Raw genomic sequence first — 56,541 nt, 5'->3', positions numbered from 1 at the left:
CGGACGAGGAACAGGGGCTGGCCACCGGCGTGGCGACCATGACCCAGCAGGTCGGCATCACCCTGGGCACCCCGGTGATGAGCGCGGTCGCCACCGCGGCCGCGGCGGGCGGCACCGTACTCGCCGGGGTGGGCTGGGCGATCGCCGTCAACACCGCCCTGGTGCTGCTCGCCGCCCTGACCTCGGCACTCTTCCTGCGGCGCCGGTGAGACCGGCACGCGGATGATCCCCGCCGGACGGCAGCGGAGTGGGAAGTCGGCCGGGCCGACTTCCCACTCCGTCCTACCGGCACCGCCGGACAGCCCTACCGCGCCCCGCCCCGCCGCCGCACCCGCAGGCCGCGCACGCCGGGCCCGCCTCGGCCCAGCAGCACCGCCGCCGCCAGGCCCAGCACCAGCAGTACCGCCCAGGCCTGATGGGCCGCCTGCCAGTGCGGATGCCCGGGGGAGACGAACAGCGCGGCCGCGTCGGGCAGCAGGATCGCGGTGATCACCAGCAGCAGCAGGCCCGGCGCCGCCGTCATCGCGCCGTGCTCGCCCTCGGTGAAGCGCAGGCCCAGTGCGGACAGGGCCAGCGCCACCGCCGCCAGCCCCGCCGCCTCCAGGGCCAGACCGCCCCACGGGTAGAGCGCCCGTGCCTCGGCGGCGACCGCCAGTCGGGCGAGCGCCGCGACACCCGTCCAGGTCAGCGCCGCCACCACCAGCACGGGCAGCAGCCGGACGGTCCGCTGAAGCAGCCTCGGCACCGGGACGACCACCGTCGTCCGGGCCGCGGCGTCGTCCAGGGCGAAGCCGACGGCGAGCGCGGTGGTGACCGCGCCGAGCCTGGTCAGCAGGGCCGCGTCCGACAGCCCCAGGTCACTGTGGAGCAGGGCCGGCACACCGGCGACCGTCAGGGCGACGAGCGCGCCCGCCAGCAGCGGAAGCCGCGGCGCCAGCCGGACCGCGGGGCCCAGCAGGGCGACCGCCAGCCGGGCCGCACCCGCACCACGCCCCGGACCGGTCAGCATCCCGCCACCGCGGCGGAGTCGCCGTCCTCCGCCGGGGCCGGGATGCCGAGCAGCTCGGCGGCGCGGGCCACCGAGGTGCCCGGGGCGGTGAGCTCGGCCCAGTGCTCCGCCACCTTCGCCGCGGTCTGCTCCGCCGGCCGGCCGATCAGCTCGTACGCGGCCGTGGCACCCCGCGGTTCGAAGGAGAGCCCGGTGGCCGAACCGAGCAGCGGCAGGCTGATCCCGCCCCAGCTCCGCGCTCGCAGCGAGCGCATCGCGTCCCCGGTGCCGTCGGTGGCCTCGGCGGCCAGCCAGAGCACCAGGACCGAACGGGCCCCGCAGACCATCTCCAGCCGGGGCTGGTCCGGCACCCGGCCGGCGACCACCCGGTGGGCGAACTGCACGGCGAACCCGGCCACCGCGTCGCTGCGCCGGTCCCCGCCGGCCGCACCGTCGCTCCAGTCCGTACCGACCGTCACCGCCCCGGGCGTGCCCGCGGCGGCGTCGTCCGCGGCCCACGCCTTCAGCGGCGGTGCCACCCCGCTGCTGCTGGAGCCGCCCGCCGGGAAGATCCGCTGCCGGACGGCGAACGGGCCGTGGGCCGCGTCCTGCGGCACGTGGCGCAGCACCCCCTCGGCCACGTCCGCCCATTCCCCGGTCCACACCTCGAAACCGGGGAAGGCGCAGTAGCTGATCCCGCTCCGGGTCGTGCAGCTCTGCTGCGCGGCCGGCCGCTCGGTGAACGCCGTGCGCCGCTCGGCGACGTCCGGCGCCACCCCGCTCAGCTGGAGGAAGCCGGCCACCAGTGCGACGACCAGGGCCAGCGCCCCCGCCACCTTCCACCCGGTGCCGCGAGCCCCCGCCCGCACCACGGCCGCCACCGCGCACACCGCCGTCAGCGCGGCCAGCCAGAGCAGATGGGCACCCGCCGGGCGGTCGACCAGACTCGCCGGCAGCGGCGCCGCGTTCTCGTTCTCCACCGCGACCAGGCCGAACCAGCGCCAGTCGGCACTGCTGTTCACGGCTCCGGCGAAGGTCAGCATGCCGAGCCCGACCAGGGCCAGCGGCGCGATCGCCGGCGCGGTGGCGAGGACGGCCAGCAGCACGCCGACCGCCCCGGCCAGCAGGACGCAGCCCGGCCCCGCCAGCACGTCCAGGACCCGCACCTCCCCCGCCGCGCCCGGCCGGGCCGCCAGGTAACCGACCCGGGCCGCGGTGAGCAGGGCGGCGAGCAGGACCACCGGCACCGTCGCGAGCAGGTGCGCGCCGACCCGCCGGGCCCGGTCCACCACCAACACCTCGTAGACCGGCTCGGTGCCGTTGCGGTGCGCGCGCAGCGCTCCCTGGTTCGCGGCCAGCAGGACACCGGCGGCCAGCAGCAGCAACGGCAGGTGGACCGACCAGGAAGCGTCCTGCAGCACCGGAAAGCGGTTGCCGGCGTCCCCGGTGGCCAGGTCGTAGCCCCAGAACCCGGCATAGAGGGCGAGCGCGGCCAGCACCGCCGGATGCCGCAGCAGCCGAACCGCCTCGACCCGGGCCAGCGCCACCACGGTCGCCCGGCCGCGAGGGCCGGGGGCGTCCGGGACCCGGCTGCCGCTTCCGCTGCTCGGCCGGGGCACCGTCCCCGTTCCGGCCGTCATCGCAGCACCCCCTGGTCGGCGGTGAGCAGGCCGTCGAGCAGCAGCAGGTACCCGTCCTCCAGGGTCGGCGCCACCAGGGCGGCGCCGCCGGGCGGGTTGCCGATGTTGCGGAACGTGCCCTCCCCGGTACGCCAGCCGGCCAGCGCGGTGGCGTCCCGTTCGGTGCTGGACCAGACCCGGCCGGCGGCCACGGCCACCAGCTCGGACGGCAGCCCCTGGAACTTCACCACGCCCCGGTCGAGCACGATCACCCGCTGGCAGAGCGCGGACACGTCCTCCGTCTGATGGGTCGACAGCAGGACGGTGCGGCCCTCGCCCAGGCCGGCGATCAGCTCGCGGAACCGCAGTCGCTGCTCCGGGTCCAGGCCCACGGTCGGCTCGTCGAGGATCAGCAGGTCGGGGTCGCCGATGATGGCCGCCGCCAGCGCCACCCGCTGGCGCATCCCGCCGGAGAGCGCCTTGATCCGCTTGCCCCGGTGGTCGGCCAGCCCGACCGCCTCCAGGACGCGCAGCGCCTCGGCGCGCCGGGCCTTGCGGTCGGTCAGCTCCTTGAGGATCGCGACGTAGTCGATGAAGTCGAGCGCCGTGAAGTGCGGGTGGAAGCCCGGGTCCTGGGGGAGGTAGCCGAGCCGCCGCCGGATCGCGAGCTTCCCCTGAGGGCTGCGGGGGTCGTGCCCGAGGACGGTGAGTTCGCCGTGGTCCGGACTGGTGGCCGTGGCGAGTACCCGGAGCAGGGTGGTCTTGCCGGCTCCGTTCGGGCCCAGCAGCCCGGTGACACCGGTCTGGAGCCGGAACGCGGCCCGGTCGAGCGCCGGGCGCCCCCGGTAGCTCACGGAGACGTCGCGGACGTCCACCGGACTGTGGTGCTCGGACATGGGCTTCCCTTCGGATCGCGACCGCGGGCGCCGTGGCGGCGTTGCGGTGATGGCCTTGCGTGGTCGGGCCGGGCCGGGCCGGCGGGGTGGGAGCGGGCAGGGCGGGGGCGGGGCGGGCAGGTCAGGTGGTGAGGCGCCGGGTGTGCCACCGCGACGCCTGTTCGAAGCGGTGTCGCTGGACGGCGATGTACGCCGCGGCGGCCACCGCCAGCACCAACAGCGCCAGCTGCCCCGGAGAGGTCAGCAACAACGACCGGCCGCCGCCGTGCCGACCGGTGAACAGGGCCACCGCCAGCCAGCAGACGCCGGTCGCCCGGGCCGCCGTGGCGGCGTCGAGATGGGCGGACAGGGCGAGGGCCAGCAACGTGACCGCCAGGGCGGGCGCGAGCCAGCCGAACATCGCGAGCCCCTGCCGGGGCAGCGCCAGGATCACCAGACTGCTGAGCGTGCTGCTCGCGACCAGCACGGTCGCGCTGCGGTAGAGGATCAGGCGCAGGCTCTGCATCGGCATGACCAGCCCGAGCTCGTACATCGGGTCGAAGACCGGGCCGTACGAGAGCGCCACCCCCGCCAGCGGGATCAGCGGCGCCGCGGTGAGCAGGATCGGGCCCGAGGCGTCCGGTGCCAGCCGCGCCGCGACGACCGTGAAGAACAGGGTCACCACCGAGGCGATCAGCCACGAACGCCGCAGCGGCGGGGTCGCCATCGCCAGCCGCGCCATGTGCTCCGGCACCCCGAGGCGCAGCAGCGCGCGCTCGGCCGGACTGCGCCGGGGCGCGTCGATGATCTCGGCCAGCCGGGTCCAGGCCCGCTCGGTCCGGCCGTCCGCCGGGCGGCCGGCGAGCACGGCCCGGCAGCCGGCGCAGCGGTCGAGATGCCGCTCGACCCCCGCGACCTGCGGCACCGGCAGGGCGCCCCGGGCGTAGGCCTCGACCAGGGCACCCGCCGGATGCGCCTCCTCGTTCCCGATCACGGCCGGACTCATCTCCGCTCCCTCCGCTCCTCTTGCCGTCCCGTCCTCCGGCTCGGTCCCGTTCTCCGGTCCGGTCCCGTTCTCCGGTCCGGTTCCGATCGCCGGCTCGGTTCCGTTCTCCGGCGCCCTGTCCTCCGGTGCCCCGTCCTCACGCCAGTTCCTCCAGCAGTCGCCGCCGTGCCCGGCGGGCCCGGGTTTTGACCGTCCCTTCGGGGATGCGCAGCAGAGCCGACGCCTCCCTGGTCGTCAGGCCGTCCAGGACCGTCACCGCGAGCACCTCGCGGAGTTCGGCCGGCAGGCGGCCCAGGGCGTCGCCGACGTCGCCGTGGGCGAGGTCGGCCAGCACCAGTTCCTCGGCCGACGCCCAACGCTCGTCCCGGCCCCGGAAGCGTTCGAGCAGCGCATGGAGCCGCTGTCGCGACCCGTGGCTGCGCGCCGCGTCCACCAGCCGGCGGGCGCAGATGCGCCAGAGCCAGCCGGCCACGTCGGCGTCCTCCTGCGGCTGGTACCGGGCGGCGCCGCGCCAGACGCTGATGAACGCCTCCTGGACGATGTCGTCCACCTGTGCCGGGTCGGCGCAGCGGTAGCGCAGCCGGGCGGTCAGCCAGGGGGCGTAGTGGCGGTAGAGCAGCTCGAACGCCCCCCGGTCGCCCTCCGCCACCGCGCACAGCAGCGCCGCGTGCCCGCGGTCCGCCTGCTCCCTCTCGATCGCCACGCCTCCTGATCGCTGCGCCCCGCCCCCGCGGTTCACGTTCGGCCGGACTTTTTTCTGCCCCGGCCGCCGACCCGCCGAACCCGGCCCCGTCCGACCCCCTGAACGCGCCGATTGCGCCGGCTGCGCCGACAGACCGATTGCGCCGATCAGACCGATTGAACGGAAGCGGAACCGAACCCGCCAGTTCCGTTCAGCCTTGCGAAATCAGCCAGGCGAACCGAATTTGGCCAATCGAACCCGAAAGAAAAGATCCTCTCGGTTCTTTATCTGTCCATGCCCGCGAGTCAGAAGTAACGTCCCGACCATCGGACCACACGAGTTCGATTCCACCCAACGAGAGGTACGCCGAATGTTGATTTCGGGCAAGTCCCTCAAGCGCCCGGCCGCCGTGCTCGCGGCGGCCGCCGCGATCAGCGGCGGACTGGCCGTGGCCCCGGCCTCGGCCGCCCCCGCGACGGCGGGGACGTCCATAAGCTCGGTCCCGTCCTGTGTGAGCTACTCGACGAGCAGTAGCTGGGTCACCAACACCGCCCGGGCGACCAACAACTGCAGCTACAGCGTCCGGCTGCGGTTCAACTGGTCGAACCACACCGACGGCCCCTGCACCACGATCAGCGGCTACGGCGGCTGGCACTCGGAGACCGTCGCCATCACGGCGTCGTTCCAGGGCGCCTACTCCTGCTGACCCGCAGGACCGCACCGACGCGGCAGCCGTAGCCGCTGTCCCCGGCCGGCCCGCGGATAACACATGAGACCGGCCCCCGGGGGAATTCCCCCGGGGGCCGGTCGTGGTCGTGCCCGAACACGGTCGCGTTCGACATTCGGCCGCCATTCGGAATTCGATCGTCCGGAATTCGGCCACCCGGAATTCGATCATCCGGAAAGTGCGGCCGGAATTCCGCCGCCCACAGCTCCGTGCGGAAGGCCTCGGCCGCCGCGAGGAAGATCGAATTTCCCTCGACCTCGCCGATCGCTCTTCCTGCGGCGCCGGTGAGGCCTGCACATGGATGATCCCCGCCGCACAGCAGAGGAGTGGGAAGTCGGACCGGCCGACTTCCCACTCCGTCCGCCGTTGCCCGGCCGCACCGGGCCGGAACACCTACGGCGTCACGACCTGCTTCACGCGCCCCACCTCGACGATCTTGGTGATCTTGCCGGACGGGTCCAGCACGATCTCGACGGTGTGCCGGTCGTAGCAGGGGTCGGTGTCGGCGGCCGACGTGTGATTGATGCAGAAGTCGCTGTGCGCCGCGAACCGGGCGAGCGGCACGGCGTGCAGCATGTTGTTCAGGTCGCTCAGCTCCGCGGTGGCCCCGGCCGCGAAGGCGTAGGTCTTCTCCTCGCCCGCGTCGATCCACTGGCTCGTGGGGGTGCCGCAGGGGTAACTGGTGTCCTTGGCGTAGACGGTCGTCGCGGTGGCCGCCTTGGACAGGTTCACCATCCGGTGGTTGGACGGGATGCCGGGCGGGAGGCAGCCGCCGGTGGGCGCGGCGCTCGGGGACGCCGTACCGGTGGGCGCGGGCGCGGCGGTGTTGCCCGAGGTGGGCGCGGCGCCGGTCGCGACCGGCTCAGGGTCGCCCGGGCCGCAGGCGGTCAGGGTGACGGCGGCCGCAGCGGCCGCCACGGCCAGCAGGATGTGGCGAGAAGACAAGGTGGTTCCCCCGATGTGCAGGGCGGTCGGACGACCGCCCGGGACTGACGCTCGCACACATTAGCGACTCGGCAGCCCCCACCGCCTCTGGAGCATCACCTGCAACCTGATCATGGCGGCATCCGGACCTGACGACACAACCTGACGACACAGGGGCGCACCGCTCAGCGGTGCGCCCCTGTGGAAGCCGTCCGGGCGAGGTGCCGCCGGTCGAGCCTCCGGGGCGGTCAGCCCCTGACGGGCCCCGGCGGGCCCCCGGTGGGTCCCCGGTCAGCCGTCGGTCAGCCGTCGATCGTCTTGCGGAAGGCCTCGGCCACCGTGAGGAAGATCGAGTTGCCCTCGACCTCGCCGATCGAGATCCGGACGCCCTCCGGGAACGGGCGGACCACCACGCCGGCCGCGGCACAGGCCGCCGCGAACTCCTGGGAACGCTCGCCGAGCGCCAGCCAGACGAAGTTGGCCTGCGAGTCCGGGATCTCCCAGCCCTGGGCGCGCAGCCCGGCGACCACCCGGGTGCGCTCCTCGACCAGCGCGTCGACCCGGACCATCAGGGCCTCCTCGGCCCGCAGCGAGGCGACGGCCGCGTTCTGGGCGATCTGGGTGACGCCGAACGGCACCGCCGTCTTGCGCAGCGCGTTCGCCACCGGCTCGTGCGCGATCGCGAAGCCGACCCGCAGGCCCGCCAGGCCGTACGCCTTGGAGAAGGTCCGCAGCACGCAGACGTTCGGGCGGTCGCGGTAGAGGTCGATGCCGTTGGGGACCTCGGCGTCGCGGATGAACTCGATGTACGCCTCGTCGACGACCACCAGGATGTCGGCCGGCACCGCGTCGAGGAAGCGCTCCAGCTCGGCGCGGTGGATCACGTTGCCGGTCGGGTTGTTCGGGTTGCAGACGAAGATCAGCCGGGTCTGCCCGGTGATCGCGGCCAGCATCGCGTCCAGGTCGTGGTCCCCGCCCGCGGTCAGCGGCACCGGGACCGGCGTCGCGCCGGCGACCTGCGTGATGATCGGGTAGGCCTCGAAGGAGCGCCAGGCGAAGATCACCTCGTCGCCCGGGCCGGCGGTGGCGAGGATCAGCGACTGGGCGACGCCGACCGAGCCGGTGCCGGTGGCGATGTGCTCGGCCGGGACGTCGAAGCGCCGGGCCAGCTCGGCGGTCAGCTCGGTGACCGCCATGTCCGGGTACCGGTTGAGCGAGCCGGCCGCCGTGACCGCCGCTTCGAGCACGCCGGGCAGCGGCTCGTACGGGTTCTCGTTGGAGGACAGCTTGTAGGCGTCGGCGCCGGCCGGCTTGCCGGGCTTGTAGGTGGGGATGCCGTCCAGGCTCGACCTCAGCCGAGGCCCCTGCGCTGCCGTTCCGCTCACGGTCCTTCTCCTTCTCTCTCCGTCGGGCCCACTGCGTCGGGCCCGCTGGCGCGTCCGCTCCCGCGTCGAACGGGATCACCGCCGACCCCGGGACCTCGCGACGCACCGGACCACCCCGGTCGGGTGCCCTGAACGATACCGACCGGGACTCACCCGTAGGAGTGAGATGCCCGGTCGGGTTAATGGTGCAGATCAGCCATTCTGCAGGGTTCCTATGGCACATGTCAGAGGTAAGACGGCTGGTTTCGTGCGGGTATCGAAGGGGCGCACACAGGCTCACTCTTGGAGAAACGTATCTCCAAGGGCCCCCGATGCGCCGGTCACAGACCCTTGTCAGGAGCCATACGATCGGTCCGCCATGACAGCAGCAGCCAACCAGAGCGGTCGGCGACCCACCACCTCGCGGCGTCTGGAGCGGGCCGGCATCCGGGATGTGGCAGCAGCCGCAGGAGTGTCGATCACCACCGTCTCCGACGCGCTCAACGGTAAGGGCCGCCTGCCCGACGAGACCAGAAGCCGGGTGCGCGAGGTCGCCGAGCGCCTCGGCTACCGCCCCTCGGCCGCCGCCCGAACCCTGCGCACCGGACGCTCCGGCCTGATCGGACTGACCGTCACCACCTACGGCGAAGAACCGTTCACCTTCACCGAGTTCGCCTACTTCGCGGAGATGGCCCGCGCCGCCACCAGCGCCGCCCTCGGCCGCGGCTACGCCCTGGTGGTGCTGCCCGCCTCCTCCCGGCACGACGTCTGGGGCAACATCGCCCTCGACGGCACCGTGGTGATCGACCCGCCCGACCAGGACCCCCTGGTCAGCGAGCTGTACCGGTCCGGCGTCCCGGTGGTCAGCGACGGCAAGCCGGGCAACTGCCCGGTCACCGCCTGGGTCGACAACGACCACGAGGCCGCCGTGCTCGGCATCCTCGACCACCTCTCCGAGGCCGGCGCCCGCCGGATCGGCCTGCTCACCGGGACCAGCACCGACACCTACACCCGGCTCTCGACCGAGGCCTACCTCGGCTGGTGCGCCAAGGTCGGCCAGGAGCCGGTCTACGAGACCTACCCGGCGCACGACCCGGCCGCCGGGGCCGTCGCCGCCGACCGGCTGCTGGCCCGCCCGGACCGGCCCGACGCCGTCTACGGCCTCTTCGACCCCAACGGCACCGACCTGCTCGCCGCCGCCCGCCGGTACGGCCTGCGGGTACCGGACGACCTGCTGCTGGTCTGCTGCAGCGAGAGCGACGTGTACGCGACCACCGAGCCGCCGATCACCACGCTCTCGCTCAAGCCCCGGCGGATCGGGACGACGGTGGTCAACCTGCTCATCGACGCCATCGAGGGGGTGGACTCCGGGACGGGCGTCGACATCGCCCGGCTCTTCCCGCCCCGCTTCCGCACCGCCGGGACGGGGCCGCCGCCCGGCACCCTGATGCCCACCGAGCTGATCGTCCGCGCGTCCTCCCAACGGCGGAGCCCGCGCACCACCGTCAGCCCGCCGCGCCCGCCGGGCGAGGTGTAGGGGCCCACCGGGCCGGCGTGTCCGGCGCGTCCGGCGTGTCCGGCGTGTCCGGCGACCGGCACGTCCGGCGCGTCGTACCGGTACGAAGGCTCGGTGGCCCCGGGGACGGCCCGGAGCCGGCCCGGTCCACGGGCGGCCCCCGGCGGTCCGGCGGCGGGCCCGACGCGGGCTCTCCTTGCGGTCTAGACCATACCTAGCTGGGACAAAACGGACCTGACGGGCCGCCCGGCTGACGCTCCGGAGGATTGGATACCCACCAGGTGACGACGCCGGGAGAGTGGTCTTCCTATGATGGGCGAATGACACCCGAGGACCGCTTCCCCGGGCCTGAACACCCCGACTCAGGCCCCCGCCACCAGCCGGACCTCGACGTGCTGCCCTTCGGCACCTACTACGAACCGGAGCCCGCCGGCTACACCGAGGCGGCGTACGAGTCGGAGACGTACAGCGGCTACGGCGGCGCCCGGTACCTCGAACAGCACTGGCCGGCCGCCGGTCACCCGCAGGTCGCCGGACACCCCCAGGTCGCCGGACACCCCCAGGCCGCGCAGCCCGAGCACGGCGGCGGGTACGAGCCCACCCTGCCCGACCGGCCCTCGCCCGTGCACCAGAGCGACGACCCGCCGACCATCGAGCTCGGCCCCCCGCTCCCCGAGCCCGGCGTGCCCTACCACCCGTACCCGGCGCCCGGCCCGGGCGAGCCGCCCGGCCCGCTCTACGTGGTCGGCGACGTGCACGGCTACCTCGACGAACTGCTCGCCGAGCTCCGCCACCAGGGCCTGATCGACGCCGACGGCCACTGGGCCGCCGGCCGCTCCCGGATCTGGTTCCTCGGCGACTTCACCGACCGCGGCCCCGACGGCATCGGCGTCATCGACCTGGTCATGCAGCTCGCCGCCGAGGCCGCCGCCGCCGGCGGGTACTGCCGGGCCCTGATGGGCAATCACGAACTGCTCTTCCTCGGCGCCGCCCGCTACGGCGACGAGCCCGTCCAGTCCACCGCCGGGACCGCCTCCTTCCTGGCCGCCTGGCGGCTCAACGGCGGCCAGCAGCACGACCTGGACCGCCTGGAGGCCCACCACATCAGCTGGCTCTCGCGGCTGCCCGCGATCGCGCTGGAGGAGGGCCACCTGCTGCTGCACTCCGACACCACCGCGTACCTGGAGTACGGCGACTCCATCGCCGCGGTCAACGACGCCGTCCACGACCTGCTCGCCGACGAGGGCGTGGACGAGTGGTGGGACTGCTTCCGCCGGTTCACCAAGCGCTTCGCCTTCCGCGGCGACGCCGGCCCGACGGCCGCCCACGAGCTGCTCGACACCTACGGCGGCATGCGGATCGTGCACGGCCACAGCCCCATCCCGTACCTCACCGGTGCCGTCCACGCCGACGACGGCGCCCCGCCGCACATCCCCGGCCCGTACGTCTACGCCGACGAGCTCGCCGTCGCCATGGACGGCGGCGTCACGATGGAGGGGCGTCTGCTCGTCGCGCGGCTGCCGATCTGAGCGTCCGCCCGCACCACCGACCCCAGGGCGAACACCCGTTCCCGGCGCCCGGGCCGTAGCGCACGCGCGGCCCGGGGCGCGAAATTCCGGAAACCTACTGTCTGCGCGACCGCGACCACCCCTACCATCGAGGGCACACCACACCCGGTCGCCTGTGTGGCGGCCCGTCTCCGTACCCGTCTCCGTGCACCGCGGCGGAGCGAACGGGGTTGGCATGAACGGGGTCCCCATGAACAACGCCCCGCACCTGCTCGCCGAGGACCGCCCGGACTACGAGCGCCTCCTCGACGAAGCACTGCGTGACGGCACCGTCCTCACCGCCCTGCGCACGCCCGGCGCCCTCACCGCCGACCAGCTGCGCATCAAGGCCCTGCGCGCCGCCGACGGTGTCGCGGCCGCGGCGGCCACCGAGTACGCGCACTACGTCCGGCTCCGCGAGAGCCTGCGCGACACGCCACCGCCCACCCGCGACGGCGAACCCACCGCACCCGGCCTGCTCACCCAGCTGCGCTCCGCCAACGGCGGCGCCGGTCTGTTCCCGGTGCTCACCGTGCTCACCCCGATCCTGGCCTGGGCCGCCGCACTGGTCCTGCTGCTGATCGGCTACACCCTGCGGGCCGCCGACCCCGAGCTGGGGCTGGCCCGTTCGCTGCTGACAGCCGGCTGGCTGGCGCTGGCGGCCGGCGCGGTCGCGATGGTCGTGGGCATCGTCGGACTGATCCTCACCGCCCTGCGGGACGGCTCCAGCACGCCGACGCCGCCCGGCACCGACCCGGACCTCGCGGCCGGGATCGCCGACGCCCGGCGCGAATGGCAGCGCGCGTTGCGCGAGCGGGCGCTACTGCCCTACCTGCACACCACCCTGCGCGCCGATCCCACGACGGCGCCCCCGGGCGTACCGGAGCCGGCCGGCGAGCCCGCCCGCCCGGACGCCGCCCACCCCGACTTCAGCGGCCCGGACTTCAGCAGCCCCGGCTACAGCGGGCCCGGCTACAGCGGCCCGGGTTTCACCAGCCCCGGCGCCGAGGGGCTCACCGACCCGCAGGGGCGGGAGCCGCGCACCGCCTCCTTCAGCACCCCGGACTTCACCGGTCCCGGCTACACCGGTCCGGGCTTCACCAGCCCCGACGACGTCTGACCCGGCGTCGGCCGATCCCCGAGGCACGGCTCCGGGGACGGTCGGGCGCGGCCGGGCTCACCCGGCGCCGGTCAGCACCCGCAGCTCCGGCGGCCCGTCCAGCAGTTCCGCCGTGCGCTCCAGCGACCGGGCCAGGTGCGGACTGGCCAGGTGCGCCTCGAACGCCTCCCGGGACTCCCACTCCTCCAACACCACCCAGGCCCGCGGGTCGTCCGGGTCCACGTAGTTCCGGTACGAGAGGCAGCCCGGCTCGGCCAGGCTCGGCGCGATCATCGACCGGGCCTGCGCCCGCATCTCCTCCTCGCGCCCCGCCTTCGCCCGCAGCACCGCAATCGCCGTGATCCGTTCGGACATCACCACGCCCTTTCGTCCCCGCCGGGAACACCACCGCCCCCCGAAGATCTTCCCCCGACCGGCTCCGTGAGCGCCCGTCAGCCAGCCGTTCCCGTGCCGGCCGCGGCCTCCGTCGCGGCCTCCCTCGCAGCCTCCGTCGCGGCGCGGACGAACTCCCGGACCCGCTCGGTGGTGTTGCTCTCCGACCAGACCAGCCCGCGTTCGATCGGCGGCGCGTCGTGGATCGGCACGTAGGCGACGTCCGGACGGGGGTAGTACTGCCGGGAGTGCTCCCCCACCGGAAGGACGCCCCGGCCCATCGCGACCAGCGAGAGCATCTCGGAGAAGGTGTTGCCGACCGGCCCCTTGGGCACCGGCCGACCGGCCGGGGTGCGCTCCGGGGTCCGGTCGCGCTTGAACTCCACCGAGGTGACCGCCGGGTACTGCACCACCGGGTGATCGGCGAGGACTTCGAGCGAGACCGACCCGGCCCCGGCCAGCGGGTGCCCGGCGGCCACCGCCAGAACCCGCCGCTCCGAGATCAGGGCCGGCCCGCGGGCCATCCCGTCGAACGGGAAGGCGGCGATGAGGAGGTCGACGGACCCGTCCAGCAGGCTCGCCCGCGAGTTGAACAGCTGCACCTCACGGACGTCGACCCGGCAGCCGGGGTGGCGCCCGGTGAACACCTTCACGGCCTTGAGCAGCACCGTCGCCGTCCACTCGCCGAGGAAGGCGACCCGGAGTTCCCCGGTCACGCCGCGCCCGGCGTCGACGGCCCGGCGCACGGACTCCTCGATCCCGGCGACCAGTGGCGTCAGGTCCTCGACCAGCCGCTGCCCGATCGCGGTGAGCCGGACGGTCCGGCTGGTGCGTTCGAACAGCCGGGCGCCGATGCGGCGTTCCAGCTTCCCGATCACCTGGCTGATCCGGCCGGTGGTGACGCCCAGGCGCTCGGCGGTGCGGCCGAAGTGGAGCTCCTGCGCGAGCGCCAGAAAGGCCTCGATCTCGTGGCGTTCCCACATCACCGACCCCGTCGTTGAGATTGACTAAACGATCCTGGATCAAACATACGTTGATACCCCCGCCCGGACCGCCGGATCATGGAACACGTCACCCCGACCACCGCCCACCTCCGGGAGTCCCCATGAGCGCCGTCCGCGTCAAGGCCTTCGACCACCTCGTCCTCAACGTCCGGGACGTCGAGCGCTCGCTGGACTTCTACGTCGGCCTGCTCGGCCTGGCCCCCGTCCGGGTCGACGAATGGCGCGCCGGGAAGGTCTCCTTCCCCTCGGTCCGGGTCACCGCGGAGACCATCATCGACCTGACCCGCCGCGACCGCGCCGAGTCCAACGTCGACCACATCTGCCTGACCGTCGACCCGCTGGACTGGCAGGAGGTCATCGACTCCGGCGTGTTCACCGTCCTCGAAGGCCCGGTGCCCCGCTACGGCGCGCGCGGCAACGCGACCTCCGTCTACGTCCAGGACCCGGACGGCAACACCGTCGAGCTGCGCTGGTACCCCGAGGACGCCGAGGCGCAGCGCGCCGGGTGACGCCCACGGGCGCGATCCCGCGCCTCAACCGCGCGCCACCGCGCCGGGCCCGGCCGCCGCCGTGAGCAGTTCGCCCGCCGGCGTGTGGTTCCCCACCGCAGCCGCGCCGCGCATCGCGGCGGCCGCCGTGCGCGGGTCCGTGCCGGGCGGCACCACGAGCAGGAGGAAGTGGTCCTGGAAGCCCCGGGTGAGGCTGATCGTCTCGCCGCTGGCGGTGAACCAGCCGATCCGCACCACCAGGCCGTCCGCGGTGACCGAGTCGGGGATGTCGCCCCAGCCACCTCGGTCGAGGCCCACCCGGACGATCCGGCCCAGGTGGGCGCCGAGCGCGGTGAGCAGGTCCGGCAGCTCGGCCCGGATGTCATTGGTCCGCGGCCACCACGCGCCGTCGAACACGCCGTTGCGGGCCAACGTCGGCTCCAGCACCAGGCGGGGGAGCAGGGGCACGCCCGGAACCGACCACGGCCCGGGGGAGGAGGAGATGGGAATGGGGATCGGCATCATCGGAGCCGCCCGTCCGGCCCTCGGGGAGGACCGCTCATGACCTCGGGCGACACCGGTGCCACTACCGGTGTACGACGTGTCCTCGGCTGTCTCCCAGGCTACTCGCGGCCGCGCCGGTCCGGGGCCGACCGGAGTAGCCTGGCCACATCCAGGGCATTCCGCATCCCGGTCACCGTTCCGGCTTCGTTCTGGGTGCAGCACAGCACCGGACGGCCGCCGGCCGGCCCGGAGGCGGGTCGGGTCGACGTCATGACCACCCACTACACACAGCCGGCGAGCCACGGCCTCACGGTGGCGGACGCGATGGAGCCCTACGAGTGCCAGATCGCCGACGACATCACCGTGGACCGGGCCAACGAGATCTTCCGCGGCTCCCCCTCGGCGCGGCGCCGATCCCGTTTCGCCGCCATCCCGGATGACGCGCACCACTACCGCGTGCGAGTCATCGCGGCACGGGGCGGACCCGCGGCTCCCCCCACAGGTCGCGGGGCCGCCCCGTGGATCTGGAGCCGACCTACTCGGCGAGCGGGAGGTACACCCGGTTGCCCTGCTCCGCGAACTCCTCGGACTTGGCCTTCATGCCCTCCAGGGCCTCGGCGTCGTACTCGGGCTCGGCCGCGCCGTTGCCGTACTTCTCCGTGATGGATCGACTGATCTTCATCGAGCAGAACTTCGGGCCGCACATCGAGCAGAAGTGGGCCGTCTTGGCGGGCTCGGCGGGGAGCGTCTCGTCGTGGAACGCGCGGGCCGTCTCCGGGTCGAGGGCCAGGTTGAACTGGTCCTCCCAGCGGAACTCGAAGCGGGCGTCGGAGAGCGCGTCGTCCCAGGCCTGGGCACCGGGGTGGCCCTTGGCGAGGTCGGCGGCATGGGCGGCGATCTTGTAGGTGATGACGCCGGTCTTCACGTCGTCCCGGTTCGGCAGGCCCAGGTGCTCCTTGGGGGTGACGTAGCAGAGCATCGCCGTCCCCCACCAGGCGATCATCGCGGCGCCGATGCCCGAGGTGATGTGGTCGTACCCGGGGGCGACGTCCGTGGTGAGCGGGCCGAGGGTGTAGAACGGCGCCTCGTCGCAGATCTCCTTCTGGAGATCCATGTTCTCCCGGATCTTGTTCATCGGGACGTGGCCCGGGCCCTCGATCATCACCTGGACGTCACGCTCGCGCGCGGTCCGGCCGAGCTCGCCCAGCGTCTGCAGCTCGGCGAACTGCGCCTCGTCGTTGGCGTCGGCGATCGAGCCGGGGCGCAGGCCGTCGCCGAGCGAGAAGGTGACGTCGTAGCTCGCGAGGATCTCGCAGAGCTCCTCGAAGTTGGTGTAGAGGAAGTTCTCCTGGTGGTGCGCCAGGCACCAGGCGGCCATGATCGAGCCGCCGCGCGAGACGATGCCGGTCTTGCGGCGGGCCGTCAGCGGCACGTACCGCAGCAGCACGCCGGCGTGCACTGTCATGTAGTCGACGCCCTGCTCGCACTGCTCGATGATGGTGTCGCGGTAGACGTCCCAGCTGAGTTCCTCGGCCCGGCCGTCGACCTTCTCAAGTGCCTGGTAGAGCGGCACCGTCCCGATCGGCACCGGGGAGTTGCGCAGGATCCACTCACGGGTGGTGTGGATGTTGCGGCCGGTGGAGAGGTCCATGACGGTGTCGGCGCCCCAGCGGGTGGCCCAGGTCATCTTCTCCACCTCCTCCTCGATCGAGGAGGTGACGGCGGAGTTGCCGATGTTGGCGTTGATCTTCACCAGGAAGTTGGTGCCGATGATCGACGGCTCCACCTCGGGGTGGTTCACGTTGACCGGGATGACGGCGCGGCCGCGCGCCACCTCGGCCCGCACGTACTCCGGGTCCAGGCCCTCGCGCAGGGCCACGAACTCCATCTCCGGAGTCACCACGCCGCGCCTGGCGTAGGCGAGTTGGGTGACGGAGGCGCCGGACCGGCCCCGCAGCGGGCGGCGCGGGCGGCCGGGGAAGACGGCGTCGAGGTTGCGCAGGTTCCCGCCGCGCGGCGAGGTGTGCTTGATCCCGTCGTCCTCCGGGCGGGCCTCGCGGCCGTCGTACTCCTCGACGTCGCCGCGCTGGCGGATCCACGCGTCGCGCAGCGGCGGCAGGCCGCGCCGCACGTCGGCCTCGTACGCGGGGTCGGTGTACGGGCCGGAGGTGTCGTAGAGCGGGACGGTCCGGCCGTTGGTGAGGACGACCTCTCGGTACGGGACCAGCAGGTCGGGGCGGGATCCCTCGTGGTAGGCCTTGCGCCAGGCCGGGGTCGGGTAGCCGGTGCCCGTGCTTCCGGTGTCATGGTTCCGGGCAGACTGCGGCTGTGCGTCGAACGTGGTCATCAGACCTTCTACTCCCTACGCCGGCATTACCCGGTCAGGTTCCTGCGGTCGACGCAGCGGTCGGCACGTCCTGCGACGTTCCGGTCAGCGCCCTCTCAGCCCGGTGCTCCGAGCTCCCGTGTCCGCAGGCGGTATTGCCTGCGCATGACGTCCAACACCGTAGCGAGCGGATCGCCGCTGGTCCAGAGGGGGTCCATGCGGAGACGACGGTGGCAGACTGGGCCGATGGTCGGAAGCACAGGGCGCGTCACCGGCAGGATCGGCACCGGACTGGTCGGCGAGGTGCTCGTGCACGTCCGCGAACGCCACACCACCGAGGCCTTCCTGGCCCACCCGGCCGTGCCGGGCGAGAGCATGGCGGTCGGCACCCAGGTGGTCGTGGTCGAGTACCAGCCGCCGCGCACCGTCTACGTGGCCCTCCTTTGACGGAATCCTGACGCGGCCGAGACGGAACCAGGACGCATCCCCCTTTCCAAAGGATCACGGTGAGCGGAGAATCCTGCTGCCACCGCGTTCCGCGCCTTCCTGCCCACCAGAGCGCAGCCACGGAACGCCGGTGTGCGCTGAAGGGGGAATCAGCCGATGCTGATCGGCGTAGCGGGGGCCGCAGTGGCTTCCATCATCATTCTGATCGTGCTCTTCAAGCTCATGTGGCGGGTCGCCGAGCCGAACGAGGCACTGATCATCTCGGGTTCCAAGCACCGCTCCGAAGGCGTGGGCGAGAGCATGGGATTCCGCATCGTCACCGGACGGGGCACGCTGGTGACCCCCGGCGTCCAGGTGGTGCGCAAGCTCTCCCTCGACCTCAACGAGGCCGACCTGGACGTGGACTGTGTGACGTCGCAGGGGATTCCGGTGCACGTCAAGGGCGTTGTGATCTTCAAGGTGGGCGACGACACGGTGTCGATCGCCAACGCCGCGCGCCGCTTCCTCGACCAGCAGCAGATGATGGGCCACCGGGTCCACAACGTCTTCGCCGGTCATCTGCGCTCCATCGTCGGCAGCCTGACGGTCGAGGACATGATCCGCGACCGCGAGCGGCTGACCGGGGAGACCCGCGCCGCCTCGGGCTCCGAGATGGAGAAGCTGGGTCTGATCATCGACTCGCTGCAGATCCAGGAGATCCTCGACCCGACCGGCTACATCCAGAACCTCGCCGCTCCGCACGCGGCCGCCGTCATGCGCGACGCCCGCATCGCCCAGGCCGAGGCCGACCGCCAGGCCACCGAGGCCGAGCAGGAGGCCTTCGCGCGCAAGGCCGAGGCGACCCGCAACTCCGGTATCCAGCAGGCCGGTTACCAGGCCGAGCTGGAGACGGCGACCGCCCGGGCGATGCAGGCCGGACCGCTCGCCCAGGCCGCCTCCCGGCAGGAGGTCGTGGTCCAGGAGACCAAGGTCGCCGAGCTGGAGGCGCACCGCAAGGAGCAGCAGCTGCAGGCCGACGTCCGCAAGCCCGCCGACGCCCGGGCGTACGAGACCCGGACCAAGGCGGAGGCCGACCGCGACGCCCGCATCTCGGCCGCCCAGGCGCAGGCCCAGGAGACCGAGCTCAAGGCGGCCGCCGAGGCCAACCGGGTCAAGATCGCCGCGGTCGCCGAGGCCGAGGCCACCCGTGCGCGCGGTCTGGCCGCCGCCGAGGCGACCAAGGCGACCGGCCAGGCCGAGGCCGCGGCCGCCGAGGCCAAGGGTCTGGCGACCGCCGAGGCGGCCCGGGCGCTCGGTCTGGCCGAGGCGGAGGCGATCAAGGCCCGCGCCGCCGCCCTGGCCGAGAACCAGGAGGCCGTGGTCGCGCAGCAACTCGCCGAGAACTGGCCCGAGATCGTCCGGGCCGGCGCGGAGGCCTTCGGCAACGTCGAGCACATGGTGCTGCTGAACGGCGCCGAAGGCATGGGCGAGGTGTTCGCCAAGGCGCTCGCCATGGGCGGCACCGGCCTCGGCCTGGCCCGCCAGCTGCTCAGCACCATGAACACCCCGGAGCCGTCCGCGGCCCCGGGCGGCCCCGGCGCTCCCGGCGCCGCCGTCCCCGTCCAGTCGATCCCGATCCAGGACTGACCACACGTTGGGTACCGTGCCGCGCCCACCTGAGTACCCGTACTCAGGTGGGCGCGGACCCGGGCGCCGGAGCATGGGGGCATGCACCCTGCAGCCACCGCGCGGATCGGCATCACCGCCGTCGGAGCCCACCTCCCCGCCCGCCGACTGACCTCCAGCCAGCTCCAGGACGAGGTGACCGCCGGCGGTCGGCTGCGGCTTCCGGACCGGATGTTCGAGAAGGCGACCGGCATCGTCACCCGGCACTTCGCCGCCGAGGGCGAGTACGCCTCCACCCTGGCCGTCGCCGCCGCCCGGCGCGCCCTGGCGGCCCGCGGCCTGGACCCGCTCGACGTCGACCTGCTGCTGTACGCCTCCGCCACCCGGGACGTCTGCGAACCCGCCACCGCCCACCTCGTCCAGGCCGAACTCGGTTCCAGGGCCCATGCCCTGGACGTCAGCAACGCCTGCAACAGCTTCCTCAACGGGATCGACCTGGCCCGCGCGATGATCCTGGCCGGCCGTGCCCGGCGCGCCCTGGTGGTCACCGGCGAGACGCCCAGCCGGGCGATGCGCCGCGACCCGGCCGGCCCGGCCGACTTCCGGGACGGCTTCGCCGGGTACACCTTCGGCGACGCCGGCGCGGCCGTGGTCGTCGAGCCGGTCGAGCGCGGCGGCATCCTCGACATCGAGACCGAGACCGCCTCCGAGCACTGGGCGGCCGGCGGCATTCCCGGCGGCGGCTCGCGCCACCCGCGCGGCGACGAGTACAGCTACTTCCGGGGCGGCGGCAAGGAGTTGCGCGGCGTCTTCGAGAAGATCGGCGGCTCCATCCTGACCAGGGTCGCGGCCCGCACCGGCCTCGGCTGGGACGACTACGCCCGGGTGCTGGTGCACCAGGTGACCGTCCCCTATCTGGAGCGCTTCGTCGAGCTCACCGGTGTCCCCGCGGACCGGCTGGTCCTCACCGTGCCGGAGCTCGGCAATATCGCCAGTGCCACACTCGGCATCCAACTGGAGCGAATAACACCCGAGTTGAATCCGGGCGACAAGGTGCTGCTGATCGGCCTCGGCGGCGGCGTGAGCCTGATGACCATGGTGTGGGAGGCGTCGTGAACCCCGGTACGGACCTGTGGGTGGTCGTCCCGGCCTACCAGGAGGAGGCCCGGATCGAGGACACCCTGACCGCCCTGGCCGCCCAGCGGGACCGCGCGTTCACCCTGCTGGTCGCCGACAACGGCTCCACCGACGCCACCGTGGCGAAGGTCCGGGCCTTCGCCACCCGGGCGCCGTTCCCGGTCGAGGTGCTGGTCGAGCCGGAGAAAGGCGTCGGCTCGGCGATCGACACCGGCTTCCGGTACGCCATCGCCCGGGGCGCCACCCTGCTCGCCCGCACCGACGCCGACTGCCTGCCCGAACCCGGCTGGACGGCGGCCGCCCGGGCCGGGATGCTCGCCTCCGGCGGGCTGGTCTGCGGCCGGGTCACCGCCCGCCGCGACGAACACGGGCCGGCCGGGCGCGCGGTGTTCCTGGTGCTGGTCGCGCTCGGCGCGTTCTTCGGCCGGATCCGGCCCGCGCACCGCCGCCGGCACGGCTACCGCACGCCCTACCGGATGCACGCCGGGAACAACATGGCGATCACCGCCGAGCTCTACCGGGCCGTCGGCGGCATGCCGCGCAGGCCGTCGCCCACCGACCGGACGTTCATCAACCGGGTGCGCCGCCACACCACCGCGATCGTCCACCGCCGCGACATGGTGGTCCAGAACTCCACCCGGCGGATCCGCGCCTACGGCGTGGTCGGCACCGCCCGCTGGTACCTGGAGCGCGGCGCCGGCCGGCGCTCGGTCGACGTCCGCTGAGCCGGCCCCGCCACCGCCGGGCCACCCCGGCCAGGACCCCACCGACCGACTCCCCGCTGAGGAGGGCCCCCGTGCTCGACCGGCTCGCCCACGCCCTGCGCACCGTCCACCCCGACCGGCCCGCCGTCCTCGACCGGGGCCGCACCGGCGCCACCCGGGTCCGGATCCGCCGCGGCGAACTCGCCGACCTCGCCGACCGCTACGCCGCCGCCCTGCACGCCCGCGGTCTCGGCGCCGGCGCCACCCTCGGCGTCGCCGTCCGCCCCGGACCCCGGGCGCTCGCCGTGATGCTCGCCGCCCACCGGCTCGGCCTGCGGGCGGCCGTCCTCGACCCGACCGCCGGACCGGACGTCCTGTCCGCCCGCCTCGCACTGGCCCGGCCGGACCTCGTACTCGCCGACGCCGCCGCCCAGGCGGTAGCCGGCTGGGCCGGGCCGCTGGCCCGCCGCGCCCACCTCGCCCTGCCCCCGCTGGCCGCGCTCGGCCCGGTCGCCACCCTCGGCCGCCGGCTGCCCGGCTGCGCCCCCCGGCTCACGACGGCGGGCGGCACCGGGCCCGTGCCCCGCCGGGGCGACCCCGGCACCGATGCCGTGATCGTCTTCACCTCCGGCACCACCGCCCGCCCGCGCGCCGTCGTGCACACCCGCGAGGGCCTGGCGGCCGGCCTGCGCACCGTCACCGAACTGGTCGACCTCCGCCCCGGCGGCGTCGTGCTCGGCGGCACCTTCTTCGTCCTGGTGCCGGCCCTCGCCGCCGGTGCCACCGTCGCCCTCCCGGCCCGCGGCCCGCGCGCGCTGGCCGGCCAACTCGCCCGGCTGGCACCGGCCCAGAGCTACCTCACCCCGCCGGCGCTGCGCGCCGCCCTCGGCGCCGGAGCCCGCTTCCACGGCCGGGTCTGGACCGGCTCCGCACCCGCCGACGCCGGCCTGCTGCGGCGGGTCAAGCAGGCCGGCGCCGACCAGGCCTGGGGCGTGTACGCGCTCACCGAGCTGTTCCCGGCCGCCGCCGTCGAGGAGGCCGAGAAGAGCGCCCACAGCGGCCCCGGCGACCTGGTCGGCGCACCGCTGCCCGGGGTGCGCACCGACCTCACCCCGGAGGGCGAACTCCTGCTCGCCGGCCCGGGCGCCCGGCACCGCTACCTCGGCGAGGAGCCCGACCCCTGGGTCCGCACCGGTGACCGGGCCGCCCTCGCGCCGGACGGCCGGATCGTGCTCGCCGGGCGGCTCAAGGACATGGTGCTGCGCCGCGCCGAGAACATCTACCCCGGCCTCTACGAGCCCGCCCTGCACCTGCCGGACGTCGAACTCGCCGTCCTGGTCGGTGTTGCGGCCCCCGACGCGCCGGGCGACGAACGGCTGGTCGCGCTCGTCCAGCCGCGTCCCGGCGCCGATCCGCAGCGGCTGCGCGCCGCCCTGCGGGCCCCGCTCGACCGGATGGGCGGGGCGCGGCCGGACGCCGTGCTGTTCGGTGAGGTCCCGCTGGCCGGGCGCTCCCGCAAACCCGACCGGGCGGCGGCCGCCGCCCACTGCGCCCGGGAGCTGTCCGCATGACCGGTGAGCCCACCCGCCCGGCAGCCGCCGCCCACGCCGCGGCCTGGAGCGACCCGGGAGCCTTCACCGCCCCGGGCCCGTTCACCGCCCCGGGCTCCTTCACCGCCCCGCCGCCCGCCGCCGCCAGGGCCGCGCGCCGCCGCGACCGCCGGGTCTACCTGCGCAGCCACCCCGTGCTGTTCGCGCTGCTCTGCGCCACCCGCCGCCGCCCCGTCGTCCGGCTCGGCCGCACCGTCCTGGTCCACGGCACCGAGGCCTACCGCGAGGCGCTCACCCGGGTCCCGCTCGACCGCACCGCGCCGGGCACCACCGGCGGCGCCGCCGCCCGACTCACCGGCGGGGGACTGCTGTTCGACCAGGAGGGTGCCGAACACCGGGCGGCACGCCGGGCGTTGGCGGCCGAGCTGAGCAGCGGTGCGCTCGACCGGATCCGCCCGCTCTGGCAGGCCGTGCTCGCCGAACGCGTCCCGGAGCTGGCCGTCGGATCGCTCGAACTCGTCACCCTGGCCCAGGAGTTGGCCGGGGTGACGGCCGCCGCGCTGACCGGTTCCCCCGCCTGCCCGCACACCCTCGCCCGAGCCTGCGCCGACGCCGCCGCGGCCGCCGCCCGGGACCACCTGCCCGGCCCGCGCCCGCCCGGACGCCGGCGGGCCGCCGCCACGGCTGCCACCACCGCCACCACGGCTGCCGACCTCGCCGCGCTGCTGCCCAACCCGCTCGACGCCATGCTCACCGTCGCGGCCGTCACCACCACCGTCGCCGCCCTGCCCCGGGCCGCCGCCTGGTGCGCCGACGCCGGACTCTGGCCCGGTGTCGACCCCGCCACCGCGCCCGGGCTCGCCGCCGAACTCCTCCGGCTGACCGCCCCCTCCCCGCTGCTCCCCCGGGTCGCCGCCGCCGACGCCACCCTGGCCGGCCGGCCGGTCCGGGCCGGCGACCGCCTGGTCCTGGTCGCCCGGCACGCCGCCCGGGCCCACCGGCGCAGCCCCGCCCCCGGCCCGGCCGCCACCCAGGCCGTCTTCGGCGCCGGCCCGCACGCCTGCCCGGGCGCCGGCCTCGCCCGGGCACTGCTCACGGACGTGCTGCTCGCGCTGGCCCCGTACCGCCCGGTGGTCGCCCGGGCCCGGGTCGACCGCCGCTCCGCCCTCCCCGGCTACGCGGAACTCACCCTGCGGCGCGGCGCGCCCGCGGCCCGCCCGTCCCGGCCGCACTCGTCCGGACCGCTCTCGTCCCGACCGCACTTGTCCCGGCCGCCGTCGTCCCGACCCGAGGAGTCCCGGTGCGGATAGCCGTCACCGGCGCCGGCGGCTTCTGCGGCTCGCACGTCGCCCGCGCGGCCGCCGCGCTCGGCCTCGACGTGCTCTGCTACGGCCGCTCCCCGGGCCCGGTCGGCCGCCACGTCCCCTGGGACGCCACCACCGGCGACCCCGACCTGACCGGCGTCGACCTGGTGGTGCACTGCGCCGCCGCCGTCGCCGACCTCCCCCGGGGCTCCGCCGGCGAGGCCCAGCAGTACGCCGTCAACGTCACCGGCACCGCACGGCTGCTGCGCGCCGCCGGCGGCCGCCCGGTGGTCTGGGTGAGCAGCGCCAGCGTCTACGACCCCCGGTTCGGCCGCTCCGGCGTCCTGGAACACCACCCCACCGGGGGTGGCCACCTCAACGCCTACGGGCGCACCAAGGCGGCCGGCGAACGGCTCGCGCTGGAGGCGGGCGCCGTGGTGCTGCGCCCGCGCGCCGTCTACGGGCCGGGCGACCCGCACCTCGCCCCGCAGCTGCTGGCGCGGGTGCGTCACGGCCTGCTGCTGCTCCCCGGCGGCGACGTCCGGATCAGCCTGACCGCCGTGCAGAACCTCGCCGACGCCTGTCTGGCCGCACTGGGCCTGACCGGCCACGCCTGGACGCCCGGCGCGTACAACATCGCCGACGACCGGCACTACCGGCGCGACGACGCCGTCCGCCGGGTGCTCGCCGCGCACGGGGTGCGGGCCCGGATCCGCCACGTGCCCGTTCCGCTCGCCCGGCTGGCCGCCCGCACCGGCCGCATCCCCGGTCTGACCCCGTACGCGGTCGACCAGCTCGCCACCGGCATCACCCTCGACCTCGCCCGCTCCCGTGCCCAGCGATGGCGACCGGCCTGGGATCTCGACAGCGTCCTGCCGCTCTGCCGGGCCGCCGCCGCGTCCGCGAACGACTGACGCCCGCACCCCCGAGGGGGTACGGGCGCGGGGCCGGCCGTACGGCTCAGCTCTTGGCGGCCTTCTTCACCAGGATCACCACGGCCGCGGCGATCCCGACCACCACCAGCAGCTTGACGACCAGGCTCAGCAGCGCGCCCACCACGCCGAAGACGAATCCGATGACGTTCCACGCCAGGATCAGCACCAGCACCGGGACGACGATGTTGCGCACCCACGAGGGCAGCGACTTCCAGAACTCAGCCATGTCCGTTCCTTCTCTCCCCTCGGGCCGGCTGCCGTCCGGTGCCGCATCCCGCTTGCTTCGATACGTCGATCGTACGGTGACGTACGGGCCGGAACGAGAGCCAACGGCCCGGAGAGAACCCGGAGATCACCCCTACCCCGGCCCCCGGGGACACCCCTGGGGGAGCGGCCCGGAACGGGCCCGGAACGGCCGGGATTCCCGGGGACGGGCGGCGGGGACGGCACACCCCCGGCACCCCCCGGCACCCCCCGGCGCAACCCCGGCCCAGCCCCGGGGAGATCGCCCGGTCGGCGTCGGAGCGGCGTCGGAGGGGTGTCGGACCGGCGTCGGACCGGCGTCAGACCGGCCAGGTCTCGCCGCGCCAGGCCGCGTCCCAGAACATCCACTCGTACCGCGAGGTGGTGGTGAAGTGCTCCACCACCCGGCGGCGTTCGGCCGGGGAGATCTCCTCGCCGAGCCGGTCGGCCAGCGCGAGGACGCGCCGCACCACGGACTGGAACGCCTCGTCGCCGTAGGTGGCGATCCACTTGGCGTACAGCGGGTCGGGGGAGCTCCTGGCGAGGAGCTGGTCGCCGACCCGGGCGTAGATCCAGTAGCAGGGCAGGACGGCGCCGACCGCCTCCGCGAAGGAGCCGCCGTAGACGGTGGCCAGCAGGTAGCTGGTGTAGGCCCGGGTGGTGGGCAGGACCGGCTCGGCGGCGGCCTGTTCGGCGTCGGCGCCGAAGGCCGTCATGAACTCCGCGTGCATGCCCTGCTCGGCCGCCAGCGCGCCGACCGCGTCGTCCGCGAAGGCCCGCACGTCCTCCTCGCCGGGCGCCTTGGCGGCGCAGACGGCGAGCGCGCGGGCGTAGTCGCGCAGATAGTGCGAGTCCTGGACGACGAAGTGGCGGAACGCCTCGCGCGGCAGGGTTCCGTCGGTGAGACCGCCGATGAAGGGGTGGTCGAGGATCTCGGCGTAGATCGGCTCGATCGCCGCCCAGAGTTCTTCCGTCAGGCTCAGGCTCATGCCCCGACCCTAACCGGACCGGTCCGGGCTCCGGCCGTCAGTCCTCCGGCGGGGAGAACACCACCAGGACCCGCAGCTCCTCGGTGATGTGGTGGAACCGGTGCGCCACCCCGGCGGGGACGTAGACCACGGTGCCGCGGGCCACCGTCGTGGTCTCGTCGCCGACGGTCAACTCGGCCCGGCCGCTGACCACCTGGTAGATCTCGTCCTGGTCGTGCGCGGTCTGCGGGTCGGTGGCGCCGGGGGAGAGCGCGTAGAGGCCGGCGGACATCCGCGGCTCACGCAGGAAGCGCAGATAGGCACCGTCGTTGGCGGCACGCTCGGCGTCCAGTTCGTCCAGCCGGAACAGCTTCACCGGGGCTCCCTCGTCGTCCTGGTCCGGGTCCAGGGGCATTCAACACCAATCATGACCGCCGGATCTTCCCCCGCCCCGTCCGGCCTGCGACGCTGGCCCCATGAAGGGTTTCGTCATCAAGACACTTATCAACGCGGCCGCCATCTGGGTGGCCGCCTGGATCGTCTCCGGCATCACGCTGACCGGCGACGACTGGCAGCACAAGACCCTGACGGTGATCGCCGTGGCGCTGATCTTCGGGGTGGTGAACTGGCTGATCAAGCCCGTGGTCAAGCTGTTCTCGCTGCCGCTGTTCATCCTCACCCTGGGGCTGATCACCTTCGTCATCAACGCCCTGATGCTCTGGCTGACCTCCTGGGCCTCGGACAAGCTCGACCTGAACTTCAACGTCCACGACTTCTGGGCGGCGCTGTTCGGCGCGCTGATCATCAGCCTGGTCTCCTGGGGGCTCAACCTGGCGCTCGGCGACGACGACTGAGCAGGCCCGCCCCCCGCGGTCCGGCGCGCACGACGACGCGAAAGGGGCCCGCCGCCCGGTTCCACACCGGGGGCGGGCCCCTTCGGCCGTGCCGGTCACCTCTCGCAGCCTCCCAGGATGTCGGCGAGCTGGGCGTCGATCTCCCCGCCGGTGAGTTCCTGGCCCATCGGCACCAGCCGGTCGGTGCGCGCCAGGAAGGCGATCAGCGGCGGCGCGGAGGAGCGCAACAGGGCATCCCCTGCGGGGGAGTGCAGCACGATGCAGACCTCCGAGAGCTCCCCGCCGACCGGGTGGACGTGCACGTCGCCCTCGCCCGCCGGCCGGCCGATCCCGTCGAGCAGCAGTTCCCGGGCGAAGACCCAGGTGACCGGGGCGTCGCCCGGCAGGTGGAAGGTGAGGCGGACCGCGTACGGGTCGGCGGGGTCGTACTCCAGGTCGACCACGATGCGGAAGGAGAGCTCGGCGGAGACCACGAGCCTCATCACCAGGTAGCCCTGGACTGTGCTGTGCTGCATGGCGCCAGTACCTCTCGTTCTGAAACGGCCGTCGTCGCGACCACCGAACCGACGGCTCTCATGTGCGATTCGATCCATATATTCCTTTGAATCAAAGGAGCAAGGAGAGTTCTACTGGATATTTTCAAGATCCTCTCCAGGTTTGTCTTTGTGAACCACGATCCATCAGCGCCGTGAGCGCTCCCCGAACGGACGCACCCGAGCAGGCACGAGTTTCGGCCCCGTCAGCCCGAGGGAGACTCCCGCACAACGCTCCAGCCCCGGAGGTGGCCATGCGCACCCCGCCCCGACCCGTCGTCAAGCGGACCGCACGGGCGATCCTGCTGGAGCTGGACCCGGCCGATCCCCACGGACCGGCCTCGATCGTGCTGATCAAACGCACCCGGCCCGGCTCCCCGCACCCGTACTGGATCACCCCCGGCGGCGGGGTCGAGAACGACGACCGCACGGTGACGGACGCCCTGCACCGCGAGGTGGACGAGGAACTCGGCGGCAAGGTGGTGGACGTCGTCCCCGCCTTCGTCGACACCATCAGCCACACCCACCACGACGACGGCACCCTGCTCCACCCGCACGGGGTCAAGGTGCAGCACTTCTTCGTCTGTCGGCTCGCCTCGATGGACCTCGCCCGCCGGCACGGGCCCGAGGTGGACGAGCCGAACGGCGAGTACGAGGTGGTCCGGGTGCCCTTCACCCGGGAGGGCGTCACCGCGGTGAACGTCGTCCCGCCCAGCCTGCGGGCGTACCTGGCGGCCAACATCGAGGGCGTCCGCGCGCTGCTCGCCCCCGACTTCGGCTGACGGGGCCCCGGTCGCCCCGGGCGGCCACCCCGTCCGGCCACCCCGGCCGTCTCGCCAGGCCGTCTCGTCCGGCCGCTCGGTCCGGACCGTTCAGCCTGCTGCCAGGTCGCCGACCAGGTCGTGCCGGATCCGCTCCGGCGCGACCCCGGCCCGCAGCAGGACACCGACCCCGCGCCGCACCATCGCGGCCGGCCCGCCGAGATACGCCTCCCGGCCCACCCAGGGCCCGAACCTGCCGACCACCTCCGGCAGTTCACCGGTGAGCGGAGCGCCACCGACGGCCGTACCGCCGGCGTGCGGTCCCGGCCCGGACAGCACCGGGTGCACGGAGAGCCAGCGGTGGCGCCCGGCGAGCGCGCGCAGCGCCTCCAGCTCGTACAGCTCGGCGGCCTGCCGGGCACCGTAGAAGACCTCGACCGAGCGGCCCCCGGCGCCGTGGTCGGCCACCTCCTCGACCAGCGCCTTGATCGGGGCGATCCCGGTGCCGCCGCCGAGGCAGAGCAGGTCCGCCCCCGCCGCGTGGTCGACGGTCATCGTGCCCGCGGCCGGGCCGAGCCGCAGCACGTCCCCCGGCGCGGCCCGGTGGACCAGCGCGTTGCTCACCCAGCCCGCCTGGACGGCCTTGACGTGGAGGGTCAGCAGGCCGTCCGGCCGGGGCGCGGAGGCGAACGAGAAGTACCGCCAGACCCGCGGCCACCAGGGCGTCTCCAGGCTGGTGTACTGCCCGGCGCGGAACGGGTAGGCCTGGTCGGGGCGGAGGGTGAGCACCGCGATGTCCGGGGTGCGCAGCTCGTGCCCGACCACCTCGGCCTGCCACCAGGGCGGCGAGGTGCGGGCGTCCCCCTCGGCGGCCTCGATCATGATCGAGGAGACCAGCCGGTAGACGCGGCGCCAGGCCAGCTCGGTCTCGGCGTCCCAGCGGTTGCCCGCGTACCGGGCCAGCGCCGCCACCAGGCACTCCCCCACCGGGCCGTAGTGGCCGGTCAACGTGCCGTACCGGCGGTGGCCGCAGCCGAGCGCGCTCAGGTAGGTGCGCAGACCGTCCGGGTCGCCGGCGTTGCGGGCGGCCATCAGCAGGGCGCGGAAGAGCCGGTCGCGCTGGACGTCCATGGCGGCCGGAAAGAGTGCGCGGACCTCCGGGTGGTGCAGGAAGATCAGTGCGTAGAAGTGCGCGGTGGCCCGGTCGGCGACCGGTTCGACCACGGCCAGGCTGGCCCGGATCAGCTCGATGTCCCGGGCGGTGGGCGGCTGTTCGGCCTCGTCGACAGCGGAGACCGGGCCGGCCCCGGCGGCATCGACCGGCGCGGCCGCGAGGGCGGGCACCGGCGTGGGCACCGGGCCGGGCCCGGCGAGGGCGGGCGGCCGGGCGAGGTCGCCCGAGCCGGTCCAGTTGAGGCCCGGGGCCCGGGTGAACAGCGGCTCGATCGCGGGCACGGGCTGCCCGGTGGGCGTCGACGGCGCCGGAATCGCGGGCGGCTCGGCCGGCGGGTCGGGGATCGCCGACCGCGGCGGTGCGGCGGGGGCCGGCCCGAAGGCCACCGGGGCCGGGGGCGCGAGCGCGGCGGACACCGGCGGGAGGTCCGGCGGGTCCAGCGGCATCGGCGGGAGGCCGACCGGGGCGTCCGGCCCGCTGCCCGAGATGGTGTCCGGGCCGGGGCCCGACCCGGCGTCCGGCGAGCCGTCCGGCATGCCCGGAACGGCCGCGGCCCGCGCCGAGCCGTGTCCGGTGCGGACCAGGAGAGTTCTGCGGGACTTCACCGCAGCGTTTCGAGTACCCAAGAGAATCGTTTCGCCTCCGGCCGGCCTGTGCCACCACCTGGCTTCTTCCTGCTGACGCCTAGGCAGCGTGGCACGCCCGAAGTGCTCATCCGACAAATCGCGCGAAGCGCGGACACCCGCCCCCCGTACGCGCTACTCTCGCTCGATCTGCGGTCGCCCTGGGTGTCCGGGCAGCCACCCAAGGCGACTGCCCGGACTCCACGGTCACAACTGCCGCAGCAACATGCCCGGTTGCTCGACGCAGTCCGCGACGAACCGCAGCAACCCGCCCGCCGTACCGCCGTCGCAGACCCGGTGGTCGAAGGTGAACGACAGCTGGGTCACCTCGCGCACCGCCAACTCGCCCTGGTGGACCCAGGGTTTGGCGACGATCCGGCCCACACCGAGCATCGCCGCCTCGGGGTGGTTGAGGATCGGGGTCGAGCCGTCCACGCCGAACACCCCGTAGTTGTTCAGGGTGAACGTCCCACCCGTGAGTTCGGCCGGAGTGAGCACACCCGTTCGGGCCGACTCGGTCAACCGTCCAAGCTCGGCACCGAGTTGCTCGGTGCTCAGCCGCTGGGCGTCCCGCACGACCGGGACGACCAGACCTCGCTCGCCCTGGGCGGCGAAGCCCAGGTGCACCGACGAGTGCCGCAGGATTCCCGAACCGTCCTCGGTGACACTGGAGTTGAGCTCGGGGAAGCGGGCCAGCGCCACCGTGCAGATCCGGGCGAGCAGCGCCAGCACACTCACCTTCGGCCCGGGCGTGGCATTCAACTGACGTCGCAGCGCCATCAGTTCGGTGGCGTCCGCGTCCACCCAGCAGGTCGCCGCCGGGATCTCGCGGTGGCTGCGGGTGAGCTTCTCGGCTACCGCCCTGCGCAGGCCGCGCAGCGGAACCACCTCGGCCCCCGCCGGCACACCCACCGGCGGGTGCGCGCCGGCGTGCAGCGGCGCCCCGGCCGGGGCAGCACCCGAGGCCAGCGCCGCGACCGCCCGTTCGACGTCCGCACGCATGATCAGGCCGTCCGGCCCGCTGCCGGTCAGCGTCGTCAGATCGATCCCGTGCTCCCGGGCCGACCGCCGGACCAGCGGCGAGATCACCGGCACCACCACCGGAGCGGCCGCGGCCGCCACCGGAGCAGCCGGCGCCTGCGGGGCACCCACCGCGGCCGACGCACCCGTCACCACCGCCGTCACCACTGCCGTCGCACCGGCCGTCGCACCGGCCGTCGCACCGGCCGTCGAACCGGCCGGAGCCCCGACCCGGCGCCGCCGGCCGCCCCGGTCCGGCTCCGCGACTCCGTAGCCGACCAGCGGGCGCTCCACCTCGGCGGCCGGGGACGGCGCCCCCGCGGCCGGCGACACCGCGACCGTCACCAGCGGCGCACCGACCGCCACCTCCTCGCCCGGCTCGCCGTACCGGGCGGTGACCACCCCGCCGTACGGGCAGGGCACCTCGACCACGGCCTTGGCCGTCTCCACCTCCACCACCGGCTGGTCTACGGCGATCACCTCGCCGACCTCGACCATCCAGCGCACCACTTCCGCCCCGGTGAGCCCCTCACCGAGGTCGGGCAGGGTGAACTCGCGCACGACGGGCATCATCCTCAGACCTCCCACTGCAGCCGGGCGACCGCGTCCAGGATCCGGTCCACCCCGGGCAGGTGGTGGTGCTCCAGCATCGGCGGCGGGTACGGGATGTCGAAACCGGTGACCCGTAGCACCGGTGCGGCCAGGTGGTGGAAGCAGCGCTCGGTCACCCGGGCGGCGATCTCCGCGCCGGTGCCGCCGAAGCCGGTCGCCTCGTGCACCACCACGGCCCGACCGAGCGAACGCACCACCCGGCAGACCGTCTCGTCGTCGAACGGCACCAGGGTGCGCAGGTCGAGCACCGCGAGGTCCCAGCCCTCGGCCTTGGCCGCCTCGGCCGCCTCCAGGCAGACCGGCAGCGAGGGACCGTAGGTGATCAGCACCGCCGACGTCCCGGACCGCCGCAGGACGGCCCGCCCGATCGGCTCGACCGGCGCCGCCGGGTCGAACTCCGCCTTGCCCCAGTACAGCCGCTTGGGCTCCAGGAAGACCACCGGGTCGTCCGAGGCGATCGAGGCCCGCAGCAGCCCGTAGGCGTCGGCCACCGTGGCCGGCGTGACCACGTGCAGGCCGGGAGTACTGGCGTAGTACGCCTCGGAGGCGTCGCTGTGGTGCTCCACACCGCCGATGCCGCCGCCGTACGGGATGCGGACGGTGATCGGCAGCGGCAGCCGGCCGGCCGTGCGGTTGCGCATCTTGGCGACGTGCGAGAAGAGCTGCTCCAGCGCCGGGTAGGCGAAGGCGTCGAACTGCATCTCGACCACGGGGCGCAGCCCGTACATCGCCATGCCGATCGCGGTGCCGAGGATGCCGGCCTCGGCCAGCGGGGTGTCCAGGCAGCGGTCGGCACCGAACTCGGCGCCCAGGCCGTCGGTGATCCGGAAGACCCCGCCGAGCGCGCCGACGTCCTCGCCGAGCACGTGCACGGACGGGTCCTCGCGCAGGGCGTCCCGCAGCGCGGAGTTGAGCGCCTGCGCCATGGTGGCGGTCCGCGGGCCAGCCGGGGAGTGCCGCACGGCGGGCCGGCCGGGGGCGGGGGCGGGCGACGAAGGGGCGGTGTTGCTCATGGGTGCTGCACCTCGGCCTCGGCGGCCAGCTCGGCGGACAACTGGGCGGCCTGCTCCCGCAGTTGCGGAGTCGGCTCGGCATACACATGGGTGAACAGCGCCATCGGGTCCAGCACCGCGTCGGCGTGGAACTCGGCCCGCATCCGGGCCGCCAGCGCCTCCGCCTCGTCGGCCGACTCCTGCACCAGGGCGTCGTCCAGCAGGCCGAGCCGGCGCAGGCCGCGCTCCATCAGCAGGATCGGGTCGTGCTCGCGCCAGGCGGCCACCTCGGCGTCGTCCCGGTAGCGGGTGGCGTCGTCGGCGTTGGTGTGCGCCTCGATGCGGTAGGTGAGCGCTTCGACCAGGGTCGGACCACCGCCGGTCCGGGCCCGCTCGACCGCCTCGGTCAGCACGCTGTGCACGGCGGGCGCGTCGTTGCCGTCCACCAGCCGGCCCGGTATGCCGTAGCCGACCGCCTTGTGGGCGAGCGTCGGCGCGGCGGACTGCGCGGTGAGCGGGACGGAGATCGCGTACCCGTTGTTCTGGACCAGGAAGACCACCGGGGCGTTCAGCACGGCGGCGAAGTTCAGCGCCTCGTGGAAGTCGCCCTCACTGGTGCCGCCGTCGCCGAGCAGCGCCAGCGCGACCACCGGATCGCCGCCGAGCCGGGCGGCGTGCGCCAGTCCGACGGCGTGCGGGGCCTGGGTCGCCAGCGGGGTGCAGAGCGGCGCCGTCCGGGTCGCCACCGGGTCGTAGCCGGTGTGGGCGTTGCCGCGCAGCAGGGTCAGCGCCTCCAGCGGGTCGACGCCGCGGGAGACCACCGCGAGGGTGTCGCGGTAGCTCGGGAAGAGCCAGTCGCGCTCGCCGAGCGCCAGCGCGGCGGCGACCTGGCAGGCCTCCTGGCCGGTGGACGCCGGGTAGACGGCCAGCCGGCCCTGCTTGGTCAGGGTGGTGGCCTGCTGGTTGTAGCGGCGGCCGACCACCAGGCGGCGGTACAGCTCCCGCAGCAGCGCGGGGTCGTACTTCTCCAGCTCGGGGGTGCCGAGCACGCGGACCGGTGAGGCGTCCGGAAGCAGCGGGGCCGGGTCACTGCGCGGGGCGGTCGCCCCGGGTAGCCAACCGGGCACCGCCGTGTGGTGTCTGTGGTCGAGAACGGTCATCTCGGGCACCTCCAGGGGTAGCGGGGGCTCCCTACCGATTGTTCGGTCGTCTGTTCATCTTGACCAGAAGCGTGACAAGGTGCTGGACAATCGGCCCGGGTGGCGGTCGACTGATGGCAGTGCGTCCAATCCTTGGGGGTGGGGGGTCATGTCGGCTGAACAGACGTCCAGACTCGACCGTGTCGACCGGGCGATCCTGCGGCTGCTGCAGCAGGACGGTCGCGCGTCGATCCGCTCGGTGGCCGAGCGGGTCCATGTGTCCAGGGCGAATGCGTACGCCCGGATATCCAGGATGGTCGAGGACGGCGTCATTCGCGGCTTCACCGCCCGGGTCGACCACGAAAAAGCAGGTCAGGGTGCATCCGCCTACGTCACCCTGAAGATCGTGCAGAACTCCTGGCGGACGGTGCGCGAGCAACTGCTGGAACTGCCCGGCGTCGCGCACATCGCCCTGGTCGGCGGAGACTTCGACGTCCTGCTGCTGGTGCACACCGACGACAACCACGCCCTGCGCGAGCTGGTGCTGGGAAGCATCCAGTCCATCCCGCAGGTGCTCGGCACCCGCACCATGCTGGTCTTCGAGGAGACCGACCAGGTGCCGCCTATTTGATCGCCCGCTCGCCTCCGGGCCGCTTGATCCGGTGCCGACGGTCGGCGCTCCGTCGCTCCTTCGTCGCTCCCGCGCTTCTCCCTTTCGGCACCGGCGCGGCCCTTCGGCTCGGGGCGGATTTGGCGCGGGGCGGGGGTCACTACGGGTGGGGCGGGGCTGGGGCTTCGGAGCAGGGGCTGGGGTTCAGGCGCCGGGGCCGGGGTCACTACGGGTGGGGCGGGGCTGGGCTTCGGAGCCGGGGTTGGGGTTGGGGTTCAAGCGCCGGGGCTGGGGTTCAGGTCCTCCGGCTTGCCGGGGTGCCGGGGTGCCGGGGTGCCCTTTCGGGACGGAGATGCGGCCCTTTGGCGCGCGGTTCCTCGCGCCGAAGGGCCTATCGGGCCCGGAGGCCGTCGAAGGCCAGGTGGACCACCGCGTCCGCGACGCCGTCGGCCGCCTTGAGGCCCGGCCGGTACCACTCCACGATCGAGTTGATCATGCCGAAGAGCAGCCGGGTGGCCAGCCGGGGCTCGACGTCCGCCCGCAGTGAGCCGTCCGCGACGGCGGCCCGCAGCAGCTCGGCCACCTGGTGGTCGAAGTCCCGGCGGCGCTCCAGCGCCCACTGCTCGGTGGCCGTGTTCCCGCGCACCCGAAGCAGCAGGGTGACGTACGGCAGCTCGGTCAGCAGCACCTCGGCGGTGCGCCGGACCACGTGCTCCAGCCGCTCCACCGCCGGGCCCTCGACCGCGCCCGGTTCGGCGAGGATGCCGAACAGCCCGTCCAGGGCCCGCCCGACGGCCAGCCGGAGCAGCTCCTCCTTGCCCCGCACATGGTGGTAGATCGAGGACTTGGAGATCCCGGCCGCCCGGGACAGGTCCTCCATCGACGTGCCGTCGTAGCCGCGTTCGTTGAAGACGTCGACGGTCACCGCGAGCAGCGACTCCACGGTGTACGCGGTACGCGTGGTGTGATCGGCCATCCTCCGAGTATCCCCGCACCCGCTTCGCCGGATGCGCCGGGGTCCGTCGGCCCGCACCGACAGCGCGGGCGACGGCCTAGAATCTGCGGACCAGCGTCCATGGCCAGCAGGGTGGGGTCCAGTCTGATGAGCGCAATACCGGCAGTCGCCTCCGATGTGCCCGAGCAGCGCAGCGAGGAGCCGGGAGCCGCGGCGAGGACCGGCCCGCGCGAACGTGCCCGCGCCCTGGTCCTGCGGTTCGGGCCGGCCGTCTGGTGCTACGCGGTGCTCAAGCTGCTCGGCTTCACCGTCTTCATGAAACTGCTCGCCTACTCGGGCGACTACGTCAAGAAGCACCCCCGGTTCGGCGGCGGCGCGAACCCCTGGGACGTGCTGGCCAGCTGGGACGGCTGGTGGTACCAGCAGATCGCCCAGTTCGGCTACCACCCGGCGCTGGTCCCGATCCCCGGCGGCACCCCCGGGTTCACCATCGAGCAGAACTCGGCCGCCTTCTTCCCGCTCTACCCGGGTCTGATGCGGCTGGTCTCGGACGGCACCGGGCTCGGCCTGTACGGCGCCGGGATGCTGGTCTCGGTGGTGGCATCGTTGTTCGCCGCCGCCGGGATCTACGCGGTGGTGGACCGGCTGGCCGGCCCGCGCGCGGGTGTGATCGCGGCCGGGCTCTGGGCGATCGCCCCGGGCTCCGGCGCCGAGTGGGCGCTCTACTCGGACTCGCTGTTCGTCGCGCTCGCCGCCTGGGCCTGCTACTGCGTGATGACCAGGCAGTGGATCGCCGCCGGCGTGATCACGCTGGTCGCCGGCCTCAACCGGCCGACCGCCGCGGCGCTGATCGGCGCCGTCGGCCTGGCCGCGCTGGTCGAGCTGTACCGGCGCGAGAGCGGCGTCCTGCGCCCGGTGACCGCGATGCTGCTGGCCCCGCTCGGCCTGCTCGGCTACGTCGGCTGGGTGGGCTGGCGGGTGGACGACTGGGGCGGCTACTTCAAGCTCCAGCACGACGCCTGGCTGCACTACTTCGACTTCGGCCGGGGCACCTTCGAGGCGATCCGCGGCGTGCTGCTGGGCCGCTCGGACTATCCGTTCGCCTGGCCGGTGACCGACCTGCTGGCCACCCTGATCGTGCTGACGCTGCCGGTGCTGATCGTGCTGCTGATCCGGCTGCGCCCGCCGCTGGTGCTGACCGCCTACACGCTGGCCACCATCGTCTCGGTACTCGGCAGCCTGGGCATCTTCGGCAACACCTCGCGCTACCTGCTCCCCGCGTTCCCGCTGCTGATCGCCCTCGCGGTGGCGATGCGCAAGCTGAGCTGGCCGGTGCTGGCGGCGGTGCTCGGCACCGGCGCCCTCGCCTCCGGCTGGTACGGCGGCTACGTCATATTCGAGCTCGGCATCCCGTAGACCGGTACCGATCCGACTTCGGGGGCGCGTCCGTTCCGGGCGCGCCCCCGCGCGTCTGCCGGACCGGATCCGCGCACCCTCTTGAGCCGACCGATCGTTCGGTTACTCTGTGACGTGTCCCGTCCTCCCCTCTGAGGAGCGCACACCATGTCCGCAGCGGTCACCCACCCCCTCGTCGCCGAGCTGGTCGCACGCCACCAGGCCACCCTGGACGCCGCGCTCGCCGCCGCCGCGTCGCGCGACTACTGGTCGCCCTACCCCGAGTTCCCGAAGGCGTACGGCGAGAGCGGCGCCGCTGACGGCAAGGCCGCCTTCGAGGCGCTGCTGAACCAGCCGTTCGCCCTCGACGGCCACCCCGCCGACGGCGACCTGATCGGCGGCGAGGCCTCCCCGTACGGCGTCGAGCTGGGCGTCGGCTACCCGCACGCCGAGCCGGACGCGCTGATCGCCGCGCTGACCGCGGCCCGGCCCGGCTGGGCCGCCGCCACCCCGCTCACCCGGGCCGCCGTCTGCCTGGAGATCCTGGCCCGGATCAACGCCCGCTCGCACGAGTTCGCGCACGCGGTGATGCACACCACCGGCCAGGCCTACGGCATGGCCTTCCAGGCGGGCGGCCCGCACGCCCAGGACCGCGGCCTGGAGGCGGTCACCTACGCCTACGCCGAGCAGACCCGGCTGCCCGCCAGCGCCGGCTGGACCAAGCCGCAGGGCAAGCGCGACCCGCTGGTGATGACCAAGGAGTTCACCGTCGTCCCGCGCGGCCTCGCGCTGCTGATCGGCTGCAACACCTTCCCCACCTGGAACGGCTACCCCGGCCTGTTCGCCTCGCTGGCCACCGGCAACCCCGTCCTGGTCAAGCCGCACCCGCGCGCCGTGCTGCCGCTCGCCCTGACCGTGCGGATCGCCCGCGAGGTGCTCGCCGAGGCCGGCTTCGACCCCAACCTGGTCTGCCTCGCCGCCGAGCACGAGGGCGGCGCCGTCGCCCAGACGCTCGCCGTCCGCCCCGAGGTGAAGCTGATCGACTACACCGGCTCCACCGCCTTCGGCGACTGGCTGGAGGAGCACGCTCGGCAGGCCCAGGTCTACACCGAGAAGGCCGGCGTGAACACCGTGGTCGTCGACTCCACCGACGACTACCAAGGCATGCTGAACAACCTGGCCTTCTCGCTCTCCCTCTACAGCGGCCAGATGTGCACCACCCCGCAGAACCTGCTGATCCCGCGCACCGGCATCGACACCGACCAGGGCGCCAAGTCCTACGACGAGGTGGTGACCGACCTCGCCGGCGCCATCGACGGCCTGCTCTCCGACGACGCCCGCGCCGCGGCCGTGCTCGGCGCCGTCGTCAACCCCGGCGTGCTCCAGCGCACGGTCGCCGCGGCCGGCGGCGAGTACGGCGAACTCGCCCTCGCCCCGCGCGTGGTGGCCTCGCCCGAGTTCCCCGCCGCCACCGTCCGCACCCCCGCGCTGGTCAAGCTGGACGCCGACAAGCCGGACGACCGGGCGGTCTTCCGCAGCGAGTGCTTCGGCCCGGTCTCCTTCGCCGTCGCGGTGGAGTCCACCGCCGCCGCGGTCGAGCTGCTGCGCGACACCGTCCGGACCCAGGGCGCGATGACCGCGGCCGGCTACACCACCTCGCCCGAGGTCGAGGCCGCCCTGGTCGAGGCCGCGCTCGACTCCGGTGTCTCGCTCTCGCTCAACCTCACCGGCGGCGTGTACGCCAACCAGACCGCCGCCTTCTCCGACCTGCACGGCACCGGCGCCAACCCGGCCGCCAACGCCGCCTACTGCGACGGCGCCTTCGTCGCCAACCGGTTCCGCACCGTGGAGATCCGCCGCCACAGCTGAGCCGACCGGGTTCCGGGCCCCGGCGATGCCACGCCGGGGCCCGGTTCCGTTCCGCGGAGATTCACAGCCCCGCCCCGCGCCAGCGATGATGGAGACCGGGAGGGCGCCCGGACCGGCGTCCAACCTCCGTCCGAGCACCGGGAGCTGACAGATGACCGCGAAGCAGACCGTCACCGACGTCCTGATCGTCGGGGCCGGACCGACCGGCCTGCTGCTGGCCGGGGACCTCGCCACCGCCGGGGTCCGGGTCACCGTCCTGGAGAAGCGCGACACCGAGTCCAACCTCACCCGGGCCTTCGCGGTGCACGCCCGCAGCCTGGAGCTGCTGGACGCCCGGGGCCTGGCCGACGACCTGATCGCCACCGGCCGCCCGCTCACCTCGCTGCGGCTCTTCGACCGGCTCCGGGTCGACCTCGGCAGCCTCCCGAGCCGCTTCCCGTTCGTCCTGATCACCCCGCAGTACCACACCGAACGCCTGCTCCAGGAGCGCGCGCTGAAGGCCGGCGCGACCATCCTGCGCGGCACCGAGGTCGTCGGGCTGCGGCAGGACGCCGAAGGCGTCACCGTCGAGACCCTCCCGCACCCTTCGGGCGGGGGGACCCCCACGGGCGGCACCACCCACCGGGCCGGCTACGTGGTCGGCACCGACGGCGTCCACTCCACCGTCCGCGACCTGCTCGGCATCCCCTTCCCGGGCGAGTCCGTGGTCAACTCCGTCGTCCTGGCCGACGTCCGGCTGGACCGCGCCCCCGACGAGCTGGTCACCGTCGGCGCCGCCGAGGGCGGCTTCGCCTTCCTCGCGCCGTTCGGCGACGGCTGGTACCGGGTCATCGCCTGGGACCCCGCCGAGGAGCACGCGGACGGCACCCCGCCCCCGCTCGACCGGATCGCCGAGATGACCCGCAACGCCCTCGGCGAGGACTACGGCCTGCACGACGCCCGGTGGAGCTCGACCTTCCACAGCGACGAGCGCCAGGTGCCCAACTACCGCTCCGGCCGGGTATTCCTGGCCGGCGACGCGGCCCACTGCCACTCCCCGGCCGGCGGCCAAGGCATGAACACCGGCCTCCAGGACGCCGCCAACCTCTCCTGGAAGCTCGCCGCCGCCGTCCAGGGCCGGGCCACCGACGCCCTGCTGGACACCTACCAGACCGAGCGGCACCCCGTCGGCAGGTCGGTGCTGCGCACCTCCGGCGCGCTGATCCGCCTCGCCCTCGCCCAGTCCGCCCCCACCCGGGCCCTGCGCGGCGCCCTCACCACCCTGGCCGACCACCTCGACGTGGTCGCCGAGCGGGGCGCCCGGACGATCTCCGGGATCGGCATCCGGTACGCCGCGCCCAGGGACGCCCACCCGCTGGCCGGCCGGCGCGTGCCCGACCTGCGGCTGACCGGCCTGGAGCAGACCCGGGAGGGCGAGCCGGCCGCCCCCGAGCGGCTCTACGAGGCGCTGCGCGCGGGCACGTTCGTCCTGGTCAGCAATGACCAGGTGCCCGCCGCCGGGCCGTGGGCGGGCCGGGTGCTGACCGTCGCACCGGCGGACCCGCACGGCAAGCTGCGCGACACCGTGCTGCTGGTCCGCCCCGACGGCTACGCCGCCTGGGCGGCCGTCGACCCGGGCCAGGGCGAGATCCGCGCCGCGCTGGCCCAGTGGCTCGGCGCCCCCGACGAGGGCTGAGGGTCCGGCGGGGGTGTGGCGGCGGACCGCCGCCACACCCCCGGGTCCGCTCGACCGAAAAGCCCTACCCGCGCGCCTTCTCGTAGTGCCGCGCCGCTTTCACGCGGTTCCCGCAGACCGCCATCGAGCACCAGCGGCGACGCCCGTTCTGCGATGTGTCGAGGAAGTGCAGAATGCAGGCCTCGTGCGCACACTTCTTGATCCGGTGCGCGCCCCGGCCGAGCAGACCCAGGAAATCGTCCACCGCCAGCCAGGCGGCCAGCCACTGCGGCCCGTCCACCTCGACGTGCTCCGCCGGACCCGCCGCGCCGAGTTCGCGCCGCAGCCGCCCGTGCCGCAGCACCTCGTTCAGCCCGGCCGCCGCCGGCCCGCTCACCGCGCCCCGCTCGTCCAGGTCCCGGACGGCCGCGGCGAGCGCCTCCCGGGCCTGCCGCAACGCCACGAGACCCGCCCCATCGGCCCCGCACCGGTCCGCCAGCCCGGCGGAGGAGAGCCAGATCCGCAAGCCGTCCGGCTCGTCCAGCAGGTCGTTCACCGGGGTGCCCGCCCACCGCGTGTTCAGCAGATCGAGCGCGAGCGGCTCGCCGATCAGCGGGCGGGGGTCGTGCGGGTCAGCCGTCCGGTCCGTCATCGGAACACTCCCTCGGTCTCGCCCGGTACCCGATTCTACGTCGCCCGCGGCCACCGAATCGGTGGGGCCCGGAGCATGAATTCCGACCGTTAACTGTATGGAGGCGTCTCCATTCCGTTCTCCACAGTTGACTGTTCTTTAGCAACGAATTGCTTGACCATGAGCCAATTCCCGGAACCCCTCTGACATGTTCTAGCCAGCGTCTCACCCCAGAAACGCCCTGGCCCCTGCCGGCCCCCACATGCCGGCCAGAGGAGGATTCCGTGCGCCCTCGCTCCCTCGCCCTTGTCGCGGCACTTGCCGTCCTGCCGCTGTCCGCGGTCTCGCTCGGCGTGACCGCCGCGCAGGCCGCCCCGGCCCCCAACGCCGCCGCGCCCCGCGTCTCGCTGCCGAACACGGTGACCCCCGCGGTGGCCCGCTCCGAGAAGAAGGGCGACGTCCCCGCCGACCAGCAGCTCTCGGTCGCCGTCAGCCTGAAGCTGCGCGACACCGCCGAGTTGGACCGCTTCCTCGCCGCGATCGCCACCCCCGGCACCCCGGAGTTCGGCAGGCACCTGACGCCGCAGCAGTTCACCGAGCGGTTCGGCCCGACCCAGGCCGCCGTCGACCAGGTCCGCGCCTTCCTGACCGCCCAGGGGCTGACGGTCTCCGGGGTCAGCGACAACCGCCAGGTGGTCGACGCGCACGGTACCGCCGAGCAGATCGCCCAGGCCTTCGGCACCCACGAGAGCGCCTACCTGGACCCGCAGCAGCAGCGCACCTTCTTCGCGAACGACGCGGCCGCCTCCGTCCCGGCCGCGCTCGCCGACGTGGTTCAGGGCATATCCGGCCTGAACAACCACACCGTCCGGACCACCCGCAACGTCAAGCCGTCCACGCCCGCCGCCCCCGCCGGGACCCTGGCCGCCCCCAGCGGCTTCGGCCCGAGCCAGTACGACGGCGCGTACAACCTGAACAAGACCGGCGCCGACGGCACCGGCGTCAGCGTCGCGCTCTGGGAGTTCGACGGCTACAGCGCCAACAACCTGAAGACCTACGACACCCAGTACGGGCTGACCGGTCCGGCCGTCTCCACCGTGTCGGTGGACGGCGCGAACTACGACTCCCACCCGGGCGAGGGTCAGGGCGAGGTCGAGCTGGACAGCGAGATCGTGCGCGGCGTCGCCCCCAAGGCGACCCAGCTGGTCTACGAGGCCCCCAACAGCGACCAGGGCGAGATCGACATGGCCGCCAAGATCGTCGCGGACAACCGGGTCTCGGTCATCTCCATCTCCTGGGGCTCCTGCGAGCCGGACACCACCGCCTCCTCCATGACGGCGGTCGACAACTCCTTCAAGCAGGCCGCCGCCCAGGGCATCTCGATCTTCTCGGCCTCCGGCGACGACGGCTCGCGCGACTGCACCCGCTCCACCAGCGGCTCCGGCGTCAAGGCCGTCGACTTCCCGGCGTCCAGCCCGCACCAGACCGGCGTCGGCGGGACCAACCTCAAGGTCTCCGGCAGCGCCTACTCCTCCGAGAGCGCCTGGAGCACCGCCGGCGGCGGCGTCTCCACCGTCTTCGCCAAGCCGAGCTGGCAGACCGGCACCGGCGTGAGCGGCACCATGCGCACCGTCCCGGACATCTCCTCCAACGCCGACCCGGCCAGCGGTTTCGCCATCTACACCGTCGGCGGCTGGCAGGTCTACGGCGGCACCAGCGCGGCCGCCCCGCTGTGGTCCGGCTACGCCGCCCAGTTCAACCAGAAGGCCAAGGCGGCCGGACAGCCCGTCCTCGGCGAGGCGAGCCCGCGGCTGTACGCCGTGGCCAACAGCAGCAGCTACGGCAGCGCGTTCCACGACGTGACCACCGGCAAGAACCAGGACTTCTCCACCAAGGCCGGCTACGACCAGGTCACCGGCTGGGGCAGCCCGATCGCCGACGCCCTGAACGCGGCGCTGCTCGGCAGCACCACCACGCCGCCCACCGACGGCTGCACCTCGGCCCAGCTCATCGGCAACGGCGGCTTCGAGACCGGCACCGCCGCGCCGTGGACGACGTCCACCGGCGTGGTCGACAACTCCTCCGGCGAGGCCGCGCACTCCGGCTCCTGGAAGGCCTGGCTGGACGGCTACGGCAGCGCCCACAGCGACACCCTGGCGCAGACCGTCTCGATCCCGGCCGGCTGCAAGGCCACGCTCTCCTTCTGGGTGCACATCGACACCGCCGAGTCCGGCAGCACCGCGTACGACAAGCTGACCGTCCAGGCCGGCTCGACCACGCTGGCCACCCTGTCCAACGCCGACGCGGCCACCGGCTACGTCCAGAAGTCCTTCGACCTCTCGGCCTTCGCCGGCCAGACGGTGACGGTGAAGCTCACCGGCACCGAGGACTCCTCCCTCAAGACCAGCTTCGTGATCGACGACGCCGCGCTCAGCGTCTCCTGATCACCGCGGTGGCCCCACACCGTCGGGGCGGTCCTCGTGCGGACCGCCCCGACGGTGTGTTTCCGTTCTGTTTCAAGATCGATAACCCTGCGGTCGACCGCTCGTGACCACTGTCATACGCACGACTGATGACGTAGCCTCTCGACCGTGCATAGGGTTCCCCACAGCTCGGTGAAGCCGTTCACGGCGCGCCTCGGCGCCGGACCTGCCGCGCCGAACCCGCTTGCTGGGGAAGGTAACCGCATGGGCTCACAACACCCCCAGGACGCCCGGCTCCGGCTGGTCGGACCGCGCCCCGGCGCGCCCGCACCCGCCCCCGTGCCCCCCGTCACCACCACGACCGCCGTCACCACCACGACCGCAGCCACCACCGCGACCGCCACCACCACCCCGGGCACCGGCCGACCAGCCCCCGCCGGGGGCTTCGCCGACACCCTGCACCTGGCGATCGAGGCCAGCGGCCTGAGCCTCGACCGGATCCGCGCCGCCCTCGCCCAACGCGGCGTCAGGGTCAGTGTGACGACGCTGAGCTACTGGCGGCGTGGCCGCAGCCAGCCCGAGCGGGCCAGCTCGCTGCGCGCCGTCCACCTGCTGGAGGAGCTGCTCGGCCTGCCGCACTCCACGCTCTCCGCACTGCTCGGCCCGCCGCGCCCGCGGGGCCGCTGGGCCGCCGCCGCCAACACCGCGCACCTGCGGCTGGAGGACGTCTGGCCGGGGGAGCAGGAGATCGCCGACGTCTTCGCCGAGCTGGACGCCCCGCCGGTCGGCGAGCTGGAGCGGCTGAGCATCCACGACTCCTACTACGTCGACGCCGAGCGCCGCGGCAACCTGCTGCGGATGCGCCAGGTGGTCCGCGCCACCGTCGGCGGCGTCGGCCGCTGCCTGGTCGTGCACAAGGCGGACGAGGAGGCCACCGGCTGCCCCGAGATCACCTCGGTCCGGCACGGCCGGCTCGGCCGGGTCCGCCGCAGGCCGAAGGTCGGTCTGGTGGTCGGCGAGCTGATGCTGGACCGCCCGCTCGGACAGGGGGACAGCACGGTCTTCGAGTACGAGGTGGAGATCCCGCCCGGCGGCCCGACCATGGAGTACAGCCGCCGCTTCGCCATCCCGGTGCGCGAGTACGTGCTCCAGGTGCACTTCGACCCGGCGGCCGTGCCCGTCCACTGCGAGCGCTACGACCGCGCCCCGGGCGAGGACGTCGACCGGCGCCGCGAGCAGCTGTGGATCGGCGCCTCCGCCAGCGCCCACGTGCTCGCCCCCGACCAGCAACCGGGCCACGTCGGCATCCGCTGGGAGTGGGAGTAGCGCGGCTCCGAGCACCGCCCGGCGCGGTCGGGGCGGCGGCGGTGTCGCTCACGCCCTCCCCTCCGTCCTGCGGTCACTCGTGGCTCGGCCCCCGCCGAGGTACGTCCCCGCGCCCCCGCCGACCACCGGCGCCGCCGACCAGCGCCCCGGCCGTGCCGCGCCGCCGACCAGCGCCCCCACCCTGCCGAGCCCCGAGCAGCGCCCCGACGACCGTGCCGCGCCACCGACCAGACCGCGTGGACCGGGCCCACGTCCGGCGACTTCAGCGCCCGGGCCGGCAGTACGAACGCACCGACGTACCCGACCGCGGCCACCGCGCCGGCGGCGTACGCCCTGGAAGCGGCCGGCAGCCGGGACCACCTGTTCACCGCCCAAGGCGTTCCGGAACCTGCTCACCGAGGCCTACCTAACCGCTTCGAAGCCCCCTATCGGTTGACGTGGCGTCAGACTAACCGCTACCGTTCATTGCACAGGTTAGGGAGCGGGCGCCCCGGGCGCCCCGGGCCACGGGAGTGATAAGCCATGTCCAGCACCACCACCAGCACCCTGCAGACCGGCCACATCGGCCTGAACGTCACCGACCTCGACCGCTCGACCGCCTTCTACCGCGGCGTCCTCGGCCTGGAGCTGATGAACGAGGGCACCGACCCCGAGCGCCGCTTCGCCTTCCTGGGCCGCGACGGCCGCCTGGTGATCACCCTCTGGCAGCAGAGCGCCGGCACCTTCCCCACCGCCGCCCCCGGCCTGCACCACCTCTCCTTCCAGGTCGACAGCCTCGACGAGGTCCGCGCCGCCGAGCGGCTGCTGCGCGAGCTGGGCGCCGAGTTCGCCCACGACGGCGTCGTCCCGCACAGCGAGGGCGCGGCCTCCGGCGGGATCTTCTTCACCGACCCCGACGGCATCCGGCTGGAGATCTACACCCCGAAGGGCGTGGCGGAGACGGGCGCCACCGCGCCCACCGGGGCGGCCCCCACCTGCGGGTTCTTCTAGGCCGGCCGACCGGACCGGGAGGCCGCCGCCATGACGGACAGCAGCACGCCGTACCACCCGGGCGAGCGCGCGGTGCAGGCCCGGGCCGGCCGCGTGGAGCGCGCCGACCACTCCGGCCGCGCGATCGGCCGCACCATCCCGGCCGTGGCCGCCCGCTTCCTGGCCGAGCGCCAGGTCCTGGTGCTCGGCGCCGCCGACGCCGACGGCCGGCTCTGGGCCACCCAGCTCACCGGCGGCCCGGGCTTCCTGCGGGCGCCCGACGAGACGACCCTCACGGTGGCGGCCGGGCCCGCCGCCGAGGACCCGTTGGCCGCCGTCCTGGCCGGTCCGGCCGAGGTCGGCACCATCGCACTGGACCCGGCCGGCCGGCGCCGGATGCGGCTCAACGGCCGCTCCGTGCCGGACGGCCGCGGCGGCCTGGTGATCGCCGCCGACCAGGTCTACGCCAACTGTCCGAAGTACATCCAGCGCCGCAGCCCGCTGGAGCTGTCGGCGGGCACCCCGCACGTGGTGGCCGCCGGCCCGGTCCTGTCCACCGCCCAACAGCTGACCGTGGCCACCGCCGACACCTTCTTCATCGCCACCGCCGGCCCGGACGGCCGGGTGGACGCCTCGCACCGGGGCGGCAATCCCGGCTTCCTCCGGGCCGTCGGCCCGGACCGGCTGCGCTGGCCCGAGTACGCCGGTAACAGCATGTTCATGACGCTGGGCAACCTGGAGCTCGACCCGCGCGCCGGACTGCTGCTGCCGGACTTCGAGACGGGCGGGGCACTGCTGATCACCGGCGAGGCCCGGACCGACTGGTCCGAACGGTCGGCGGCTGGCCTGCCGGGGGCCGAGCGGGTGGTCGACCTCACCGTCACCGGCGTCCTCGAACTGGCCGACGCCACCCCGCTCACCTGGACCGGCCCCGAGTACTCCCCGGCCAATCCGCCGGCCGCCGCCTGACCACCGGGAGGCTCCCGGCGCCCGTCCGGCCGCGGCCGCCGGGAGCTGACCGCGCGTCGGACCACCCCGGCACTACCGCCTCCCGTTTCCGCGCGCCACGCCCGGGCGCCGAACGGTCGTCACCCGGGCGGCTCAACCCGCCGCGCCGAGTACCCGTCCGATTTGGGACTTTGGTCCCGATGACACGCGATACCGGCCCGGGAAGGTCACTCCTGTCGTGCCATCAGGACTGACCGGGAAAGAGGCGAGGAATGACCCCTACCGAGCAATCGACCCCGTTGCTGGAATTCGACGAGGTCGCGCCGGACGAGGACTGCATATGCGGGGGCTGCCGTGACCGCCGCCGCGCCCGGCTGCACGCCGCACCGGTGCACGACGGCGGGCACGCCGCGGCCCGGAGCACCCGCCGCCGGGCAGCGGTGCTGATGGCCGCGGTCGGCACCGTGCTGGGCGGCGGGGCGGCCGGCGCCTCGGCGGCCCCCGCACCCACCCCCGGTGGCAACAGCGCCGCCGAGGCGCCGACCACGCCGCAGGGCGGGGTCAGCGGTCTCCACGGCGAGGCCCCCGGCGCCCGCGCCACCGCCGCCCCCCGGGCCACCGCGCAGCCGCTCACCCGGGCACAGATCATCGAGCGGGCGCAGGGCTGGGTCGCCCAGAAGGTCCCGTACAGCATGAGCCGCTACTGGTCCGACGGCTACCGCCAGGACTGCTCCGGCTTCGTCTCGATGGCCTGGGGCCTGGGAAGCAGCCAGACCACCTGGACGCTGCCCGACTTCGCCGACCGGATCACCAAGGCGGACCTCCAGCCCGGCGACATCCTGATCTACAACAACCCGGCCAACCCACAGGCCGGCTCGCACGTCACCGTCTTCGGCGGCTGGACGGACTCCTCCCGCACCCGCTACCTGGCCTACGAGCAGACCTCCCCCGGTACCACCCGGCGGGACACCCCGTACGCCTACTGGCAGAACTCCGCCTCGTACGTCCCGTACCGCGCCAAGGCGCTCTCGGGCGGCACCAGCAGCGACGGCTCCGCGTCGACCGCCTATCCCGGCGCCGACAGGTTCGGCCCGGGCGCGAACAACGCGTACGTCACCAAGCTCGGCCAGATGCTGGTCCAGCGCGGCGGCGGCCGGTTCTACACCGAAGGGCCCGGCCCGCGCTGGGGCGAGGCCGACCGCAGGGCCACCGAGGCCTTCCAGCTCGCCCAGGGCTGGCGCGGCAGCGAGGCCGACGGCATCCCGGGCAAGGACACCTGGGACTACCTGGTCAACCACAAGGGCCGCGACATCGCCGCGGCCACCACCCCGCTCCCGCCGCCCCCGGCCACCCCCGGCCCCGGTGACGGGGTGCCCGGCTTCCCCGGCGCGGACGCGTTCCGCCCGGGGGCCGACGACGCCTCCGTCACCCTGCTCGGCGAGCAGCTGGTCCGCGCGGGCTTCGGCCGCTTCTACACCCAGGGCCCCGGGCCGCGCTGGACGGAGAGCGACCGCCAGGCCGTCCAGGCCTTCCAGCAGGCCCAGGGCTGGCGCGGCGTCGAGGCCGACGGCTACCCGGGGCCGGACACCTGGCGCCGGCTGTTCGACCGGTAGGCGCGTCAGGCGCCCGTGGGCCCGCCCGGCCGGGGAACACCGGGCGGGCGGCCCGACATCCAGTGGAAGAGCCCCATCGCCACGCTGGTCGCCAGGTTGAAGCTGGAGACCCCGGGCTGCATCGGCACCGCGACCAGCCGGTCCGCGCGCGCCTTCAGCTCCGCCGAGACGCCGTGCCGCTCGGTGCCGAAGGCGAGCAGCGCGTCGTCCGGCACGGCCACCGTCCGGATGTCCGCCCCCTCCGGGTCCAGCACGTACAGCGGGCCGGCGGGCAGCTCGGACAGCGCCAGCCGTTCGACCGCGGTGGCGAAGTGCAGGCCGGCGCTGCCCCGCACCACGTTCGGATGCCAGGGGTCGAGGTCCCCGGTGGTCACCACCCCGGTGGCGCCGAAGCCGGCCGCCAGCCGGATCACCGCCCCCACGTTGCCCAGGTTGCGCGGGTTCTCCAGCAGGACGACCGGCGCCGTCCGGGGCCGCCGGCCGAGGACCGCCAGGTTGGCCCCGGTGGTCGGGCGGCCGGCCAGCGCGATCACCCCGGTGGGGTGCAGCCTGGGCACCAGCGTCCGCAGCTCCGGCTCCGGCAGCTCCGTGGCCAGGCGGGCCAGCGCGGGGGCGACGTCCTCGGCCAGTTCGGCGGCGAGCGCCAGCAGCGCGGTCCGGTCGGCGGTCAGCACCTGCCGGACGTCCCCGCCGAAGCGCAGCGCGTGCTTGAGTGCGTGGAATCCGTCCAGCAGCACCGTGTCCGGTGCCGCCGCGCCCGCCCGCCAGGCGCGTACCGGCTCGTCGTTCATGCCGCTCACTCTGCCACTCCCGGCTCGACGGGCCGACCGGCGGCCCCGTCCCGGCCCGACGCGCCCACCCGCCCCGCCCCGCCTCCGGGGCCTAACGTGCCGTGGACTCCCGCGCGCGCTGCTCCGCGGTGGCCGAGCCGCCCCCGCGCAGCGCCCGCTCCAGGTCCTTCAGCGCCTGGAGCAGCAGGCGGGTGCTCGTCCGGACCACCTCCCGCTGCACGCTCGCCGGCGCCCCGGCCAGCCGCTCCTCCAACCGGGCCTGCGCCTCCCGCACGGCGTCGAACTCCACCGGACGCTCGGTGAGCAGCGCGGCCGCCGCCAGCGCGGTGGCCAGCCGCAGTTCCTCGGCGAACCCGGCCGCGCCGGGCACCGGTTCGGCGTCGGCGGTGGGCAGATGGGCCTCCAGCAGCACGGCGACCCGCCCGAGGTGGCCGACCGCCGCCCGGGCCCGGTCCCACTGGCGGCGGCTGACCCCGGGCAGTCCGGAGGCGTGCCGGCCGGGCTCCGCGTCGGCCCGCTGCATGGCCTGGAGCAGCTCGGAGCGGGCCTCCCGGGAGTCCAGCAGCGCCGAGCGGACCTCCCGCCCGCGCGGGGCGCCCGGGTTCTCGTAGACGGCGAGCACCGCACCCGCGTAGCGCCCGGCGGCGGCCAGCCACTCGGCCAGCCGCTCCCCGAGCCGGGCGGTCTGCCAGGTCGGGAACAGGGCGTAGGCGAGCAGCGCGACGGAGCCGCCGAGGAAGGTCAGACCGACCCGCTCGAAGGCGGTGACCAGCGGGTTCCCCTCCTGCAGGCCGAGCAGGAAGACGACGTACGAGGAGATGCAGACCGTCATCAGCGCATAGCCGGTGCGCAGGGTGAGGTACGCGCCGCCGATGCAGAGCACCGCGAGCGCGGCCAGCACCCACTCGCCGGGGTGGGCGAGCTGGACCACCAGGGTGGAGACGGCGACGCCGACCATCGTCCCGGCCAGCCGTGCCACCCCCCGGCTGTAGGTCTGCGCGAAGTCCGGCCGCATCACCATGGCGGCGGTCATCGGGGCCCAGTACCCGTGCTCGAAGCCGACCAGCCGGGCGAGCAGGTAGGCGAGCACGACGACCCCGGCGAGCCGGACGGCGTGCTGGAAGACCGCCGAGTGCGGCTGGAGCTGGCGCCGCACCGCGCGCAGGGCGACCGGCAGCATCCGGGAGAGCGGCGGCTTCAGCAGTGCCCCGCCGGCGCCGACCACGGGCGTGCTGATGGTGTCCTCGTCGCCGCGGTCCAGGGCGTCGGCGGCCTTGCGCAGCAGCCCGGCCAGCCGGCGGGCGGCCCGGCGCGCGGCGCCCTGCAGCTCCGGCCCGTCGGCCGGGGCGGCCAGCGTGAGCGCCGGGGCGGAGCGGGGCAGTCGCAGCGGATCGCCGGTGCGGACGGCGCGTGCCAGGGCGTCCATCGCCTCGGCGGCGGCGGCCAGCACGGCCCGGGCCCGGTCGCGCTCTGGTCCCTCCTCGGGGGCGCCGACCTTGGGGTCGGCGATGGCGGCCAGGGTCGGGCGGACGCGTTCGGCGATGCCGCGCAGTCCGCGCAGCTCGGGCGGTCGGCGGCGGTCCTGCCAGGGCGTCAGCGCGGCCGCGTGCCGGGCCGTCATGAACGGTGCCGGATCGACGTGTGAGGTCGGGTCCTGGCGCAGCCGCCGTGCGTAGTCGGCGAGTTCGGCGTAGGTGTCGGCGAGCGCCTCCCGCTGGGCGGTCCAACTGCCGATCGGCCAGAGGGTGATGACGGCCGCCTGGACGGCGCCGCCGAGCGCGCAGACCAGCCCGTGGCCGAGTGCGGCCGGCACGCTGACCGGGAGTTGGACCACGACCAGCATCACCGAGAGGGTGTTGGCGGCGACCACCCCGGCGGTCGGCCCGATCGCCCAGGCCAGGCCGGCCCCGAAGGCCCAGACCGCGAGCAGCACCGGGAACGCTCCGGTCACCCCGGCCGCCAGGTAGCCGAGGAAGGTACTGGTGCCGAGCCCGATCCCGGCCGCGACGGCGAGCGTGGGCCGGGGGCGGAAGCTGCGCTGGAAGGTGGCCGTCCCGGCGATGAACGCGCCCATCGCGGCCGAGGTGGCGAGCCGGGCCCCGCCCAGTGCCAGGGTCGGGAAGAGCACCAGGGCGACGGCGACGGCGCCGCGGGCCGCGCGCTTGGGGTCGGTGAGCGCCCGGTCCAGGGTCAGTCCGGTCCGCGCGGTGTCTCGCAGTGCGGCAAACCAGGACATAGCGGTCAGCTTAGGTGAGCGGTGCCTTCCGGCGGCGCAGGCTCCGGACGCGCGCCCCCAGGCCCCCGAACCGCGCGCCCGCCCAGAGCAGCACCCCGGTCGGCACGAAGACCACGTCCGCCGCGACCATCGCCAGCGAGAACACCGGCAGTCCCAGCAGCACCGCGATCCCCAGGTGCTCGGCCATCATCACCACCAGCAGCGCGTTCTTGACCCGCCGGTGGACCAGCGTGAACGGGAACGCCACCTGCAGCAGCACCGTCCCGTACGAGACCAGAAAGACCGGCAGCAGAGCCGAGCCGACCAGCCCGGACAGCCCCGGCCAGGGCGTGAAGTAGTCCAGGTGCAGCGGGTAGTAGAGCGCGGTGCCGTCCTGCCAGCGCGAGCCCTGCACCTTGTACCAGCCGGCCGTGGCGTAGATCAGCACCACCTCGGTGGCGATCACCAGCATCGCGCAGTTGTGCACCATGTTCGCCAGCGCGTCGAGCACCGCCCGCGGCTCACCGTCCGGTCGCAGCCGTCCGAGCACCCACCAGAGCCCGGCCACCGCCCACAGGCCCCAGAACACCGGCGCCCAGCCGACCCGGGGGAAGGCGGCGGTCGTCCAGGTCAGACTCTCCCCGGAGAAGGCGCCGAGCTGGCAGACCAGCAGCACCGCGCCCAGCACCGCCCAGAGCAGCACCCCGGACCGCCCCGCGGCCGACCGCCGGGCGTCCAGCGACCAGACCTGCGCGCAGCGGGTGAAGACCAGGTAGACCGCCATCAGATGGACGACGTTGTCGCCGCCGTCCCCGAGGAAGACGTTGCGGTTCTGCAGCGACAGCACGGTGACCAGGAACAGCACGGTGCTCGCCCTGGTCCGCCAGCCCAGCAGGACGGCGAGGGCGGCCAGCACCGCCAGGTGGTAGACCAGCTCGAACCAGAGCCGCCCACCGAACCACGGCAGCACGGTCAGCGCCCCGTTGTCGGCCAGCAGCCGCTCGGCCAGGTCGAGCGACCAGGGCGAGGTGTCGCCGTAGAGCAGCCGCCGGTTGGGCCACTCCCGCAGCAGGAAGGCCAGCCAGACCAGCCCGAAGCCGATCCGCACCGCCGCCGCCTGGTGGCGCCCCAGCGCCCGTCCGGTGAACGCCGCGAAGGCCCGCGCCGCCGCGGCGCCGAGCCCCGGGCCGGGCCGCCCGGGGGCCGGCTCCGCCCCCGGGTCCGTGTGCGGCGGGCCGGCATCGGGGTACGCCACGGCCGAAGGCTGGGCCAGGGCGCCGTCGAGGAGCTGCGGCCCGACCGTCGGCGACACCTCGTTCACCCGAGCCCCCGGTAGTCCTCGTCGTCCACCGGCCACCACGGCAGCTCCCGGACCTTGGGCGCGGGCGGCGCGGCCTCCCCGCTCCAGCCCGGCGGCGGGACGGTCGCGGCCGTCACCCGGAACTCGATCTGCAGGATCCGCTCGCCGTCGACGCTCCGGCCGATCCGCTGCAGCGCGATCCGCTTCAGGTACTGCTCGGCCAGCTTGCCGCGCGGATTGGTCAGCGTGTCGTCCTGCGCGCTGTGCGAGCCCTCGTAGAAGTCCCAGGCCCGGCGGAGCAGGTTCTGGTCGGCATGGCTGGGCGCGGGGTTGCCGCGGATCGCCGCGACGTCCCGGACGGTCAGCCCGGTCCAGTCGTGGGTCCGGGTCGCGCCGCCGGCCGCGACCGTGCGCACCCGGGCGTCCAGACTGACGTTCTGCTGCAGCGGGTTGGGCGCGAACAGCTTCCAGTTCTGCTCGAACTCCGGGTACACCAGGCCGTCGACCTGCTCCCGGTACTCCCGGGAGGCCGAGTTGGCCGGGGCCACGTGCAGGAACACCGCGGCGAGGAACAGCCCGGTGCCGGTCACCAGCACGGCGGCGGCCACCCCGAGCACGGCCAGCGCCGGCGTCGACCAGACCCGCCCGCCGGGCGGTGCCCCGGTGTTCTCGGCCATGGCCCTCCCCAGCCCTCGGCCGGGAGGTGCCCTCACCCCGCCGGACGTGCGCCGCCGGTCCCGTCCCGGCTCGGTCGCGCGCCCATCCTGCCCTACCGGGGGGCGGTCGGTGCCGCGGCGGGGGAGGGAACCGCGCCGGACCTACAGGACGAAGGCGTCCCGGCCGTCGCTGCTCACCATCGGGCGGCCGGCGCCCTCCCACGCGTACATCCCGCCGTCCACGTTGACCGCGGCCCGGCCGTTCTGCACCAGGTACTGGACGACCTGCGCGGAGCGCCCGCCGACCCGGCAGAGCACGTAGAGCTTCTCGTCCGGCAGCTCGCCGAGGCGGGCGATCACCTGACCCATCGGGATGTGCAGCGCACCGTCCACGTGACCCGCGTCCCACTCGTCCTGCTCACGGACGTCCAGCAGGGCGGCGTCGACGGGGACGGCGGCGGCTTCGGCGGTGGGGATCTGCGCGAACATCGTCTGGTTCTCCTGGGGCTCGGTCCGGTCCGCTCCATTGTCTCCCACCGGCTGCCCGCCGAGCAGCCGTTCCAGCTCGGCCTGCTGGGCGGACGCCTTGGCCAGCAGCTGGTCGGCGAGCTCCTCCAGCAGGCCGTCCGGGTCCTGCGGGGCGAGGGCGAGCAGCTGGCCCATCGCGGTGTTCTCCAGCCTGACCTGCTCGGTGGCGGTCTCGGCGATCTTGGCGGTGAGCCACTCCAGCCGCCGGCGCAGCCAGCCGAACCGGTCGGGGGAGTCCACCGCGGGCGCCGCCTCGGGGGCGGTGGACCACTCGGCGGCGAGACCCTCCAGCGCGGCGGTGTCGCCGTACGCGTAGGCCTCGTTGACCCGGGCGATGAAGGCGGCCCGGCGCTGCTGCTCGGCCTGGTCGGTGGTGAGGTCGGGGTGGGCGCGGCGGACGAGCTCGCGGTAGATCCGCTGGGCGTCCCGGCCGGGCCGCACCCGGGTCGGCGCGACCGGCGCCGCGGTGGCCGCCTCCTGCTCCTGGACGCTGTCGAACAGCGCGTCCAGGTCGGGCAGTTCGTCCACCCGTTGACGCGCCTCGGCGGCCCGCCGGAGGTCCTCGGGGTGCCCGGTACGGGTGGCCACCGTCTCGGCGATCAACGCGTCCAGCTCGTCCAGCCGGGCGTAGAGCGGGCCGAGCAGCTGATGGTGGATCAGGGCGAAGTTGTCGATCTCGACCCGCAGGGTCTGCATGTCGACGTCCATGGTGAGCCAGGCGAGTTCGGCGGCGGCGACCCGCTCCTCCAGCTCCTGCTGCTCCGGATCCGTCCAACGGGCGGGGCTCTGCGCGGTCACGTCTCGCCTCTGTCTCGTCCTGCCGGCTCGTCCTGCTGCCGTGCCGTCCGCCGTACCGGGAGCGGCACGCCCGCCCCGCGGGGCGGCCCGGCCTGCCACCCTACCTCCGCGCGCGCTGCTCCGACCGGGTGGACCGGGAGCGCGGGCGCGCGTCCACCCCGGGACGCGCAACAAGTACTGATGAATCTCCTCGTTTCGCTATCGAGCCCGGCCCTCTCCGTGCTTCGCTGGTACGCACAGCGTGCCTCCTCCGGAGAGACGGCCACCTCCAGGCGTGGCGGCCAGGCGGGAGCAGACCGAATCCATGGTGGACGAGCCCAGCTCAACACCGCGTCCGGCGGCCGTCACGGCCGGATCCGGAGCCGCACCGGGTGACCAGCCCTCAGGGGTGGTCGCGCTGGTCCGGCTCGCCCTGGTCCTGGTCGACCGGACGGGCCGGGTCGCGCAGTGGAGCAGGGCCGCCGAGGAGCTGTTCGGGCACCGCGCCGACGTCACCCACGACCGCCCCGCCTCCGGCCTGCTGCCCGCCGTCGAGCCGCGCAGCGTCCCCGGACCGGCCGCCGCCCCCGCCGTCCGGCACCGCCGCGACGCGCTGGACACCCTGGCCGAGCTGACCGCCGCCGACCGCCCGTGGGCCGGGCAGATGCCCGTCGTCGACCGCGAGGAGCACCTGCGCGACGTGCTCTGGTGGGCCTATCCGCTACCCGGACCGAGCGGCGGCCTGCTGGCCCTGGCCGCCGACGCCCGCCCGCTGCGCTCCGCCGGGCCGCGGCTCGCGCTCGGCGAGCGCCTGCTGCCGTTCGCCGCCACCCCCGCCGCCCGGGGCGGCTTCCACCGGCTCACCGCCGCCCTCACCGCACCCGGCCACGCGGTGCCCGAGCCGCTCGCCCGGCTGCTGCCGGCCGGCTCCGCCGACCGCCGGGCCCAGCTGCTCGACGGGCTGGCCCGGGCCGGCCTGCCCGCCCTGCGGCTGGACGCCACCACCGTGCTCCCCGTGCTGCCGGCCGATCCGCAGACCGGCACCGCGCACGCGGCCGCGGGCATCGGCCGCCGCTACCCGACCGCCCAGCAGCGCGCCACCCGGCTCGGCCCGCCCCCGCAGCCCGAGCAGTCCGCCCCCGGCCGGCGGCCGGCCGGCCCGCTGCCCGTCCAGCGCGAGGCCGCCGACCGCCCCGCCGCACCCGCCGCCCGGCCCGCCGGCGCCGTGAGCGGCGTGCCGGCGGCCGTCCCGACCGTCCCGGCACCGCCCAGAGGAGGCGCCGCCATCGAGCAGGCCGCCGTCGAGTCGTCCGCCAACGGCCACCAGGTCCACCGCGGCGACCAGGTCCCACCCGTCGCCGTCCCCTCCCCCGCCCCCGCCGAGGTCCCGGGCGGCGCGGGCGGCGCCCTGCCGGCCGGCCGGCTCACCCCGTTCCTGACCAACGGCCAGGCCGGGGAGCAGCTGGCCCTGCTCAACGAGGTCGGCGGCAAGGTCGGCACCACCCTGGACCTCGGCTTCACCGCGCGCGAGCTCTGCCAGGTGCTCGTCCCCCGGGTCGCCGACTTCGCCTGCGTCGACCTGGTGGACGGCCTGATCTCCGACTCCGAGCTGCCCCAGGCCCGGCCGGACGACGACACCATGCTGCGCCGGGTCGCCCTGGTCAACAACGACTCCGCCGGCCAGTGGGACCACGTCCTCGCCGAGGGCTCGCTGGTCGCGATGCCCCGCCACACCCCGCCCGGGATGGCCCTCCAGCTCAACCAGCCGGTCCTGGTCCCGGTGGTCAGCGAAGACGTCGCCGTCGACTACGCCGCCGCGCTCGGCGGCGTCCGGCTCGCCTCGGTGGTCTCCGGCCGCTCGATGCTGGTGGTGCCGCTCTCCGCCCGGGGCACCGTGCTCGGCATCCTCAAGCTGCTCCGGCTGCCCGACCGCACCCCCTTCGACGAGGGCGACGCCGCCACCCTCAAGGAGCTGGCCGCCCGCGCCGCGCTCTCACTGGACAACGCCCGGCTGCACCGCGCCGAGTCCAAGGTCGCCACCACCCTGCAGCGCTCGATGATCCCGACCCGCCCGCCGCAGATCCCCGGTGTGCAGATCGCCCACCGCTACCTGCCGGGCGACCCCAAGGCCGAGGTCGGCGGGGACTGGTTCGACGCGATCCAGCTGCCCGGCAGCCGGGTCGCCCTGGTGGTCGGCGACGTGATGGGCCACGGCATC

Annotated in this window: 51 protein-coding genes and 1 riboswitch (2 of these 52 only partly in view); of the genes, 25 read left to right on the top strand and 26 right to left on the bottom strand. The window is 74.4% G+C overall.

Annotation, left to right across the window (positions count from 1 at the left end; all coding sequences use genetic code 11):
* On the top strand, positions 1-209 hold the end of the coding sequence (locus AB0J08_RS15070; protein ID WP_360632763.1) for an MFS transporter. The gene continues 1,192 nt to the left of window position 1, outside the view; the window shows 209 of its 1,401 coding nt (coding positions 1,193-1,401); its start codon lies beyond the left edge, outside the window; it ends in the stop codon at positions 207-209.
* 95 nt (positions 210-304) lie between these two features.
* Here the strand turns inward: AB0J08_RS15070 and AB0J08_RS15065 are convergent, their stop codons facing one another.
* From AB0J08_RS15065 to AB0J08_RS15045, 5 genes are all read right to left on the bottom strand, one after another.
* Positions 305-1,009: an ABC transporter gene (locus AB0J08_RS15065; protein WP_360632685.1), complete on the bottom strand. Its 705-nt coding sequence runs from the start codon at positions 1,007-1,009 to the stop codon at positions 305-307.
* The gene (locus AB0J08_RS15060; protein WP_360632682.1) at positions 1,003-2,628 is read right to left on the bottom strand and encodes an ABC transporter permease; all 1,626 of its coding nucleotides are present in this window, start codon (positions 2,626-2,628) and stop codon (positions 1,003-1,005) included. Before AB0J08_RS15060 ends, AB0J08_RS15065 begins: the two co-directional genes overlap by 7 nt.
* On the bottom strand, positions 2,625-3,503 hold the full coding sequence (locus AB0J08_RS15055; RefSeq protein ID WP_360632679.1) for an ABC transporter ATP-binding protein: 879 nt from the start codon (positions 3,501-3,503) through the stop codon (positions 2,625-2,627). The genes AB0J08_RS15060 and AB0J08_RS15055 overlap by 4 nt, the downstream gene beginning before the upstream one ends.
* Before the next feature lie 121 nt (positions 3,504-3,624).
* Complete coding sequence (locus tag AB0J08_RS15050; protein ID WP_360632676.1) at positions 3,625-4,488, bottom strand: zf-HC2 domain-containing protein; 864 nt, start codon at positions 4,486-4,488, stop codon at positions 3,625-3,627.
* Between the two features lie 136 nt (positions 4,489-4,624).
* A complete protein-coding gene (locus AB0J08_RS15045; protein ID WP_360632673.1) occupies positions 4,625-5,191 on the bottom strand; it encodes an RNA polymerase sigma factor in 567 nt (188 codons plus the stop codon).
* A gap of 349 nt (positions 5,192-5,540) precedes the next feature.
* Between AB0J08_RS15045 and AB0J08_RS15040 the strand changes: the two genes are divergently transcribed.
* Entirely contained in the window at positions 5,541-5,876 is a 336-nt protein-coding gene (locus tag AB0J08_RS15040) for a hypothetical protein (RefSeq protein ID WP_360632670.1), read from the top strand.
* Between the two features lie 414 nt (positions 5,877-6,290).
* Here the strand turns inward: AB0J08_RS15040 and AB0J08_RS15035 are convergent, their stop codons facing one another.
* Positions 6,291-6,842, bottom strand: a complete 552-nt coding sequence (locus AB0J08_RS15035; RefSeq protein ID WP_360632667.1) for a hypothetical protein — start codon at positions 6,840-6,842, stop codon at positions 6,291-6,293.
* 281 nt (positions 6,843-7,123) lie between these two features.
* Entirely contained in the window at positions 7,124-8,206 is a 1,083-nt protein-coding gene (hisC, locus tag AB0J08_RS15030; RefSeq protein ID WP_360632664.1) for a histidinol-phosphate transaminase, read from the bottom strand.
* Between the two features lie 358 nt (positions 8,207-8,564).
* Here hisC and AB0J08_RS15025 point away from each other — a divergent pair, with 358 nt between their 5' ends.
* From AB0J08_RS15025 to AB0J08_RS15015, 3 genes are all read left to right on the top strand, one after another.
* Positions 8,565-9,722 carry a LacI family DNA-binding transcriptional regulator gene (locus tag AB0J08_RS15025; RefSeq protein WP_078879728.1) on the top strand — a complete coding sequence of 386 codons (1,158 nt, stop codon included), beginning with the start codon at positions 8,565-8,567 and terminating at the stop codon, positions 9,720-9,722.
* A gap of 299 nt (positions 9,723-10,021) precedes the next feature.
* The gene (locus tag AB0J08_RS15020) at positions 10,022-11,230 is read left to right on the top strand and encodes a metallophosphoesterase (protein WP_360632661.1); all 1,209 of its coding nucleotides are present in this window, start codon (positions 10,022-10,024) and stop codon (positions 11,228-11,230) included.
* A 214-nt stretch (positions 11,231-11,444) separates the two neighbouring features.
* Positions 11,445-12,368: a hypothetical protein gene (locus AB0J08_RS15015; protein WP_360632658.1), complete on the top strand. Its 924-nt coding sequence runs from the start codon at positions 11,445-11,447 to the stop codon at positions 12,366-12,368.
* A gap of 57 nt (positions 12,369-12,425) precedes the next feature.
* Here the strand turns inward: AB0J08_RS15015 and AB0J08_RS15010 are convergent, their stop codons facing one another.
* Positions 12,426-12,722: a putative quinol monooxygenase gene (locus tag AB0J08_RS15010; RefSeq protein WP_360632655.1), complete on the bottom strand. Its 297-nt coding sequence runs from the start codon at positions 12,720-12,722 to the stop codon at positions 12,426-12,428.
* Between the two features lie 77 nt (positions 12,723-12,799).
* Complete coding sequence (locus tag AB0J08_RS15005) at positions 12,800-13,723, bottom strand: LysR family transcriptional regulator (RefSeq protein WP_360632652.1); 924 nt, start codon at positions 13,721-13,723, stop codon at positions 12,800-12,802.
* A 122-nt stretch (positions 13,724-13,845) separates the two neighbouring features.
* Here AB0J08_RS15005 and AB0J08_RS15000 point away from each other — a divergent pair, with 122 nt between their 5' ends.
* Positions 13,846-14,253 (top strand): VOC family protein, encoded by a 408-nt coding sequence (locus AB0J08_RS15000; protein WP_360632649.1) that lies wholly within the window; start codon positions 13,846-13,848, stop codon positions 14,251-14,253.
* 24 nt (positions 14,254-14,277) lie between these two features.
* Here the strand turns inward: AB0J08_RS15000 and AB0J08_RS14995 are convergent, their stop codons facing one another.
* Together AB0J08_RS14995 and thiC are read right to left on the bottom strand one after the other, a co-directional pair.
* A complete protein-coding gene (locus tag AB0J08_RS14995) occupies positions 14,278-14,700 on the bottom strand; it encodes a DUF5994 family protein (RefSeq protein ID WP_360632646.1) in 423 nt (140 codons plus the stop codon).
* 571 nt (positions 14,701-15,271) lie between these two features.
* A complete protein-coding gene (gene thiC / locus AB0J08_RS14990; protein ID WP_360632643.1) occupies positions 15,272-17,083 on the bottom strand; it encodes a phosphomethylpyrimidine synthase ThiC in 1,812 nt (603 codons plus the stop codon).
* Positions 17,079-17,213: riboswitch (TPP riboswitch) on the bottom strand. Its footprint overlaps the gene before it by 5 nt.
* Before the next feature lie 95 nt (positions 17,214-17,308).
* Between thiC and AB0J08_RS14985 the strand changes: the two genes are divergently transcribed.
* From AB0J08_RS14985 to AB0J08_RS14955, 7 genes are all read left to right on the top strand, one after another.
* Complete coding sequence (locus AB0J08_RS14985; RefSeq protein WP_360632640.1) at positions 17,309-17,509, top strand: hypothetical protein; 201 nt, start codon at positions 17,309-17,311, stop codon at positions 17,507-17,509.
* A gap of 156 nt (positions 17,510-17,665) precedes the next feature.
* Positions 17,666-19,135, top strand: coding sequence for an SPFH domain-containing protein (locus tag AB0J08_RS14980; protein WP_360632637.1), 1,470 nt, complete (start codon positions 17,666-17,668; stop codon positions 19,133-19,135).
* 81 nt (positions 19,136-19,216) lie between these two features.
* Positions 19,217-20,230 carry a 3-oxoacyl-[acyl-carrier-protein] synthase III C-terminal domain-containing protein gene (locus AB0J08_RS14975; protein WP_360632634.1) on the top strand — a complete coding sequence of 338 codons (1,014 nt, stop codon included), beginning with the start codon at positions 19,217-19,219 and terminating at the stop codon, positions 20,228-20,230.
* Positions 20,227-20,976: a glycosyltransferase family 2 protein gene (locus tag AB0J08_RS14970; protein ID WP_360632631.1), complete on the top strand. Its 750-nt coding sequence runs from the start codon at positions 20,227-20,229 to the stop codon at positions 20,974-20,976. The genes AB0J08_RS14975 and AB0J08_RS14970 overlap by 4 nt, the downstream gene beginning before the upstream one ends.
* 71 nt (positions 20,977-21,047) lie before the next feature.
* Entirely contained in the window at positions 21,048-22,526 is a 1,479-nt protein-coding gene (locus AB0J08_RS14965) for a class I adenylate-forming enzyme family protein (RefSeq protein WP_360632628.1), read from the top strand.
* Positions 22,523-23,815, top strand: a complete 1,293-nt coding sequence (locus AB0J08_RS14960) for a cytochrome P450 (RefSeq protein WP_360632625.1) — start codon at positions 22,523-22,525, stop codon at positions 23,813-23,815. The genes AB0J08_RS14965 and AB0J08_RS14960 overlap by 4 nt, the downstream gene beginning before the upstream one ends.
* Positions 23,806-24,723, top strand: coding sequence for an NAD(P)-dependent oxidoreductase (locus tag AB0J08_RS14955; protein WP_360632622.1), 918 nt, complete (start codon positions 23,806-23,808; stop codon positions 24,721-24,723). The genes AB0J08_RS14960 and AB0J08_RS14955 overlap by 10 nt, the downstream gene beginning before the upstream one ends.
* Positions 24,724-24,769: 46 nt before the next feature.
* Here AB0J08_RS14955 and AB0J08_RS14950 read toward each other — a convergent pair whose 3' ends face one another.
* From AB0J08_RS14950 to AB0J08_RS14940, 3 genes are all read right to left on the bottom strand, one after another.
* Positions 24,770-24,970, bottom strand: coding sequence for a DUF5326 family protein (locus AB0J08_RS14950; RefSeq protein ID WP_360632619.1), 201 nt, complete (start codon positions 24,968-24,970; stop codon positions 24,770-24,772).
* Between the two features lie 337 nt (positions 24,971-25,307).
* Positions 25,308-25,976 (bottom strand): thiaminase II, encoded by a 669-nt coding sequence (gene tenA, locus AB0J08_RS14945; protein WP_360632616.1) that lies wholly within the window; start codon positions 25,974-25,976, stop codon positions 25,308-25,310.
* A 37-nt stretch (positions 25,977-26,013) separates the two neighbouring features.
* Complete coding sequence (locus tag AB0J08_RS14940; protein WP_360632760.1) at positions 26,014-26,331, bottom strand: cupin domain-containing protein; 318 nt, start codon at positions 26,329-26,331, stop codon at positions 26,014-26,016.
* 100 nt (positions 26,332-26,431) lie between these two features.
* On the opposite strand from AB0J08_RS14940, the gene AB0J08_RS14935 reads away from it, so the two are divergent.
* Positions 26,432-26,809 (top strand): phage holin family protein, encoded by a 378-nt coding sequence (locus tag AB0J08_RS14935; RefSeq protein WP_360632613.1) that lies wholly within the window; start codon positions 26,432-26,434, stop codon positions 26,807-26,809.
* A gap of 95 nt (positions 26,810-26,904) precedes the next feature.
* Here the strand turns inward: AB0J08_RS14935 and AB0J08_RS14930 are convergent, their stop codons facing one another.
* Positions 26,905-27,324, bottom strand: a complete 420-nt coding sequence (locus AB0J08_RS14930; RefSeq protein WP_360632610.1) for an SsgA family sporulation/cell division regulator — start codon at positions 27,322-27,324, stop codon at positions 26,905-26,907.
* Between the two features lie 272 nt (positions 27,325-27,596).
* Here AB0J08_RS14930 and AB0J08_RS14925 point away from each other — a divergent pair, with 272 nt between their 5' ends.
* A complete protein-coding gene (locus AB0J08_RS14925) occupies positions 27,597-28,124 on the top strand; it encodes an NUDIX hydrolase (RefSeq protein WP_360632607.1) in 528 nt (175 codons plus the stop codon).
* A gap of 90 nt (positions 28,125-28,214) precedes the next feature.
* Here AB0J08_RS14925 and AB0J08_RS14920 read toward each other — a convergent pair whose 3' ends face one another.
* The 4 genes from AB0J08_RS14920 to AB0J08_RS14905 all read right to left on the bottom strand — a co-directional run bounded on the left by AB0J08_RS14920 (position 28,215) and on the right by AB0J08_RS14905 (position 33,684).
* Positions 28,215-29,882: a globin domain-containing protein gene (locus tag AB0J08_RS14920; RefSeq protein ID WP_360632604.1), complete on the bottom strand. Its 1,668-nt coding sequence runs from the start codon at positions 29,880-29,882 to the stop codon at positions 28,215-28,217.
* Between the two features lie 225 nt (positions 29,883-30,107).
* Positions 30,108-31,490: a dihydrolipoamide acetyltransferase family protein gene (locus AB0J08_RS14915; protein WP_360632757.1), complete on the bottom strand. Its 1,383-nt coding sequence runs from the start codon at positions 31,488-31,490 to the stop codon at positions 30,108-30,110.
* Positions 31,491-31,495: 5 nt separating this feature from the next.
* A complete protein-coding gene (locus AB0J08_RS14910) occupies positions 31,496-32,458 on the bottom strand; it encodes an alpha-ketoacid dehydrogenase subunit beta (protein ID WP_360632754.1) in 963 nt (320 codons plus the stop codon).
* Between the two features lie 83 nt (positions 32,459-32,541).
* Complete coding sequence (locus AB0J08_RS14905; protein ID WP_360632601.1) at positions 32,542-33,684, bottom strand: thiamine pyrophosphate-dependent dehydrogenase E1 component subunit alpha; 1,143 nt, start codon at positions 33,682-33,684, stop codon at positions 32,542-32,544.
* Positions 33,685-33,832: 148 nt separating this feature from the next.
* Here AB0J08_RS14905 and AB0J08_RS14900 point away from each other — a divergent pair, with 148 nt between their 5' ends.
* Entirely contained in the window at positions 33,833-34,294 is a 462-nt protein-coding gene (locus tag AB0J08_RS14900) for an Lrp/AsnC family transcriptional regulator (protein ID WP_360632598.1), read from the top strand.
* A gap of 370 nt (positions 34,295-34,664) precedes the next feature.
* On the opposite strand, the gene AB0J08_RS14895 is transcribed toward AB0J08_RS14900, so the two are convergent.
* Positions 34,665-35,249, bottom strand: a complete 585-nt coding sequence (locus AB0J08_RS14895; RefSeq protein ID WP_360632595.1) for a TetR/AcrR family transcriptional regulator — start codon at positions 35,247-35,249, stop codon at positions 34,665-34,667.
* 126 nt (positions 35,250-35,375) lie between these two features.
* On the opposite strand from AB0J08_RS14895, the gene AB0J08_RS14890 reads away from it, so the two are divergent.
* The 3 genes from AB0J08_RS14890 to AB0J08_RS14880 all read left to right on the top strand — a co-directional run bounded on the left by AB0J08_RS14890 (position 35,376) and on the right by AB0J08_RS14880 (position 40,167).
* On the top strand, positions 35,376-36,644 hold the full coding sequence (locus AB0J08_RS14890; protein WP_360632593.1) for a glycosyltransferase family 39 protein: 1,269 nt from the start codon (positions 35,376-35,378) through the stop codon (positions 36,642-36,644).
* Between the two features lie 147 nt (positions 36,645-36,791).
* Positions 36,792-38,492, top strand: a complete 1,701-nt coding sequence (gene paaN / locus AB0J08_RS14885) for a phenylacetic acid degradation protein PaaN (protein WP_360632590.1) — start codon at positions 36,792-36,794, stop codon at positions 38,490-38,492.
* 151 nt (positions 38,493-38,643) lie between these two features.
* Entirely contained in the window at positions 38,644-40,167 is a 1,524-nt protein-coding gene (locus AB0J08_RS14880; protein ID WP_360632584.1) for an FAD-dependent monooxygenase, read from the top strand.
* 64 nt (positions 40,168-40,231) lie between these two features.
* Here AB0J08_RS14880 and AB0J08_RS14875 read toward each other — a convergent pair whose 3' ends face one another.
* Entirely contained in the window at positions 40,232-40,798 is a 567-nt protein-coding gene (locus AB0J08_RS14875; RefSeq protein ID WP_360632581.1) for a CGNR zinc finger domain-containing protein, read from the bottom strand.
* 263 nt (positions 40,799-41,061) lie between these two features.
* Here AB0J08_RS14875 and AB0J08_RS14870 point away from each other — a divergent pair, with 263 nt between their 5' ends.
* From AB0J08_RS14870 to AB0J08_RS14850, 5 genes are all read left to right on the top strand, one after another.
* On the top strand, positions 41,062-43,221 hold the full coding sequence (locus AB0J08_RS14870; protein ID WP_360632578.1) for a protease pro-enzyme activation domain-containing protein: 2,160 nt from the start codon (positions 41,062-41,064) through the stop codon (positions 43,219-43,221).
* A gap of 243 nt (positions 43,222-43,464) precedes the next feature.
* Positions 43,465-44,526, top strand: coding sequence for a hypothetical protein (locus tag AB0J08_RS14865; RefSeq protein WP_360632575.1), 1,062 nt, complete (start codon positions 43,465-43,467; stop codon positions 44,524-44,526).
* A 522-nt stretch (positions 44,527-45,048) separates the two neighbouring features.
* On the top strand, positions 45,049-45,516 hold the full coding sequence (locus AB0J08_RS14860; RefSeq protein WP_360632572.1) for a VOC family protein: 468 nt from the start codon (positions 45,049-45,051) through the stop codon (positions 45,514-45,516).
* A gap of 30 nt (positions 45,517-45,546) precedes the next feature.
* On the top strand, positions 45,547-46,464 hold the full coding sequence (locus tag AB0J08_RS14855) for a pyridoxamine 5'-phosphate oxidase family protein (RefSeq protein ID WP_360632569.1): 918 nt from the start codon (positions 45,547-45,549) through the stop codon (positions 46,462-46,464).
* Positions 46,465-46,715: 251 nt separating this feature from the next.
* Positions 46,716-48,056 carry a peptidoglycan-binding protein gene (locus AB0J08_RS14850; RefSeq protein ID WP_360632566.1) on the top strand — a complete coding sequence of 447 codons (1,341 nt, stop codon included), beginning with the start codon at positions 46,716-46,718 and terminating at the stop codon, positions 48,054-48,056.
* Positions 48,057-48,061: 5 nt separating this feature from the next.
* Here AB0J08_RS14850 and AB0J08_RS14845 read toward each other — a convergent pair whose 3' ends face one another.
* The 5 genes from AB0J08_RS14845 to AB0J08_RS14825 form a co-directional block, all read right to left on the bottom strand.
* Complete coding sequence (locus tag AB0J08_RS14845; RefSeq protein ID WP_360632563.1) at positions 48,062-48,847, bottom strand: TrmH family RNA methyltransferase; 786 nt, start codon at positions 48,845-48,847, stop codon at positions 48,062-48,064.
* A gap of 91 nt (positions 48,848-48,938) precedes the next feature.
* Entirely contained in the window at positions 48,939-51,083 is a 2,145-nt protein-coding gene (locus AB0J08_RS14840) for an FUSC family protein (RefSeq protein WP_360632560.1), read from the bottom strand.
* A 10-nt stretch (positions 51,084-51,093) separates the two neighbouring features.
* Positions 51,094-52,383: an HTTM domain-containing protein gene (locus AB0J08_RS14835; RefSeq protein ID WP_360632557.1), complete on the bottom strand. Its 1,290-nt coding sequence runs from the start codon at positions 52,381-52,383 to the stop codon at positions 51,094-51,096.
* Positions 52,380-53,039, bottom strand: coding sequence for a DUF5819 family protein (locus tag AB0J08_RS14830; RefSeq protein ID WP_360632554.1), 660 nt, complete (start codon positions 53,037-53,039; stop codon positions 52,380-52,382). Before AB0J08_RS14830 ends, AB0J08_RS14835 begins: the two co-directional genes overlap by 4 nt.
* 141 nt (positions 53,040-53,180) lie before the next feature.
* Positions 53,181-54,344 (bottom strand): rhodanese-like domain-containing protein, encoded by a 1,164-nt coding sequence (locus AB0J08_RS14825; protein WP_360632551.1) that lies wholly within the window; start codon positions 54,342-54,344, stop codon positions 53,181-53,183.
* 304 nt (positions 54,345-54,648) lie between these two features.
* Between AB0J08_RS14825 and AB0J08_RS14820 the strand changes: the two genes are divergently transcribed.
* Positions 54,649-56,541, top strand: partial view of a SpoIIE family protein phosphatase gene (locus AB0J08_RS14820; RefSeq protein WP_360632548.1) — the 5' portion only. Its footprint extends 885 nt past the window's final position; the window shows 1,893 of its 2,778 coding nt (coding positions 1-1,893); its start codon is at positions 54,649-54,651; the stop codon falls past the right edge of the window.

Source organism: Kitasatospora sp. NPDC050463 (assembly GCF_040655255.1).
In the GTDB taxonomy this organism is placed as follows: domain Bacteria; phylum Actinomycetota; class Actinomycetes; order Streptomycetales; family Streptomycetaceae; genus Kitasatospora.
This window is presented reverse-complemented; position numbering and strand designations above follow the sequence as displayed.

Bases quoted from the DNA above. Each gene is read 5' to 3' on its own strand.
- AB0J08_RS15065 (WP_360632685.1), bottom strand. From the start codon at position 1,009: ATGCTGACCGGTCCGGGGCGTGGTGCGGGTGCGGCCCGGCTGGCGGTC.
- AB0J08_RS15060 (WP_360632682.1), bottom strand. From the start codon at position 2,628: ATGACGGCCGGAACGGGGACGGTGCCCCGGCCGAGCAGCGGAAGCGGC.
- AB0J08_RS15055 (WP_360632679.1), bottom strand. From the start codon at position 3,503: ATGTCCGAGCACCACAGTCCGGTGGACGTCCGCGACGTCTCCGTGAGC.
- AB0J08_RS15050 (WP_360632676.1), bottom strand. From the start codon at position 4,488: ATGAGTCCGGCCGTGATCGGGAACGAGGAGGCGCATCCGGCGGGTGCC.
- AB0J08_RS15040 (WP_360632670.1), top strand. From the start codon at position 5,541: ATGTTGATTTCGGGCAAGTCCCTCAAGCGCCCGGCCGCCGTGCTCGCG.
- AB0J08_RS15025 (WP_078879728.1), top strand. From the start codon at position 8,565: ATGACAGCAGCAGCCAACCAGAGCGGTCGGCGACCCACCACCTCGCGG.
- AB0J08_RS15020 (WP_360632661.1), top strand. From the start codon at position 10,022: ATGACACCCGAGGACCGCTTCCCCGGGCCTGAACACCCCGACTCAGGC.
- AB0J08_RS15015 (WP_360632658.1), top strand. From the start codon at position 11,445: ATGAACGGGGTCCCCATGAACAACGCCCCGCACCTGCTCGCCGAGGAC.
- AB0J08_RS15010 (WP_360632655.1), bottom strand. From the start codon at position 12,722: ATGTCCGAACGGATCACGGCGATTGCGGTGCTGCGGGCGAAGGCGGGG.
- AB0J08_RS15005 (WP_360632652.1), bottom strand. From the start codon at position 13,723: ATGTGGGAACGCCACGAGATCGAGGCCTTTCTGGCGCTCGCGCAGGAG.
- AB0J08_RS15000 (WP_360632649.1), top strand. From the start codon at position 13,846: ATGAGCGCCGTCCGCGTCAAGGCCTTCGACCACCTCGTCCTCAACGTC.
- thiC (WP_360632643.1), bottom strand. From the start codon at position 17,083: ATGACCACGTTCGACGCACAGCCGCAGTCTGCCCGGAACCATGACACC.
- AB0J08_RS14985 (WP_360632640.1), top strand. From the start codon at position 17,309: ATGGTCGGAAGCACAGGGCGCGTCACCGGCAGGATCGGCACCGGACTG.
- AB0J08_RS14980 (WP_360632637.1), top strand. From the start codon at position 17,666: ATGCTGATCGGCGTAGCGGGGGCCGCAGTGGCTTCCATCATCATTCTG.
- AB0J08_RS14975 (WP_360632634.1), top strand. From the start codon at position 19,217: ATGCACCCTGCAGCCACCGCGCGGATCGGCATCACCGCCGTCGGAGCC.
- AB0J08_RS14960 (WP_360632625.1), top strand. From the start codon at position 22,523: ATGACCGGTGAGCCCACCCGCCCGGCAGCCGCCGCCCACGCCGCGGCC.
- AB0J08_RS14950 (WP_360632619.1), bottom strand. From the start codon at position 24,970: ATGGCTGAGTTCTGGAAGTCGCTGCCCTCGTGGGTGCGCAACATCGTC.
- tenA (WP_360632616.1), bottom strand. From the start codon at position 25,976: ATGAGCCTGAGCCTGACGGAAGAACTCTGGGCGGCGATCGAGCCGATC.
- AB0J08_RS14935 (WP_360632613.1), top strand. From the start codon at position 26,432: ATGAAGGGTTTCGTCATCAAGACACTTATCAACGCGGCCGCCATCTGG.
- AB0J08_RS14930 (WP_360632610.1), bottom strand. From the start codon at position 27,324: ATGCAGCACAGCACAGTCCAGGGCTACCTGGTGATGAGGCTCGTGGTC.
- AB0J08_RS14925 (WP_360632607.1), top strand. From the start codon at position 27,597: ATGCGCACCCCGCCCCGACCCGTCGTCAAGCGGACCGCACGGGCGATC.
- AB0J08_RS14915 (WP_360632757.1), bottom strand. From the start codon at position 31,490: ATGCCCGTCGTGCGCGAGTTCACCCTGCCCGACCTCGGTGAGGGGCTC.
- AB0J08_RS14910 (WP_360632754.1), bottom strand. From the start codon at position 32,458: ATGGCGCAGGCGCTCAACTCCGCGCTGCGGGACGCCCTGCGCGAGGAC.
- AB0J08_RS14905 (WP_360632601.1), bottom strand. From the start codon at position 33,684: ATGACCGTTCTCGACCACAGACACCACACGGCGGTGCCCGGTTGGCTA.
- AB0J08_RS14900 (WP_360632598.1), top strand. From the start codon at position 33,833: ATGTCGGCTGAACAGACGTCCAGACTCGACCGTGTCGACCGGGCGATC.
- AB0J08_RS14895 (WP_360632595.1), bottom strand. From the start codon at position 35,249: ATGGCCGATCACACCACGCGTACCGCGTACACCGTGGAGTCGCTGCTC.
- AB0J08_RS14890 (WP_360632593.1), top strand. From the start codon at position 35,376: ATGAGCGCAATACCGGCAGTCGCCTCCGATGTGCCCGAGCAGCGCAGC.
- paaN (WP_360632590.1), top strand. From the start codon at position 36,792: ATGTCCGCAGCGGTCACCCACCCCCTCGTCGCCGAGCTGGTCGCACGC.
- AB0J08_RS14880 (WP_360632584.1), top strand. From the start codon at position 38,644: ATGACCGCGAAGCAGACCGTCACCGACGTCCTGATCGTCGGGGCCGGA.
- AB0J08_RS14875 (WP_360632581.1), bottom strand. From the start codon at position 40,798: ATGACGGACCGGACGGCTGACCCGCACGACCCCCGCCCGCTGATCGGC.
- AB0J08_RS14865 (WP_360632575.1), top strand. From the start codon at position 43,465: ATGGGCTCACAACACCCCCAGGACGCCCGGCTCCGGCTGGTCGGACCG.
- AB0J08_RS14860 (WP_360632572.1), top strand. From the start codon at position 45,049: ATGTCCAGCACCACCACCAGCACCCTGCAGACCGGCCACATCGGCCTG.
- AB0J08_RS14855 (WP_360632569.1), top strand. From the start codon at position 45,547: ATGACGGACAGCAGCACGCCGTACCACCCGGGCGAGCGCGCGGTGCAG.
- AB0J08_RS14850 (WP_360632566.1), top strand. From the start codon at position 46,716: ATGACCCCTACCGAGCAATCGACCCCGTTGCTGGAATTCGACGAGGTC.
- AB0J08_RS14845 (WP_360632563.1), bottom strand. From the start codon at position 48,847: ATGAACGACGAGCCGGTACGCGCCTGGCGGGCGGGCGCGGCGGCACCG.
- AB0J08_RS14840 (WP_360632560.1), bottom strand. From the start codon at position 51,083: ATGTCCTGGTTTGCCGCACTGCGAGACACCGCGCGGACCGGACTGACC.
- AB0J08_RS14830 (WP_360632554.1), bottom strand. From the start codon at position 53,039: ATGGCCGAGAACACCGGGGCACCGCCCGGCGGGCGGGTCTGGTCGACG.